Source organism: Mesorhizobium sp. M0862 (assembly GCF_040319795.1).
Lineage (GTDB): Bacteria > Pseudomonadota > Alphaproteobacteria > Rhizobiales > Rhizobiaceae > Mesorhizobium.
This window is the reverse complement of the sequence record NZ_JAMYOJ010000003.1, coordinates 1-56,780: the sequence shown is the minus strand read 5'-3', so window position 1 is coordinate 56,780 and position 56,780 is coordinate 1. Positions and strand designations below refer to the sequence as shown.

The following is a 56,780-nucleotide window of genomic DNA, read 5'->3' as shown; positions in this document are numbered from 1 at the left end:
GCTCGTTGCCTGGGGGATCGCTGAAATCTATGGCGAGCAGGCTAAGACACCGGCGACACAGCAAAACAGCCGGGTTCCATCGCCAGATACTTACAGCCCAAATCCTGGCCAAACGGACCCTGCAAACTCCAAGGCCGATGATGTGAATGGCGAACCGGTGGACCGAAATCCCAAGCTCGACAAGGATCCCACGCCGCGATCAAGCACTGGCGGGGATCAGCCAGGAACGCCGCCAGCTCAACCTGCTTCGCCATAGCGTTCGCACTAGTTGACAAACACAATTCAAACAGATGCGGAAATGTGGAGCGGCGATTTCAGCCAATTTCAAGAGCCGGGTCTGTCAATAATCGCCGGCGCTCTCTGATAGCTGGGGAGCCACAAAACCTCCGCTGATTCTTACCGCTTGCTGGATGGCACTGGCGGCTCCAGACCGACTGCGCGCTGTGTCACGCCGGCAGACCTTTGCACCTCTGGGCGCTTTTGAACTTGCAAGTCGATGGAATCGGGCAAGCTGGGTGTAGATGATGCAGTCGTCATTTTATCGAGGTCCGGCAGCAACACCATCTTTGCGTAGCGTGGAGGAACCAGATGGCCTCCGAAAACAGCGAATATCCTGCACACGAAGAAGCGAGAAGCAGGGCCGTAAGCACATCTGAATCTCGACAAATCTCATGTGCTCGCTCCACGCGTAAGGATCCCGCCGCGCTCTCGACAGTAAGAGCGGCGGGATCCTCAACCGGCGATGAAGGGACTTTGATCGACGGTCTTCTCCTAATGTGGCTTCCGGTTGCGTGTTCCCTGGTTCGGACCTTATCCACCGACTAAGGGACTAAGGTCCCGAACCTAAATGGAACCAATGGGGAAGAGCGGAATCCATGTGCCTTTAAGAGGCTTCAACCAGAGGGCACGACGGCTGATCGTCAGCCTCCCGCCAGAGACAGTCCACGGGCGCGCTCGCGCAGCAAGGCAAGCAGTTCGTCGCGCCGTGGCTCCGGCGTGTCGACGGGTAACACCAGACACAAGGTCCTTTTGATGGCGCCGTGGCCGTCATGGATGGGCGCTGCCATGCACCAGGTGAAGCGGTCCGCCAGAGCGGCGGTCTCGCTGAAACCCTGCCGGTGGGCCAGGGCAACATCGGCAAAGAATTCGGCTGGTGCAATGATGCGGCCGTCGGGAAGCTTGTAGTCGCCAGATGGGATGAAATCCCTCAACTCTTGCTCGTTCATATGGCCGAGGAGCAGCCGTCCGGATGCCGTCCATGGGATCGGCACCTCAACCCCAACATCGCTTGAGATCCGGAACGGGCCCGGCGAATCTCGGCAGTCAAGAACGACGTATTTGTTGCCACGCAGGCCGCATAGCTGGACCGTCTCGCCTGTCTCGGCGGCCAACTTATCCAAGGTCTCGATGATGCGACGGTAATGGGCATTGTGATGTGAGTAGGCCCAGCCGAACAGATGCATGGCGCGTCCGAAATAGACGTAACCTTCACCGCCGACGTTTTCGAGCATTTCGGCGTCGAGTAGGCTGTTGACGATCTCGTAGGTGGTCGAACGCGGCGCGCCGATCATTTTGGCGATGTCGCCGACGCGCATTGGCGCGCGGTGCCGCAGCAACGCCTCGAGCAGCATGATGACGCGGTCAATGCCGCGTCGTCGTTCGCCGTTGCGCGGCTCCGCGCCGGCTTCCTTCCCGATCGCATCGTTAGTGCCGTCGCTCATGACCATCCGCCAAAATCATTTCGGTTCTCGTCTCAAGGCGCTTGAAAGATGTCAAGGCTCGGTCTAGCATCCAATTTGTCCGATATACAGACACATTGTCTGAAATACCAGACAAACTAACGAGCCTGACGCAGACAAATCCCTAGAGGACACACGGTTTCCAAGACCCGGCGACCGACGGGTTCCTCGCCCTTGTTCTGCACGTCGAGGCCACAACCTCTGAAGGGAACAGTCATGATGAAATCACCGTTTTTCGCATCCGCCAGCGCGCTTTGCCTCGGTCTCGTGCTGAGCTTTGGCGTCGCCTCGCAGGCCAATGCCGCCGCCAACTGCATCAAGGGCGACCGCAAGGCGCCGTACACGATCGGCTGGGCCAACATCTATTCCGTGCCGACCTGGATGAAGCAGACCCAAGGCACGATCGAAGCCGAAGTCGAGACCCTGAAGAAGCAGGGACTGGTCGACAAGCTCGTCGTCACCGACGCTCAGGGCGATGCCAACGTCCAGATCCAGCAGATTCAGTCGATGATCGATTCCGATGTCGACGCCATCATCCTGATCGCCGGTTCGTCGACCGCACCGGCACGCGTTCTGGCCGACGCCTGCGCCAAGGGCATCGCCATCATCAACTTCGACAGCCTCGTCGACACCGACAAGGTCACCGCCAAGGTCAACACCGATTCTTCGCAATGGGGCGACCAGGCCGCCAAGTTCCTGATCGACGCCATCGGCGGCAAGGGCAAGATCCTGATCCTCAATGGCCCCGCCGGGGTTTCGGTCAGCGATGACAGGCGCAAAGGCGCCGACGCTGAGCTCAAGGCCCATCCCGACGTGACGGTGCTTGCCGAGACCAACACGCCCTACAACGTCGCGCCGGCACAGGAAGCCGTCACCAGCCTCCTCTTCGCCAACCCCGAGATCGACGGCATCCTGTCGCTCGGCGGCGCTCTGTCGGCAGGCGCCGTGCTGGCCCTCGACAAGCAGGGCCGTGAACAGGTGCCGATCACCGGTGAGAACGCCCGGCAGTTTTTGGAACTCTGGAAAGAAAAGGGCTTGAAGAGCTGGGCGACGATGCAGCCGAACTGGCTCGGCGCCTTCGCCACCTACACTGCCGTCCAGGCGCTGGAAGGCAAGGATGTGCCGGCTTTCGTCAAGATTCCGCTGCCGGTAATCGACAATTCCAACATCGACGAATACCTCGCCCGGGCCAAGGACTTCCCGGCTGACGGCTACATCTTTTCTCCTTACGATGAGGAGCTGTTCAAGAAGCTGCTGGCTCAGAAATAAGCCTGAAGGGTTGTAGCGTTGACAACCATGGCTCCGCTGCTCGCGGCGCGGGGTGTGTCGAAGTCTTTCTTCGGCAACCCCGTCCTGCGCGACGTTTCAATCGCTCTCCATCCGGGCCGCGTGCATGCGCTGCTCGGCGAGAACGGCGCCGGAAAGTCGACCTTGATCAACCTTTTGTCCGGCGCCTTGAGACCGGATGGCGGGACGATCGAGGTCGATGGACGCGCGGTCTCACGCATGACGCCGGCTGTTGCGCGGCAGGCCGGCATCGCCGTCGTCCAGCAGGAACTCAGCCTGACGGCCAGTCTTTCCATCGCCGAAAATATTGGTCTCGGCGCCTATCCCAAACGGTTCGGCCTGATTGACTACCGCGAACTCGCTGCGCGGGCGAGGACCGCATGCGAACTTGTCGGGCTGCACGAGCCGCTGTCGACGCCGGTCGGGCATCTGTCGCTCGGCCGCCGCCAAATGGTGGAGATCGCCAAGGCGCTCTACCGCCGGCCGCGCGTGCTCATTCTCGACGAACCGACATCGTCGCTATCGGCAACCGAAACCAAAATTCTCACCGATCTGCTGCAGCGGTTGCGCGGCGAAGGCATCGCCATTCTCTACATCTCGCACCGACTGAACGAAGTCATGGCGCTGTGCCAGCACGTCACCGTTCTGAAGGACGGCACCTGCACGGCCGACCGCACCCTGGAAGGCACCGACGCCGCCGGGTTGGTTCGGCTGATGGTCGGCCGCGATCCCGGTGATCTTTTTCCGCAATGGCAGCCTTCCAGTTTGCCTGCCGACGCTATCTCTGTCCGAAATCTTTCGGCCGGCCTGATGCGCGACGTCGATCTTGATATCAAAACGGGCGAAGTGCTTGGCATTGGCGGCCTGGTCGGGCAAGGGCAGGAAGATCTGCTGCTCGGTCTCTACGGCGCCATTCCGGCACGGACGGCGTCGGCGACCGTCAACGGCGCCTCCGGCCTGCCCGGCGGCGTGCCTAAAGCCAACGCGCTGGGGCTGGCCTATGTGCCCGCGGATCGCAAGCGCGAGGGCCTGCACCTGGTCCATCCCATCATCACCAACATGATGCTGCCCGCCTTTGCCAGGCTGCCGGCGCTGAAGCTGCGCAGCCGCCGCGCAGAGGGCGAGACGGCCAAAAGCCTTGCCGCCCAACTCGGCATCAAGGGTCACCTCGGCCGGGCGGCGCAGGCTCTATCGGGCGGCAACCAGCAGAAGGTGGCGCTGGCGAAATGGATGCCGCACGACCCGCTGGTGCTTCTGCTCAACGATCCGACGCGCGGCGTCGACGTCGAAACAAAACGTGAGATCTACATGATGCTTCGCAATTTCGCCGCCGCCGGCAAGGCGGTCGTGCTGCTCAGTTCCGACACGCCCGAACTCGTGCACCTTTGCGACCGTGTAGCCATCGTCCGCGAAGGCCGCATCGTCGCCATGCTGGCGCGTGGAGCGCTGAGCGAGGAAGCCATCGTCTCCGCGGCGATGGGCGCCGAACAGCGGAAGGTTGCGGCATGAACACATCTTCCTCCGCCCGGCAGACCGATGCGCTCTACTGGCCGGTGCAGATGCGTCGCAATGTCGGCATGCGCAGCCTGTTTGCCGTCGTCCTGGTGTTTCTCATCGCCTATGGCGTCCTCTTTCCGGGCCTGTTCACGGCGTCCGGCTTCGCCAAATTCACCCAGAGCTGGTTTCCATTGGCGCTGGTCGCCATGGCGCAGGCGATCCTGATGCTCACCGGCGGCATCAGCCTAGCCATCGGCGCGACGGTCAGCTTGGGCGCGGTCATCGCCGCGACGACGATGGCCGGGCCGCTGGGCGTCGCCGGGGGCACTGCCGCAGTGGCGCTGACGGGCCTCGGCATCGGGGCGGCGACCGGCTTCATCGTGGTACGGCTTCGGCTGCCGGCCATCGTGGTGACGCTTGCCGGGTCGTTCATCACCGGCGGCGCCGCACTGCTGATCCTGCCGCGGCCCGGCGGCGCAATCCCGGCGTGGCTGTCCGACCTGCTTGCCGGCAACACACCGGCGGCATTCGTGCTGCTGGTGGTCATCATTCTCCTGTGGAAGCTCTATCTCGCCACGCCGCTTGGCTTGAGCCTCTATGCCGCCGGCGAGAATCCGGTCGGCGCCTATCGCTCCGGCGTGCCGGTCGACGGCGCGCGCATTGCGGCCTATGCGATCAGCGGTCTGCTCTCCACTGGCGCCGGCTTGTTCGTCGCCGCACAGACCGGTTCGGGCGACCCGGTCATCGGCGCCGCCTTTACCCTGAACTCGATTGCCGCTGCGGTGCTCGGCGGCATCGGCTTCCTCGGCGGCCAGGGCACGATGCGCGGCGCGCTTGCCGGCAGCCTGCTGCTCAGCCTGATGATCAGCGTCATGTTCTTCCTCGGCTTCACGCCGGTCGCACAATATGTGGCCCAGGGCCTGATCATCATCGGCGCGGTCGCCATCCCGCAATTCCGCAAGGCACAGCAATGACAGCATGGAATGACAGCGCGGGCGGCAAACGCGCCCTGACGGTCCTGCGCAGCCGGCCGTTTCTCACCGTTGCCATCGTTGCCGCGGTCTGGATCGTGGCGAGCTTCGTTTCGCGCGGCTTCGGCGCTTATGGCCATCTGCGCTATCTGGTGGAGCTCGGCGCCGTCATCGGCCTGGTTGCCGCGGGCCAGACTTTTGTGGTGATCGCCGGCGGCATCGACCTTTCCGTCGCGGCCATCGTCACGGTCAGCGCCGTCAGCCTGCCGCTGCTGTCTTGGCAGGTGGATCCGACCGGCATCACCGCCATTCTTGCCGTTCTGGTGCTGACCACGGCAATCGGCCTGGTCAACGGGCTCGGCGTCGCTTTGCTGCGCGTCCACCCGATGATCATGACATTGGCCATGGCGACATTCTTGCAGGGTCTGTTGATCATCATCGCCGGCGGCAGCGCCGTGACCGCCGAGAACCCGCTGGTCCACTGGCTCGGCAATGGCCGGCCGGCCGGCATTCCCGCTGGCGTATTGTTGTGGGTGGTCGTCTCGGTGATCGTGCTGACCACGATGCATGCGACATCGCTCGGCGCCCGGATTTTCGCCATGGGCGCCAACCCACTTGCCGCGGCATTGTCCGGTGTTCCGGTCACGTCCACGACGCTTGCGGTCTACGGCATCAGCGGCTTCTGCTCGGGACTTGCCGGCGTGCTCGTGTTGGGCATGAACGGACAGGGCTATGTCGGCATCGGCGATCCCTATCTGCTCGCCTCGATTGCCGCCGTGGTCCTCGGTGGCACCTCGATCCTCGGCGGGCTCGGCACCTATGCCGGCACCATCCCCGGCGCCATCCTGCTGGTCACCATCACCGCGCTGATTACCGTCGTCAACGCATCGCCCGGCTGGCGCAGCATCCTGTTCGGCTCGCTGATCCTCGGCCTGCTGCTGCTCTCAGGCCGGGAGCAGGCGCGCCGATGACACATCGTCGAGCCGATAGATGCGCTTTGCGTTGCCGAAGAACAGCGCCGTCTGCTCGTCGGCGGAAAAGTCCGCTGTGATGGTTTTGAAGCCGTCATATATGTCATCGAACGAGGCATGCAGGCCGGCGACCGGAAAGTCGCTGCCGAACATAGCGCGACCGGTGCCGAAACAATCGATGCAATGCAGGACGACGGGCTCCAGACTGTCGAGCGTCCAGTCATGATCGTAGGCGACCAGATCCGATATTTTGATGGCGACGTTGTCGCATTGCGACAGAAGCCGCAGCCCGTCGCGCCACACCTGCATGCCATCGGCGTCGCGGTCGATCGGGCTACCGCAATGGTTGAGCACGAATTGCTGGTTGGGGAGGGCCCTGGCAAGCCGCCCCGCGTCGGCGAGCTGGCGCGGAAACACCATCAGGTCGAAGGCCAGCCGATGCTGGCCAAGCAAGGCAAGCCCGGCGCGCCAGGCCGGATCGTCCATGATGCTGTCACGGGCCGCAAAACGGCGGGCAGGGTCGGGATCCCAGCTCAATATGTCGCGCACGCCGGCGACACGCTCGAACGCGGCTTGCGCTTCGATCAGCGCAGGCGCCTGGCGATCGGCGAGCGGCACGTGAACGACATAGCGGGCGGCGACGCCGCGCGATTTGTCGAGTGCTTCAAGCCAGCGCGTTTCTCCGATGCAGTCGCCACTCGCCCAGCCGGCTTCGACATGGACGGTGGCGACGACATTATGCCCTATGGCATCGCGCGCATAATCCCCGGGCAGATAGTTCCGCCGCAAGGGGCCAAGCTCGCCCAGGCCGCCGCGCTCGCCGGCCGTGGCGGCGAGCCAGGGATGCCGTCCCAGGCTGAGATCCCAAAGATGATGATGGGCGTCGATGATCGGTCCGGCGTAAGGTTCTGGCACGTATCTCTCTCAGGCTGTGACCGGCGATCGATTCTGGCTTCGTTCTGCGACGGTGAAAGGGTTAGCATCGGATGACTGAAAACTCACCGGTTCCAGCCCTTTCGGTGCACGAAAATTTTCAGCTCGACGACCGCATCCGCGGCGTGCCTCCCGGCACAACCGGGCTTGACAGCAGCCTTGTCGCGGCCGAGCACTGGCATCCGGCCGATGGACGCATGGCGCTTCCGGTGCTGACCCTCGACGAGGCGGCCTTCTCCGCCAATCGCGACCTGTTCCTGCGCTATGCGCGCGAACACAATGTTGCGATCGCTCCGCATGCCAAGACGCCGATGGCGCCCGACCTTGCCCGGTCGCTGGTCGAGGCCGGCGCATGGGGCACGACGGTCGCCGACATCAGGCAAGCGACAGTGATGCTGAAGGCCGGCTTGACACGGCTGATCATCGCCAATGAGGTTGGCGGAGCCGGCGGCGCCAACCGGCTGGCCGTGCTTGCTGGTGCCTGGCCGGATGCCGAGCTCTATGTCTTTGCCGACTCGGTCGACGCCGTGAACGCGCTTTCCGAGGCTTGGCGCGCCAATGCGGCACTGCCGCCTTTGCATGTGCTGGTCGAACTTGGTGCGGGCAGGGCGGGCGCCCGCACCACCGCGCAAGCCGAGGCCATCGCCGATGCGATCACGGCTGCCGGCGGGCGGCTGCTGATAGCCGGCGTTGCGACCTATGAAGGGGCGGCGGCGCAACCCGAGCCCGGTCGCACCGATGAGGTGATATCCGGCCTGCTGGCGATGACCGCCGACATGTTCCTGCGGCTGCGTGCCCGCGTCGGCGGCGACGCACCCCTGATCGTCACGGCCGGCGGCTCCGCCTTCTTCGACCAGGCGGTCGCGGCGCTTGCACCCCTCGTTTCCAGCGACGGCAACGCAACGCTGGTGCTGCGCAGCGGCGCCATCTTCTTCCACGACCACGGCACCTATGACCGTTCGCTCGGCGCCCTCGATGCCCGCAAGGGTTTTGCCATAGGCGGCATCAGCGCTTCGGCGCGGCATTCCTTTCGCCCTGCGCTACGCCTGTGGGCCGAAGTGCTGTCGCGGCCGGAGCCGGGCCTTGCCATCTGCGGCATGGGCATGCGCGACGTGTCGTTCGACCAGGGCTTTCCAACGCCGCTCACCGTCTTTCGTGCCCGCAAGCCGCTGCCGATGCCGGCGGCGCGCGCCGAGGTGGTCAAGCTCAACGACCAGCATGCCTTCCTGTCGATTGCGCCGAGCGACGACATCGCCGTCGGCGACGTCGTCGAATTCGGCATCTCGCATCCCTGCACCTGCCTCGACCGTTATCGCGTGATCTTCGGCGTCGACGCGACCGGCCACGTCCGCCACGCTTTTCCCACCTGGTTCGGCTGACCAGATCCCCAAAAAGAGAACCTCGAAAGGATCCGATATGATCAAGTATTTTCAGTCCGGCTCGCGCATGTCGCAGGCAGTCGTCTATGGCGGCCTCGTTCACATAGCCGGCCAGGTGGCCAACGATCGCAAGGCCGGCATCGAAGGCCAGACCAGCGACGTGCTGGCCAAAGTCGAGGCGCTGCTGGTCGAGGCCGGCAGCAGCAAGTCGAAGCTGGTGGCGGTCAACATCTTCCTGCCGCAGATCGGTGATTTCGAGGCCATGAACAGCATCTACGACGCCTGGATCGATCCTGCCCGGCTGCCGGCGCGGGCCTGCGTCGAGGCGCGGCTTGCCGACCCTGATTTACGCATCGAAATCACCGCGGTCGCGGCGGTCTGACCATGCACACCGGCCTCGCCCACACGCTCGAGTTCGACCGCGACGGCAAGACGCTCAGCCATCTCAGCATCCCGTTCTCGATCGATCGCTCGCCCTACTTTCAGGTCAAGGTGCCGATCTGCCTCATCCGCAACGGCGACGGCCCCACACTGCTTTTGATGGCCGGCAATCACGGCGACGAATATGAGGGCGAGCTGTCGCTGGCAAAACTGGTGCGCCGGCTCGATCCGAAGCGCATCAAGGGCCGCATCACCATCATGCCGATGGCCAACGCCCCTGCGGTGATGGCCGCCAAGCGCTGCTCGCCGCTCGACGGCGGCAATCTCAACCGGGCCTTTCCCGGCGATCCCTCGGGAACGCCGACAAGCCGGCTCGCCAATTTCCTTGAGACGGAGCTGTTCCCCCGTCACGACGTCGTCTTCGATATCCATTCGGGCGGCACGTCGATGGAGCATCTGCCGACCGCGCTGGTCGAACGCAACGCCGATCCCGAGCGCCACCGGCGTGGCGTCGAGCTGATGCGCACGCTCGGCATGCCCTACGGCTTTATCGCTGACAACGGCCAGGCCTCGCCAACCTCGATGGGCGCAGCGCGCCGCGCCGGCGCCGTCGGCGTCAGCGGTGAGTTCGGCGGCGGTGGCACCGCAACGGTCGATTCAATGGCGATCACGGCCCGCGCACTCGACCGTCTGATGATAGCAATGGGTGTGGTCGACGCGCCGGTCCTTGGCGCAGGCGAAAAGCCTTCGGCGCCGACAAGGCTGCTGTCCCTGTCCAGGCACAGCCAGGGCCTCTATGCCACCCGCCGCGGCTGGTTCGAGCCCGCCGCCAGGCTCGGCGACAGTGTCACTTCAGGACAATTGGCCGGCTGGTACCACGATCTCGAGCGGCTCGATGTTGCCGAGGAGGCCCTGCATTTCGCCGAAAGCGGCTTGGTGCTGTCGCGCCGGCTGCACACGATGTGTGAGGCGGGCGACTGCCTAATGCAGGTCGCAGAGCCGGTCGACGGCTGAGCCAAAGGCAGAGGATATTCCATGCAGCAACTGTCCATGTGGACCTATCCCTGGGACATCCAGGATCTCGGCCTGGAGACGGTCGAACGTGATCTTGTCGAGCGCGCCGGGCTCAACATGATCAGCCTGGCGACATCCTATCATGCCGGGCGCTTCCTGCAGCCGCGCAGCCCGCGCCGCAAGGCCTATTTCCCTGAGGACGGCACCATCTATTTCAAGCCGACCGCTGCGCGCTGGGGAAGTCTAGCCATCCAGCCCAAGGTGGCTGACGTGATCGCTGAGGGCGGCGACGTGCTCGGTCAGCTTATCCGCAGGCGCGACGCAGGCGGGCTAGGCGTTTCGTGCTGGACGGTCTGCCTGCACAACACCCGCCTGGGCATGCTGCATCCGCAGGCCGTCACCCGCAACGCCTTCGGCGATGCCAACTACTACAATCTCTGCCCGTCCCATCCCGATGCGCGCGCCTATGTCCGCGCGCTGATCGCCGACATCTCGCACAGCTACCGGCCGGACCGGATAGAACTTGAAAGCCCGTCCTTCATGGGCTTTGCCCATGAATACCATCACGAGAAGGACGGTGTCGGGCTGACGCCGGAAGACGATTTTCTTTTGTCTCTGTGCTTCTGTCCGTCCTGCGTCGCCCGTGCGGCAAAAGCCGGCATCGATGCCGAGGCGGCGCGCAAGCTGACCAGGCAATGGATCGTCGAGACCTGCGAGCGTGCGGTGCCTGAGCGGCGCTTTCCCGATTTCCCCGCCTGCGGCCTCGACGCCTTTGCCCCGTGGCCGGAGCTCCATGCCTATCTCTTGTGGCGATTCGAGCCAGTGACCAGCCTGGTCGCCGAACTGCGCGAGGTAGCCGATCCCACGACGCGGGTCGTTATTATCGATCTGAAAGACGGCTGGCTTGGCGGTTGCGATCTGGCAGCGCTGGGCAAGGTCTGCGACGGGGCGATCCTGTGCGCCTACGACATGCAGGCCGGCGATGTCGCCAGCCTGATGGCGGCCGGCCGTGCGGCACTGGGCGCGGACAAATTCCTCGGCGCCGGCTACCGGCTGTTCTATCCGGAAATGGCCCGCCCCGACATCCTCGCGGCCAAGGTGAAGCCGGCGCTGGCGCCCGGTGTGGACGGCGTCAATTTCTACAATTACGGCCTCATTCCAGCCGCGCGGCTCGACTGGATCCGCGCTGTTCGGCAGTCTTGAGCCAGCCGGCCAATGCTCGTGGCCACGAGGCGTTGAGGCCGGATTCGGGCGCGAGCGCTGCCGGGTTAATCAAATCAGCGAAACCTGAAGCCATCCATGGTGTAATCCGGGTAGGCGTCCATCGTGTCTAATAGGTCGAACAGGTCAGGTGTGTCCGCCAATATTCCTGACAGAACCAGCACCGTGGCCACGCCGGCAGCAAGTCCGCCGGCGATGTCGTGTTCGACGCTGTCGCCGACGCAGACCACAGTGCTGCGGTCTGGATTGCCTGCCACCGCTAGCGCAGCGCCGAATATAGTGGGGTAAGGCTTGCCGATACGCGTGACGCTACCACCGAGGTCCTCGTAGAGATCCGCCAGCCGGCCGGCGCCGAAGCGCGGCCCCACTGCCGTTAGCATGATCTTGTCAGGGTTGGTGCAAAAGCATGGCACCTGCCGCACCGCAGCCGGCGCAAGAAGCCGGCGATAGTGCTCAAGATCGTAGCGGTCGCCCTCGCTGGCCGAAATCAGCACCAGCCCGGCATCGTCACCGTCCTTGGTCAATGCGAAGGGCAGACCTTCGATCGCCGAGCGGTCATCGTCGCGGCTTATCAACAGGCATTTCGTGTTTGGCAGTAGCTTTCCGGATACCGCCATGTCGTGGAAGAACTCCCACGCGACCTCGCCGGAAGAAACAAAATGGTCCCAGCTTCCCGGTTCGAAGCCGAGCTTTAGCAGCCGGCTCTCGTTAGGCCCCGCCCGCTTGCCGGAGTTCGAGATCAGCACAATGGTCTTGCCGGCGCGCTTCAGCGCCGACAGTGCTTCCACCGCCCCTGGATAGGGGCTGGCGCCGTCATGGAGCACCCCGAACTGATCGAGCAGGAAAAAATCATAGCGCTCGGCCAGCTGGTTGACGCCGTTGAGGTGTTCGACTGTTTTCGCGCTCATAGAAGCCCCGCCGCGCTTGCGCCCGTCAGCGCCAGCCGCGCCGTGCCGGCGGCGGCTTCGTGCGAAAGCGCCGGCAGGAAATCAACACCAAGTCTGCGCTGCCGGATCGCCGTCCAGGCGGCATTCGCCGCACCGCCGCCGACGCTTCTGACCGACGTCAGCCGCGGCGCGCCGAGCTCTGCGAGCCTGTCATAGCCGAGCGCCTCGATCGCGGCGATACCCTCCAACATGGCTTTCAGATAGTCGGCGTCCTCCACCGGTCGCGGCACAAGACGAGGCGGCAGTGCCGGATCGGCGATCGGAAAGCGTTCGCCTGCAGTGGCAAGAGGATAGTAGTCGAGGCCGGTCTCGGTCATCGGGTCGATCGCCATGCTCAGCTCGACGATGCGCGCCAGAGGAAAATGTTGTGTCAGCACCTTGCCGCCGGAGTTCGATGCGCCGCCCGCCAGCCAGACATCTCCAAGCCGATGGCTGTAGATGCCGAAGCGTGGCGCCGAGATAGGCCGGTCGGACAGGATCTTGACGGTCAACGACGACCCCAGCACGGTGACGCCGTCGCCTATTGCCGCGGCACCTGTCGCCAGGAACGAGGCGCAGCCATCGGTCGTTCCGGCGACGACGGCGATTTCGCGCGGTAAGCCGAACATATCCGCGGCATCCGCGGTTAGCTTGCCGACGACATCGCCCGGCCTGACGACGCCGGGCAGCAACTCCATGCGCATTTCGGTGGCCGCAATCCAGTCCGGCCAGCAGCGGGCCGTGATGTCGTAACCGGTTTTCAAGGCATTGTTCTCGTCGCTGACATCGAAGCGACCGGAGAATTGTCCCGCGATCCAGTCCGCCTGATGCAGCACCGCGGCAACACCGGGCGTGCGCTGGAACCAGAGCGCCTTGGCAAGACCGGACGTTGCCCCAAGTGCGGCACTGGTCGCTGGGGCTTCGCGAGCGATCGCGACCAGAATGGCGTTGTCGGCGACCGTATCGTTGTACATCAACGGCTCGGCCAGCGGCCGCCCGGCGCCGTCGACCGGCAGCAACGTACCTGAAGTGCCGTCAACAGCGATCGATCGGACCGCTGTTCGGTCGATGCCCGAAAGCAGTTCCGCCAGCGCTGCGCCGACCGCTGACCACCACACTGCAGGGTCGCGGGCATTCCGGCCAAACAACTCGAGCGAAACGGCGGAACGCGCGGCAATGGAAAAATCTGGACGCATGGCGACCGCGCGCGCGCCGGACGTGCCGATGTCGATGCCTATGGCAAGCGGCGTGTCAGCGGCTGGCGGCATTGAGTTTCTGGCGATACTTCTCGGCGTCCCAGTTGACCAGTTCATCGTTCTCGGCGGCGGTGAGGTAGTTCAGCCGCGCTGCAATGTCGATGCGTGCCGTCACGTCGGCAAGGCAGCGTTGCATGGCGTCGGCGCCGGCACTGGCGTCGCCGCGCATCAGCACGCCCAGCCCGGGAAACAGGATCGCCACGGGCTTTGCACCGCACCGCTCGATGACGCGCGGCACATCCTCACCGGGCTTTGCCACCACCGACCCCCGACCCAGAAAGATGACGTGATCGGGGTAGAGGCTGCCCCCGGACGCCATGCGGCGGCTTTCGGGATCGATGGCGACCGCGTGCGCCTCGATTTCCGCCGGCAGCCTGTAACCGGTTTTCCCGGCCAGCGCCGCCAATCCCGCAACATCCGGTTCCGCCACTTGGCGCGCCGGCCGCGCCAGAAGCAGCGTGACGCGGCGCAGCAGCACTTCGGCCTCGGCGACGGTATCGGCCGCAACGACCAGCCCGTGATTGGCAAGGATCAGCACGTCGACCCCAGCCTGAAGCCGCTCGGCAATACCCTGGGCAAGCGGCAGGCCTGGCCGGAAATAAGGAACATACGCCCATTTGAGACCATCAAGGCGTCTGGCGGCTTCCACCTCGCAATTGGCCTGTACCGCCAGCGAAATGGTTTCGACGCAATGGACATGCAGGACGACGCGCTGCGGCATCAGCGCGTGAACGGTGGTTTCAATCGAAGGGCGCAGGCGCCGGGCGTTGAGCGTCTCGATGGCGAAGATCTGCGGCTGGTCGGCGGCGCTGTCGCGCTGTTCGACAGCCCTGAGCAGCGGCGCCATCGCCACCGGGACCATGATGTCTTCGGAGAGCGCATCCTTCAGCCATGTGCCGGAAGCCTTGATCCACAGCGTGTCGCCGGCTTTCAGCGAGGTGTTGCCGCCGGCGGCCTGGGTCAGATTTGGATTGCGCCCGATGCTGGCCGAAAGCGCCCGCAAAGCAGCCATTTCCTGCGCATCCGCATAGCTCGCCATGGCGCATTTCCTCTATCAGCTCCGTCAGCCTCGCAGCTTCGGATACCCGTCGTGGGATGTTGATGTGTATCGCAGATGCGAGCGACTTACGTCAATAGTGATCTAATTTCATCAAAGGTTCTTGCAATCGGAAAGATGTTGAGTAAGTTACGTCAAATGCCGTGGCAAAAACGGCTCCTGGGAGGAAAACGATTGAGCGACTCCGGCCGCCAGCGTCAGATCGTCGAGTTGCTGCGGGATCGCCCCTTCGCGTCGGTGCGCGAACTGCAGGAGCAGCTCGGCGTGTCGGCGGCGACGGTGCGGCGCGACATCGACAAGATCGACGAGGCCGGTGAAGCACGGAAGGTCTATGGTGGCATCTCGGCGCTCGACGGCGCTTCACAGGCGGGTGTTGCCTATGCCAGGCCCTATGACGAGAACCGCGACCTCGCGGTCGAGGCCAAGCGGCAGATCGCCGCTCTCGCGGCCACGATGGTGCGCGACGGCGATGCGGTCATCGTGCATGGCGGTTCGACCTGCTTCCACCTTGGGGTCAAGCTGGCTGAGCGCAGCATCCGTCTCTATACCAATTCGATGCCGCTCGCGGCCTATCTGAGCGACCACGGCCATTGCAGCCTGACCGTTGCCGGCGGCGATCTGCATCGTGAGCCGGGCATCATCCATTCACCGACCCAGGCGGAGCCGTTCTACGCATCGAAGTTCTTTCTCGGCGCGCAAGGCCTTGGCCAGGAGGGCGTGCTGGAATCGCACCCGCTGCTGGTCCGCTCCATCGCCGATCTCAGCCTGTGTGCCGACCAGATCGTGGTGCTGGCCGACAGCCGCAAACTGTCGATCCACGCCCGTAACATCGCGCTGCCCTTGTCGCGCATCGGCACGCTGGTGACCGATGACGGCCTGTCCGACGTCGACGCGCGCATGCTGGAAGACGCGGGCGTCATGGTGCGCATCGCTTCGGCTTCGGGAGCCATCCAGTGAAGATGGCCGTCCTCGATTTCGGCAAGACCAATTCGAAGCTGTTCGTCTTCGCTCAGGACGGGCGCATCGTCGACGAGCGCCGGACCCGGCCGAACTGGATGCGCAAAGATGGCTTCAGCGTGCTTGATGAGGCAGCACTTCACAGTTGGGCGGTTCGCGCCGTAAGCGAGGCCTCCGACGTCCATGGCGTACAGGGCGTGATGGTGTCGGGCCATGGCTGCACCTTTGCCCTGGTCGACGAGGCGGCGCTGACGCATCCGATACTCGATTATGAGCAAGAGCCGCCGGCTGATATTGCCGCGCAAATTGATCGCCTCGTTCCGGATTTCACCGAGACCTTCTCGCCGCGATTGCCGCTCGGCTTCAACTACGGTCGCCACATGCTGTGGCTACAGGCGGTGCAACCCGGTGCATTCACGGCCGCGAAATCGATCCTCGGCTATCCACAATACTGGAGCTGGCGGTTTGGCGGCCGGGCGGTCTCGGAAGTGTCCTATCTCGGCTGCCACTCGCATTTATGGGCGCCGCGCAAGCGCGACTTCAGTTCGCTGGTCGATATTGAGGGCTGGCGCGACCGGATGCCCGCTTTCGAGCGGGCGGGCTCGGTTGTCGGCGAGCAACGCCTCGGCGACACGAAGCGGCGGATCGCCATCCACAATGGTGTCCATGACAGCAATGCCGCGCTCCATGCCTATCGCCGGCAGGAGCTTGGCCCGGTCACCGTCGTCTCGACCGGCACCTGGGTCGTCGTGCTTAATCCGGATTGCCTGCTCGACGCGCTCGATGGCCAGCGCGACATGCTGGTCAATGTCGATATCGACGGCGGCCCTGTGCCGACCATCCGCTTCATGGGCGGGCGCGAATTCGCCACGATCAGCGACGGCTGGCAAGGCGCGATCGCGCCGGCGGCAGTGCAGCGGGTGATCAACGCCGGCAGCATGGCGCTGCCGAGCTTCGCGCCGGGCGGACCAATGCCCGGCCGCGCCGGCAAATTGGTCGGCCGCATGCCAAGCGCCGAGGAACGCGCAGCCGTGGCGCTGCTCTACGTCGCGCTGATGGTCGACCTCTGCCTCGACCAGATCCATTCGGACAACACCGTGATCGTCGATGGCGGACTGAACGCTGGCGGCCTGCTCGCCGGGCTAGTGGCGCAACTGCGTCCCAGCCAGGCCTTCCTGCAAGGGGCCACACTGGAGGGCAGCGCCACCGGGGCGGCGGCGCTGGCCTTCGAGACCGTCGGCCGCGAATTTGCCGCGGAAGTGCCGGAGCCCGTGCGTGCCGCAAGCTTCACCGGACTTGCCCGATATCGCGACACATGGCGTGGCCTCATCGGCGAGCAGGGCATCCCCCGCGCGGCAGCGGGAGGCGCACGGTGATTGTCGCTGCTCAGGCCGAAGTCACGCGCCAGCCAGTGCTGGAAATGCGGCACATCTCGAAGACGTTCGGGCCAGTCCGCGCCTTGCAGGACGTGTCGCTGACCGTCCATGCCGGCGAAGTCCATGCGCTGATGGGTGAAAACGGTGCTGGCAAGTCGACTTTGATGAAGGTGCTGTCCGGCGCCTATCGGCCTGATGCCGGCGGCGAGATACTGATCGACGGCGTGCCGGTCGCCACCGGCGACCCGATCAAGGCGCGGGCTCACGGCATTGCGGTTATCTATCAGGAACTGTCGCTGGCGCCCAACCTGACGGTCGCGCAGAACATCTTCCTCGGCAATGAGCCGAGGCGTTTCGGCATCGTCGACCGCGACCAATGCTACCGGCGCAGCAATGAGATCATCAAGCGTCTCGGCGTGTCCTTCTCCGCACGGGCTCAGGTTTCCAGCCTGTCGCTCGGCGAGCGTCAGCTGGTCGAAATCGCCCGCGCGCTTTCGACCAGCGCGCGCATCATCGTCATGGACGAGCCAACCACCTCGCTGACCTCGCGCGAGACCGACCGTCTCTTCGAGGTCATCGCGACGCTGAAGTCGCAAGGCATCGCCATCATCTACATCAGCCACCGCATGGAAGAGGTCTACCAGTTGGCCGACCGTGTCAGCGTGCTGCGCGACAGCGGCTATGTCGGCACACTCGAGCGTGCCGAGCTGAACGCCTCGCGCCTCGTCTCGATGATGGTTGGCCGCGACCTGTCCGCTTTTTACAGGAAGGATCATCGCCCGCCGGACAACAAGCGCGCGGTCGCCTTGTCGGTGCGCGGCATGGCGGACGGCAATCTCCTGAAGAACTGCTCCTTCGAACTGTACAAGGGCGAGGTGCTGGCTCTGGCTGGCCTTGTCGGCTCGGGCCGCACCGAACTCGCGCGACTGATCTTCGGTGCCGACAGACGCATCGCCGGCACGCTGGAACTCGACGGCAAGCCCGTAACCATCGGCTCGCCAAGCGAGGCACTGAATGCCGGCATCGCCTATCTCACCGAAGACCGCAAGGAGCTCGGCCTCTTTCTCGACATGTCGATCTCCGACAACATCAGCATGGGCGTGCTGGCCAGGGATGCGCGGCCCGGCGGCTTGCGCGATTTCAAAGCCGCCGAGAGACGTGCTGCCACTGCCGTTTCGGATCTCTCCATCCGCACCAGGTCGGTACAGGCCAATGCCGGTTCGCTGTCGGGCGGCAACCAGCAGAAAGTGTTGCTTGCCCGCCTGCTCGAGACCGAGCCGCAAGTGGTCATCCTGGATGAACCGACGCGCGGCGTCGATGTCGGAGCGAAGTCGGAAATCTACCGGCTGATCGACAATCTCGCCAAAAAGGGCATCGCCATCCTGATGATCTCCAGCGAACTGCCGGAGGTGATCGGCGTTGCCGACCGCGTGCTGGTAATGCGCGACGGCACGATTGCCGGCGAGGTTACGGCGTCCAAAGACCAGCCGCTGCGCCAGGAAGCAATCATGGAACTTGCAACGGGAGCGGCCAAGGGATGACCGACAAGGCGACCGAGATCAGTGGCCAGGTTGTCGGCAGGAGCCGGCGGTTGCGCACCGCCTTCGCCGCCCTTGGCATGCTGCCGATCCTGATCCTGCTGGCGGTCGGCTTCCAGTTGATGAACGCGCGCTTCTTCACCCAGACCAATTTGCTGATCGTCATGCAGCAATCGTCGATCAACATCGTGCTGGCAGCGGGCATGACCTTCGTCATCCTGACCGGCGGGATCGACCTGTCCGTCGGCTCGATACTTGCCGCCTCGGCGATGGTGGCGGTGATGGTGTCGCTGGTGCCCGATTGGGGACTGCTGGGCGTGCCGGCGGCCATTCTCGTCGGCCTCGGCTTCGGCGTCATCAACGGGCTGCTGATCGCCTATATCAGACTGCCGCCCTTCATCGTCACGCTGGGGTCGCTGACCGCTGTGCGCGGCGTCGCCCGCCTGCTCGGCCAGGACACCACGGTGTTCAACTCGGACCTGCCGTTCGACTTCATCGGCAACGGTTCGCTGTTCGGCATTCCGTGGCTGGTCATCATCGCCTTGTCGATCGTGGTGCTGTCCTGGCTGGTGCTCAAGCGCACCGTGCTCGGCACCTGGATCTATGCCGTTGGCGGCAATGCCGAAGCGGCGCGGCTGACCGGCATCAAGGTGCCGCTGGTGCTGCTCTTTGTCTATGGCGTTTCCGGCCTGCTGGCCGGCCTTGGCGGCGCCATGTCAGCGGCCCGGCTCTATGCGGCCAACGGGCTGCAGCTTGGGCAGTCTTACGAACTCGACGCCATTGCCGCGGTCATTCTCGGCGGCACCAGCTTCGTCGGCGGCGTCGGCTCGATCTGGGGTACGCTGATCGGTGGCCTGATCATAGCGGTGCTATCCAACGGGCTCATCTTGGCCGGTGTCTCGGACATCTGGCAGTACATCATCAAGGGATTGGTCATCATCGTGGCAGTCGCCCTCGACCGCTACAGGCTCCAGGCAGGAGCGAGAACGTGATTGACCTTGGTCGCCGGCGTAAACGACCGGTTTGTGTAACGCACCGTGAGAGGCGCGGGGCAATTGGAGGAAAGCAATGAAGACCATCGCTAAACTGCTCTGCGGCGTCGCACTCGCGGCCGCCGCCATCGCGCCCGCATCGGCCAAGGACCTCAACAAGGTCGGCATCTCGGTCGGCCTGCTCGGCAACCCCTTCTTCGTCGCCACCATCAAGGGCATCGAGGACGCAGCCAAGAAGATCAACCCAAAGGTCGAGGTAACCTCAGTGTCGGCCGACTACGACCTCAACAAGCAGGTCTCTCAGGTCGATTCCTTCATCGCCGCCGGGGTCGACGTGATCATGCTCAATGCGGTCGATGCCAAGGCGATCGGCCCGGCGGTGAAGAAGGCGCAAGCAGCGGGCATCGTCGTTGCCGCCTTCGACGTCTCGGCGCCAGGCGCCGACGTCACCGTGATGACCAACAACGTCAAGGCCGGCGAAGAGGCCTGCCAGTATCTGGTCGACCACACCGGCGGCAAGGGCGACTACGTTATCCTCAACGGCCCGGCGTCGTCGTCGATCCTGGAGCGGGTGAAGGGCTGCAAAGACGTCCTTGCAAAACACCCCGACATCAAGATCCTCTCCGACGACCAGAATGCCGAAGGCTCGCGCGACGGCGGCCTGAAGGTCTTCCAGTCGCTGCTCACCCGCTTCGACAAGATCGATGCGGTGTTTGCCATCAACGATCCGACGGCGATCGGCGCCCAGCTTGCGGCCAAGCAGCTCAATCGCTCGGAGTTCATCTTCACCGCAGTGGATGGCGCTCCCGATATCGAGAAGGAACTCGCTTCCGGCACCTCGATGATCAAGGCCTCGGCTTCGCAGGATCCCTACGTGATGGCTGGCCAGTCGCTGACGATGGCGGCTGAGCTGCTTGCCGGCAAGAAGCCGGCGGAGCCGACCGTGCTGCTCGACCCGAAGCTGATCACGGCCGAGAACCTGAAAGACTACAAGGGCTGGACCGCAGCCCGCTAAGCCTCCCAAGGCCGATGCGGCCGGGGCAACCCGGCCGCAACTCAATTCCAGAAACGGGAGACGATCATGTCGCGCATCGGTATTCATTCCTTCGTCTGGTCGGCGAGTTCGGCGCAAGGCGACCTCGAACGGACGCTGGCCAACACCAAGGAGGCCGGTTTCGACCTGATCGAGTTCTCCTATCTTGACCCCGCCAATGTCGACGTTGGCGGGCTGGCCAGGCGCATCGCCGACCTCAAGCTTGGCGTGGCGATCAGCATCGGCCTGCCGGCCGACGGCGACATTTCGAGTGCCGACAAGGCGGTTGCCGCGCGCGGCGTCGAGATCCTCAACGAGACGATCGCGCTCACCCGCGATCTCGGCGGCCAGAAGATTGGCGGCATCCTCAGTACCAGCCACGGCTTGCAGACGCAGGCGCCGACGCGCGATCAGTGGAACCGCAGCGCGGGTACACTTGCGAAGGTTGCGGAGACGGCCAAGGCCGCCGGCGTCACGCTCAATCTGGAGATCGTCAATCGCTTCGAAAGCAATCTTCTCAACACCGCTTCACAAGGCCTGGCCTTCATCGCGGACACCGGCTCCGACAACATCTTCCTGCATCTCGATACCTTCCACATGAACATCGAGGAGGCCGATGTCGGACTGGCTATCCGCCATGCCGCTGACAAGATCGGTTATGTCCATATCGGCGAGAGCCATCGCGGTTTCCTCGGCACCGGCAATATCGACTTTGCCGCCATCTTCGATGCGCTGACCGCGATCGGCTATAGGGACGACCTCAGCTTTGAATCCTTCTCGTCGAAGATCGTCGACGAGAACCTGTCACGGAAGACGGCGATCTGGCGCAATCTGTGGTCCGACAATATGGAATTGGCCCGGCATGCGCGCGCCTTCATCTCAATCGGTCTGGAGACGGCGCAGCGAAAGGCAGAGCTTGTTGCATCGAGACATCGTCCTTAGCAGGAGCGCGCTGCCAAAGCGCCAATGTTGTCGTTCATCCGGCCCGCGCCTTACGTGCAAGGAATCGACGTCGGAGGCGCTGAGTGTGGCGGAGGCAGTCGAGCGGGGTGACGCTGACGAGAGCTTTCTGATTTTGGCCCACGAAACGCAATAAAATCAACATCTTCATACGCCCTCCGGGGCCATCCGATCTCCATACTGGACGGGGATGACGTTTGACACAGCGCGGCGGAAAGAAGCAGGATGGCTGATAGAGTCGACATCGCATAATGATGTCACTATATAGCGGCGGCTTCGACCGTGTAGCTGTGGCGGTGTACCACGAAGCAGCAGAAAATGTGTTACGCGTTGTGATCCCTATTGTGATACAAATCGGCCGTCGACAGCAGGAAAAGATCGTAAGAACAATAGCATAGAGCCGAAGCCGATCCCGGCCAACGTACCACTCTATCAAACAATCAGAACGTGCTCATTGAACCCTTCCCTTCATTCGGCTCTTCGGACCTCCGACAAGATCAACTTGCCGGGCGAAGCCGACTCGGTTCGAATGGCAGCATGCATCCTTTACCGGGTGCGGACGTTTACGGTTACCAACCGGCATAGCCGCCAGGGAAAAGCAGTATGAGTGAACATGCGATCGAGTTCTTGCGCGGATGGATCGGTGAAAAGGTCCACTGCCAGCACTCGCCGGTAAAGATCGAGAAGCAGGCCGAGACCCTCGCCAAGGAGTGCGCGGCCAAGGCCGCTGAGGTCGGCATTCCGCTGGAAGATATCCAGGAAGAAGTCGGCGACATCCAGGAACTGATCGCATCGCGGCTCGAAGAGGCGGCCGAGGCCGACCAGAGCAACGCGGCCAAGCCGTGACGCAACAGGCCCGCCAGGCCTTGTCCTCTATCCAAATCGATCTTTCAGCCAGGCCTTCGGCAGCGCCGGCACGAAATTGCCGTCGCGTCCGCTCATATCCTCATTGGCGACCATTGCATTGAGGATCGCCTCCTCTACGCCTTGCGCCACCGCATCGAAGAACGGATCGATATCGACGTCCGGGATGTAAGCGGCGTTTGCGGTTCGTCCCGACGGTGCAAGTGCTGCTTGCGGATTGGCGGTGGTGAAGGCCAGAAAAATGTCGCCCGAACTGTGGTAGCCGAAGCCGCCTGTCATGGCGATGCCGAGCGGCACGCGCTTTGCCAGCCGCTTCATCTGGTGCGGCAGAAATGGCGCATCGGTGGCGACGATGGCGATGATCGAGCCCTTTTCGGCACGCGGCGTGCCTTCGCGCATCGCCGGCTCTACCAGATCGGGCCCGACGCGGGCGCCGCGCAGTGTGAAATTGCGCCGCTTGCCGAAATTCGCCTGCACGAATACGCCGACCGTATGCCTGATGCCCTGCCACTCGACGATGCGCGATGCCGTGCCCGAGCCGGCCTTGAAGCCAAAGGCAATCATGCCGGTGCCGCCGCCGACACTGCCTTCCTCGATCGCTCCACCGGCGGCACCGTCGAGCGCGGCTTCGACATCTTCGAAGCCGACGTGATGACCGTTGATGTCGTTGAGGAAACCATCATAGGTCTCCGCCGCAACCGGCAGGCCCCAGCCGCTGTCGAGCGCCGCCGGCAGCACGCGTTGCATCCAGCGCAGCGTGCCGTCGCGGGTAACGCCGCAGGAATGCGTGTTGGTGATGGTGACCGGCAGGTTGAAGGCGCCGACTTCCTCGATAATGTGCGACCCCGTCAACTCGCCATTGCCGTTCTGGCTGAAGACACCGGCAAACACCGGCGTGGCGAGCTCAGCCGACGGCCGCGGCAGGATGGCGGTGACGCCGGTGCGCACCGGCCCCGTGCCAACCTCGAGCAGACCCTCGCCGGAAATCAGCGTCGCATAGCCGACCGATACGCCGGGCACATCGGTGATGGCGTTGAAGCCGCCCGGCGTGCCCTCGAAGGCAATGCCGAAAGCACGCGCGCGCGGCTTGCCCGCCGGCGTTTGAAGATGCGGGTCATGTTCGGTCATGCGGTCCTCTAAAAAAGCGAGCCCTGATTGCCCGGCTCTTTCGGTTTGCTGGCCGTCGGCTTTGCGGCGGGTTTGCTGGCCGCTGGTTTGGCAACGGCCTGCACCCGCTCGGCGTCGCCGGTCGCGACTGCATTTACGATGCCGTCGGCGAACTCCAGCTGCAGGCCAGCGCCCGGCGCCACATCAACTGCCAGTTTGATCACCGCGCCGTCGGCATCCTTGACCAGCGCGAAGCCGCGGGCCAGCACAGCCTTGTGCGACAGCGTTGCCATCAGCCTCTCGGATTGGACGATGCGGCCGCGCAGTCGCTCCAGCCTGAGCAGTACCGCTTGCGTGCCACGTCTCGTCAAAGCTGTCAGCAGATCCCTCTGCACGGTTTGCCGCCGTGCCGTTGGCTCGATCGTAATGCGGCCTTGCAGCAAAGCCAGTTGCTGCCTGTGCCGTTGCAGGGATGCTTTCGCACATTTTGGCAACTGATCCGCCGCACGATTCAACTCCGCGCGCCGGGCTCTCGCCAATGCGCGCAGCGCCCCTTGAGCGCGCAAAAGGTTGCGGCCGTTGGTGCGTCGCGCCTCGGCAATTCGCCGCGACAGCGTTGCCGGAGTGAGCTTCACGGCGAAGAACCGAGCTTGCTTTCTTTCGGTGGAGACCATCAGCCCCCGGCTAAGCCGGCTGGCCGCCTCGTCCAGCCGCCGTCGCGGCAGCGCCAGCAACTGGTCGGGTGAGGGCAGTGCCCGGGCGGCCGCACGCGAGGCCTGCCGCTTGCGTTCGAAATTGCGCAAGGTGGCTGCTTTGAGCCGTGCGCCAAGACTGGCTAGTGTCGCTTCGAGGTCCGCTTTCACCGGCACCGCGATCTCCGCCGCACCTGTCGGCGTGGGTGCCCGCATGTCGGCGACGAGATCGATCAAGGTCCAGTCGGTCTCGTGCCCTACGGCCGAAATCACCGGGATGCGCGAGGCGGCGACGGCGCGCGCCAGCCCTTCATCGTTGAACCCCCAGAGGTCCTCGAGGCTGCCGCCGCCGCGCGCCACGATCAGAAGGTCGGGCGGCACGATCGCTCCATCCCAGGCCAGCGCGTTGAAGCCGTTGACGGCCGCCGTCACTTCCGCCCCCGCCGTCTCGCCCTGCACTCTTACCGGCCAGACCAGCACATGCAGCGGAAAGCGGTCCTTGATGCGATGGATGATGTCACGGATCACCGATCCGGTCGGCGAGGTGACGACGCCGATGGTGCGCGGCATGAACGGCAGCCGCCGCTTGCGGCCGGCGTCGAACAGCCCTTCGGCCTGCAGTCGCCGCTTGCGCTCTTCCAAAAGCGCCATCAGCGCCCCGGCGCCCGCCGGCTCGAGATTGTCGATGACGATCTGGTAGTTGGATTTGCCGGGATAGGTGGTGAGTTTGCCGGTGGCGATCACCTCCATCCCCTCTTCGGGGCGGAATTTCAGCCGGCCCATCGTGCCTTTCCAGACCACCGCGTCAAGCCGCGCGCGGTCGTCCTTCAGCGTGAAATAGGCATGGCCGGAAGAGTGGGGCCCGCGATAGCCGGAAATTTCGCCGCGCACCCGCACATGGCCGAAGACATCCTCGACCGTACGCTTCAGCGCGCCGGAAATCTCGCTCACCGTGTATTCGGTGGCATTGGTTCGTGATTCGGATTCTGCGTCGCTCATCGGCCGATTGAGCGGCTGTTGTCGCTCCGCGTCAAGATTCCATAACTTGATCTTAAGCCTGGCCTGATTGACTCTGGGCCAAGGAGGACGCATGAGCGCCCGCAAACAACGCAGCCCGTTGACGTTCCAGGTCACCCTGACGGTGCTGACGCTTGCCGTTTTTGCACTGGCCATCGTTGTCGGCTTCGGCCTTTACGCCACCATGCAGGCCGACCGGGTCTCGCTCGAGCGGGAGAAGGTTTTCCTTGCCAACGGCCTGCAGGACCAGATCGCCGCGGTAAAGCGCGAGCAGGAAAGCGTCGCCGTCTGGGATGATTCCGTTATAAACGCCAAGGCCGGCAACCAGACCTGGATGGCCGAGAATTTCAGCGTCTGGATGTACTCGTATTACGGCCACAACCGGGTCTATGTGCTGGACAACGCCAACCGGCCGGTCCACGCCATGCGCGAAGGCAAGGTCGTGTCGCCTGCCGTCTTTGGCGAGGACGAACCCGCTTTGCGGCCGACCATCGCCAGGTTGCGCCAGATGATGAGCAAGGACGCAAGCCAGGCCGGCGCAAAATTCGTTGCCGACGATCTGGTCTCGCTTGGCGGTCAGCCTGCCATACTCAGCGTCATGCCTCTGGTGCCGAGTTCGGATCGCGTCACCCAGGCATCCGGCAGCGAATATCTGCATGTCTCCATAGAGTTCATCAACGACGCGGTGATCGGCAAGATCGCGCAGAAATATCTGCTGGCGGGGGCGCATCTCCTGCCGATGGCTCAGCCGCTTGGCTCGGCTGCCATTCCGCTTATCGACAAACAGGGTGTCATCCTCGGCTATATTGCCTGGGACCAGGAACGGCCCGGCCTGACGCTGGTGGGCAAGGCCAGCCCGGCCCTGGCTCTGGCCGCGCTGGTTGCGGCGAGCGTGCTCGCCTTTCTGCTCCGGCGTCTGCGCCGTGCGTCATCGGCGCTGCAGACCAGCCAGGCCCAGGCGCAATATCTCGCCTTTCACGACACGCTCACCGGCCTGCCCAACCGGGCACTGTTCGAGGACAGGCTGCGGCGTGCCTTGCTTACCTCCGGCAATGAAAGCAAGGTCGCGCTGCTTTATCTCGATCTAGATCGCTTCAAGCATGTCAACGACACGCTTGGTCACCCGGCAGGCGACGAACTCGTGCGCCAGACGGCGGCCAGGCTTCAGCATACGGTTCGCGACGTCGACACGGTGGCAAGACTGGGTGGCGACGAATTCGCGGTGATCCTGATCGATGTCCGCGACGTAAGGAACGCCGAGGATATTTCCGAGAGGGTGCTGCAGAAACTGCAGGAGCCGTTCAAGCTGATGGACGATCAGGTCTTTATCAGCGCCAGCATCGGCATAGCCTTGTCGACAGGCCCTGATGCCGACGCAGACGATCTGCTGCGCAAGGCCGACATCGCGCTCTACGAAGCCAAGAAGAACGGCCGTGGCCGCTACCAGGTCTTCGCCGGCGACATGGACGACCTTTTGCTGCGCAAGCGCAAGGTCGAGAGCGAGCTGCGCAGCGCGCTGAATGGCGGCACCGGTATCAAGCTCGCCTACCAGCCGGTCTTTGCCAGCGACGGCAAGACCATTGTCGGCGCCGAGGCGCTGATCCGCTGGGCGCATGAGGTCCATGGCGCACTGCCGGCGGCGCAGTTCATCGCCATCGCCGAGGAACGCGGCATGATCGGGCAGCTCGGCGCATGGGCCCTGCTGGAAGCCTGCCGCTTCGCCGTGAAGACCAAACTGCCGTGGCTCGCCGTCAATGTCTCGCCGCTGCAATTGCGCGACGCCGGCTTTGCCGAAGAGGTTGCCTCGATCCTCGCCGAAACCGGACTGGCGCCGAAGCGCCTGCAGCTCGAAATCACCGAAAACGTTCTCCTGGAAAACAACGACACCACCAGAGCGGCTCTGGCAGCCTTGCGCCAGTCGGGCGTCGGCATTGTGCTCGACGATTTCGGCACCGGCTATTCGTCGCTGAGCTATCTGCGCCGCCATGCCATCGACAAGCTCAAGATCGACCGCTCCTTCGTGCGGCTTCTCGACGGCGACGGCAATTCGGGCGCCATCGTCAAGGCGCTGATCGATCTCGCCGGCGCGCTCAAGGTCGAGGTCACCGCCGAGGGCGTAGAGACCGAGGTGCAAAAGGCGCTGCTGGTCGCCATGGGCTGCCAGCAGCTGCAGGGCTACCTCTTGTCGCCGCCGCTGGAGCCGGCGCAATTGGTGGCGCTGCCCGGCCTGTCGTCGGCCAACGCAACGACGGAGGCGGCAGCGTCGGCCTGATCGTTCCTACCAGCCAGGCAGGATCTGGTTCGGCTTGCTCCGCTTCATCTTGGCGAAGGCGAGCGAGGCGAAATCGAAGCTTCCCGTTTCTTCGCCGAGCGGCACGGAAATATTGTCGAGGCTTTCCGAGATGTGTCGGGCCAGAGCGTCGACGATTTCGGGACGCGAGGTCTGGCCGCGCATGATGCCGATGCGGCAGTCGGGCAGGGCGCCAAAACCGTCGGCTTCGCCCAGCACTCGCATGCCGGGCCGCAGCGCGCATTCCGGCAGCACCGAGATCGCCAGCCCCGACAGCACCGCGGCGGTGATGACGGTGGCCGAGAAGCTGGTGAACAGGATTCGATAGTCGCGGTTTTGCCGGTCGAGCACATCGACGGCGGCGCGCCGCCAGATGCAGTTCGGCCGGCCGAAGGCCATCGGCAGCACTTCCTGTTCGTGCGTGGCATGGTTGGCCGAGGTCACCCATAGCAGCGGCTCGCGCCGCACCACTTCCGACTGGCCGCGCGTATCGTTGTGCGTCACCAGCGCAAGATCGAGATTGCCGCGCTTGATATGCTCGACCAAGCCTGGCGTAGGCTCGCAGATGACGGTCAGTTCGACGCGCGGGTTTGACCGTGTGAAGCGTGCCATGATTTCGGGCAGGAACCGGTCGGCATAGTCGTCGGGGGTGCCGATGCGGATGGTGCCTTCGAGCCGCTGGTCATCGAAGGCGGCCAGCGTTTCGCGGTTGAGATAGAGCAGGCGGCGCGCGTAGGAGAGCAGCTTGTCGCCTTCCTCGGTCAGCCTGTTGGTGCGGCCGTCCTTTTCGAACAGCGGCTTGCCGATCCGCTCTTCCAGCCGGCGCATCTGCATCGACACCGCCGATTGCGTGCGCAGCACTTCCTCGGCCGCGCGGGTAAAGCTGCCGGTATCGGCAATCGAGATGAAGGTCTGCAACTGGTCGAGATCGAGTGGCGCTTTCATCGGTCCAATCCATCAGTAGCGTTGATGCTAAAGATTAGAAACATTCGTTGGATTAATCAATCGGTGCGTGGCAAATTCACATTGTCCACATGAAGGCATGTGAATCGAGACCGGAACGGCCGCTGTCCCCAGCGCCGATCGCCTGGTCTTGTCCAGTTCGAGTCTGAAGGAGACCGACATGACCACGTTTGATTTCGCCACCGAGACCTCGCGCATAACCTCGCGTCCGGCCGTTGCGACGCGCGTGGCCAACACCCTTCTCAATGCCTACCAGGCCTGGAAAAATCGCCGGGCCTTCTATCGCCTCGGCGAGATGTCGGACGCCGAACTCGCCGATATCGGCCTGACACGCGCGGATCTCCATGTCGCCATCGATGTGCCGTTCGGCGCCGATCCGACCGTGAAGCTGCGTGCGATTGCGAGCGATCGTGCCGATACGATCGAAGATCTCGCCCGCCAGATAGCGTGATATCGGGCGCATTGTTTCGGTTGCCGTGAACCTTTCTCATGCTCGCTGCGACCAACGAGTATAGCAGGCTCCCACTCCCTACCGGTCCCCGCCGGCCAGCCTGCACACTGGCCCGGTCCTCCTCCAGGACCGGGCTTTTCTTTTAAAGCTCCGTCGTCATCGTGCGGTCTGCGCCGCGTCGCTTCGTTCCTTGCTCCGAAGCCGCGAAGGTCAGCGCCCAACTACCGCCAACTACCGCCGGTCCATGTCCCGCTTGAACTGGTCGAAGATCGTTTCCACGCCCTTCTGATACTCGTCGCGCTGCTGGGCGCCGGTCTCGAACATCTTGCCGAAAATATCGTCGAACGGATTGCGTGGCCTGCCGCTCGGATTGGCCTGCGGTTGCGGCGCCTGGCGCTCCTGCGGTGCCTGTCGCGGCTGGGGTGCTTGCGGCTGCTGCGGCGCCGGCTGCCCACCGGGCAGGCCGAAGCCGCCACCACCGCCTTGCCGCATCATCTCTTCAAAAATCTTGCCCAGCGGGTTATCGCCGTAAGGGCTCTGCGTCTGTTGCGGCTGTGTTGGCTGCTGCGGCCGGCCCTGCGGTTGCTGTGCCGCGCCACCGCCGAACATGTCCTGCAGCACCTTGCCCAGCGGATTGTCGCCATAGGGGTTGGGCGCCTGTTGCGGCTGGCTTTGCGGCTGTTGCGCGCCGCCGCCGAACATGTCCTGCAGCACTTTGCCCAGCGGGTTCTCACCGTAAGGATTGGGTGCTGGCTGCGGCGCAGGCTGTGCCCCGCCGCCCGCCTGCCGCATCATCTGTTCGATGATCTCGCCGAGCGGATTGCTGCCGCCGCCGAAGCCACCGGCGGCCTGCATCTGACCCCCGGTCAACTGGTCTGTCGTCTGCTTGAACAATCCGCCCATCACCATCGAAGCGATGGCCGGCAGCATCTGCTGCAAGATCTGCTGGCTGACGCCGGTCGCCTGCGCGGCCTGGCTGGCCACCGCGCGCGACAGCTCCTTCGAGCCGAACAGATGACCCAGAATGCCATTGCCCTCATTGACGCCTTGCGGTGAGAAAGCCCTGGTCGCGTCCTCGAAATATTTGGCGTGCTGGCCGCTCGCCATCGCCGTCATGAAGGCGCCTAGCCCATAGGGATCGGCGGTGTTGCGTTGCAGCCCTTGCGAGAAGGCCGGCAGCAGAGCGGCGACAGCCGCCTGCGTCTGCTGCATGGAAAGCCCGTACTGCTGGGCAAGCGCCTGCATGCCGTTGCCGTTCTGCGCCTGCGCCAATATGTCGAACAAGGTAGGCATCGGTTTCTCCTCCGGGAAATCCTCGAGGGAGAACCTAGTTCGTTTCGATGTTCGATTGAAGCGGCTTTTGCCGCTGCTCGAGGCGCGACGCTAATACGCATATTCCATGAACACCGGCTCGATCGAGCCGCCCCAGCGCGTGTGGTAGGCCGACAGCATTTCCTCGGCACTGGTGGTACCGCGCGCCACGACTTCGTCCAGCGTGTTGAGGAACGAGGTCTCGTCATAGCCGTCGCGGTTCTTCCTGCCGCGATTTTTCAGCCCAAGGCGCGAAATCGTCATTACATCGCGGCCGATCTCACGCAGCGTCGTGTTGCGGAACGGCGCGGAAATGCCTTGTTCCGGCACCGCATTGCGCATCGCCAGCGTTTCTTCATAGGTCCAGCTCGAAGTCAGCGCCTCGGCGGCGTCGAGCGCGGCCTCGTCATAGAGCAGCCCGACCCAGAAGGCCGGCAGCGCGCAGATGCGGCGCCACGGCCCGCCATCGGCGCCGCGCATTTCGAGGAAGCGCTTCAGCCTGACGTCAGGGAACAGGGTCGACAGATGGTTCGCCCAGTCGCCCATGGTGGGCAGTCCGTCCGGTACTTCATTGCGGGCAACGCCGGCCATGAACTGGCGGAAGGTGATGTGCGTCATGTCGTGATAGTGGCCGTCGCGGATGACGAAATACATCGGCACGTCGAGCGCCCATTCGACATAGTCGGCAAAGCCGAACTCGGGCGAGAAGCAGAATTCGAGCAGGCCCGAGCGCTGGTTGTCGGTGTCGCGCCAGATGTCGCCGCGCCAGCTCTGCAGTCCGTTCGGCCGGCTGTCGGTGAAGGGCGAGTTGGCAAACAGCGCCGTCGACAGTGGCTGCAGCTTCAGCGACACCTGCATCTTGCGGCGCATGTCGGCTTCGCTTTCGAAGTCGAGGTTCACCTGGATGGTGCAGGTGCGATACATCATGTCGAGACCCTTGGTGCCGACCTTGGGCATGTAGCGGGTCATGATTTCGTAGCGCGATTTCGGCATTTTCGGCGTCTCGGCCAGCGACCATTTCGGGCTGCCGCCGAGGCCGAGAAAGCGGATGCCCATCGGCTCGGCGATCTCGCGTACCTGCGCCAGATGCGCATTGCCCTCGCGACAGGTCTGGTGGATCGTTTCCAGCGGCGCGCCCGACAGCTCGAACTGGCCGCCCGGCTCGAGCGAGATCGCGCCCTGGCCGGTCGGCTCGACCAGGCCGATGATGCGGCCGTCATCGATGATCGGGTCCCAGCCGAGCTTTTGCTGCATGCCTTCGAGGATGGCGCGGATGCCGCGCTCGCCGCCATAAGGCACCGGCGCGTTGCCGTCGACATAGAAGGGGAACTTCTCGTGCTCGGTCCCGATGCGCCACTTGTCGCGCGGCTTGTTGCCTTCGGCCAGATGCTCGACCAGTTCGTCGATGTCTTCGATTGGCCGGAAATCGGTTGTGTCGCGCGCCATGGGGCCCCCTCTGCGGCTCTCGGAGCCCGCCGGCGCTAAATGGACGAAATGTCAGCAGCCGATCAAGCGAAAAATCCTGAGCCACAGGTCAACAGGAATTGATCTTTACGCTTCTTACCAGTCTCCGACCGTCGCCTGCATCACCGCAAGCGCCGCTACAGCTGCTGTGTCAGCGCGCAGGATGCGCGGTCCGAGCGGGATGGCAGTGACGAAGGGGAGCGCCCGCAGCATCTTGCGTTCGTCGTCGGAAAAGCCGCCTTCCGGTCCGACCAGCAGCGCCAGCTTCTTCTCCGGCACCGCCTGCAATGCCGGCAGCGGGTTGTTGGTCGAGGCGTCCTCGTCGCAGAAGATCAGTCGCCGCTCCTTGTCCCAGCCGGAGAGCAGACGCTCGAATTTCTCGGCTTCTCGCACTTCCGGCACCGCCAGTATGCCGCATTGCTCGGCCGCCTCGACGACATTGGCGCGCAGCCGGTCGATGGAGGGTTTTGCCAATTGCGTGTGCTGGGTGATCACCGGCTGCAGGATGCCGGCGCCCATCTCCACCGCCTTCTGCACGAGATAGTCGAGCCGCCCCTGCTTCAGCGGCGCGAAGCAATAAACTAGATCGGGCAAAGGCGGTTGCGGCCGCTGTTGGCTGAGCACTCTCAGCCGCACCGCCTTCTTCGACTTCGAAGCGATCGCCGCCGACCACTCGCCGTCGCGGCCGTTGAAGACCAGAATCTCGGCGCCTTCGCCGAGCCGCAGCACATGCATGAGGTAATGGCTTTGCTGCTGGCCGGCATCGAATTCGATGTCGGCTGCGAGATCGTCGGCCAAGAACAGCCGCTGCATCTTGTAATTGGCGCGCATCGCCGAGGAATGGGCGAGGCGGTGCCTGGCGTCAAGTCTCGGCGGAACGATGCCACACCGGTTCAAAACCGTGCCGCAGCACCGAAACGGTCGTGGCCGGTGTGAGCAGGCGCAGCGAACGGCCGGCAAGGCTGTCGAAGGCCGCCGCATCGCCATAGCCTGCGAACGACCAGGGCAGCGCGTTGCCGCCGCGCAGCGCATAGGCCGAGCCGCCATCCGCGATCATCGCTCCGTCCGGCAATTCGGCAAGCTCTCCCATGGTGACATCAGGTGGCTTGCCGCCGGAAGCCAGCCGCTCCTTGTGCAGGCGCTTGTCGACCATTGGCGCGCGCGGCTCGGTTACGCCGAAGGCCCTACCGAAATGGCCGACAAAATCCATGGCTCGCTCACGCCGGCAACAGAAACAGGGACGGTGCCCGGCGGCCAGCGCCGTCACCTCGTCGAGGAAGAACAACTCGGGCCAGCCGGCCTTGCCGCCCGGCCGGTTCCTGCCCATCGGCTCGCGTCGCACATTGCGGAACTTGCAGACGCAGATGATCCAGGCCGGCAAGGCCCAGCGCTTCCTAAGTAGCGTCTTGGTCTCCGGGTCGTGGATGATGCCGCGATTGCCGGTGAACAGGCCGCGCTCGGCCACAGCACGGATGGCGCCGAACGGATCGACCCGGTTTTGCAGTGGCATAGCTCTCTCCCGAATGCGCATCTTGGCTGCAATGCGGGCGACATGATATCGCTCGTCGCGTCATTTCATGTCAGCAGGGTTTTGCGATGCGGGTGCTGGTGGTCCAGAACTACGACAACACCGGCCTTGGCCAGGTTGGTGCCGCGCTCGCCGAAGCCGGCGCCGATCTCGACCTGCGCCGGCCCTACAAGGGCGATGCGCTGCCGGACGACGCGACCGGACACGATGCCATGGTGATGCTTGGCGGCGGTCAGAATGCGCTGGCCGACGATGACTACCCGTATTTCCCGGCGCTGCTCGAACTGACCCGCGATTTCGCCGCCAAGGATCGCTCGGTTCTCGGTATCTGCCTGGGCAGCCAGTTGGTTGCCCGCACTTTCGGCGGTGAGAACCAGATCGGCGGCGCCTCGGAATTCGGCTGGCACAAGGTATCGCTGACGCCGGACGCCAGAACCGATCCGGTGCTTGGCGCACTTCCCCAGGATTTCCCCATCTTCGAATGGCACGACGACACTTTCGCGCTGCCGTCAAATGCGGTGCGGCTTGCCGGCAGCGAAATTGCTGAGAACCAGGCGTTCCGTATCGGCCGCGCCGTCTACGGCTTCCAGTTCCATTTCGAGGCCGACCAGCCGATTGTGAGGGACTGGAGCACGTCCTTCGCGCCGCTGATTGCCGATCGCCATCCCGACTGGCACGACCGCCTCGACAGCGAAATGGCACGCAACGGCCCCGAGGCCGACGCCGCGGGTTTGGCCATTGCCCGCGCCTGGGTGGCGACGATCTGAGCCAGCAGCGGTCGCGCGTTGCATAATTGGCACGCGGCGGGGAATCCGCCGGGGACAACCGCTTTCATCCTTGGTTTGTGGCCGAACGCTATCCTACAAGGCGCGCGCTCTGAATCGGCAATGCAACCGCGATGAACCTTCTGTGTGCTCCGCGCGACACACCGCCGATACAGAATCGACCTACAAGCGCGAAATCGTCGAAACTTTGAGACGAATTCGTTGTTTCAACGCATTGGTAACCGCCTCGTGCCCAGATGCAGGAAGCTCAACTAGAGATGACGTCCGTGAAAGCAGCGCTTCTGTCCTTTGTCATGCTGTCTGCCATCGTTTTGTGCGGTCTCGGCATATATTCCGCCGATGCAGCCAACAACCACCAAGCCGTCGACGGCTACGGCGTCACCGCCGCCCTCCGTTAAAACGCTTTTCCCTGTACCGTCAGGATACGCTTGTCCGCGCCGTCTACGGCGAGCGCGCTGAGCATTCCTGACTGCCAGGCGAGCGTGTCGACATTGACGCGGTTGGGCACAACTTCGGCCTCCGGCACCGGCGTGTGGCCGTGCACGATCACCTTCGGGTAAAGCCCTGGATGGTTGTGGAAGACGTCGCGGATCCAGACCAGGTCCTGCGGGCTCTGGCTCTCCAGCGGCACGTCAGGCCTGATGCCGGCATGGCAGAAGAAGAAATCGCCTGATATCAGTGACAATTGCAGCGACTGCAGGAAGTCGACATGGCCTTGCGGCACGGCCTTTACCAGGTCGGCGTGCCCGCGCCGCACCGCGTCGGTCTTGCCGAACCAGCTTGCGTGTCCCGTCAAGTCGACGCCATAGGATTGTGCCGTCTGCACGCCGCCATAGCGCATGAACAACCCTTCCGGGTCAGGCTCGTCGAGAAAGTCGAGGAAGCCGATATCGTGGTTGCCGGCGAGCATCAGATGCCGCGGATCGCGTTTCTGTGCCTCGATCAGGAAGTCGATGACGCCCTTGGACTCAGGCCCACGGTCGACATAGTCGCCGAGGTGGATGACACGCCAATCGCTGGTCGGCTTGTATTCGAGTTCGCTCTCGATGCGGCGATGCATGGCGGCAAGCAGATCGAGCCGGCCATGCACGTCGCCGATCGCATACAGGCGCATGCCATCCGGCGCGCGCGCGTCGAGGTAGTGGATGCCGGTCTCGGTCAAGGCGGCTTCGTCTCCGTGATCCAGCGAGGCTAGGGTCTAATCGGTGAACAAGACCCTATCGCCGCAACTGGTCCTTGCCCATCTCGGTCACAAGCCGTTTGCCGCACAGTGCCAGCGTGACGTCCATCTCCTTGCGGATGATGTCCAGCGCCAGGGTCACGCCTTGCTTGCCCATGGCGCCCAACCCGTACAGGAACGGGCGGCCGATATAGGTGCCCTTGGCGCCGAGGCAAAGCGCCTTCAGCACGTCCTGGCCCGAGCGGATGCCGCCGTCCATATGCACCTCGATCCTGTCGCCGACGGCATCGGCGATCTCTTCCAGCGCCATGATTGACGACGATGCGCCGTCGAGCTGGCGCCCGCCATGGTTGGAAACGATGATGGCGTCGGCGCCGGTCTCGACCGCCATCAGCGCGTCCTCCTTGTCGAGAATGCCTTTCAGGATCAGCTTGCCGCCCCAACGTTCCTTGATCCAGGCGACATCCTTCCACGACAGATGGGGGTCGAACTGCTCCGTAGTCCACGATGCCAGCGAAGCGACGTCGCCGACGCCCTTGGCATGGCCGACAATGTTGCGGAAGGTGCGGCGCTTGGTGCCGGCAATGCCCATCAGCCAGCGTGGCCGCATGGCGATGTTGGCAATGTTGGCCAGCGTCATCTTGGGCGGCGCCGACAGCCCGTTGCGGACATCCTTGTGGCGCTGCCCCAGGATCTGCAGGTCAAGCGTCAACACCAGCGCCGAGCATTTCGCAGCCTTCGCCCTGTCGATCAGGTCGAGCACGAAATCCTTGTCGCGAAGCACGTAGAGCTGGAACCAGAACGGCTTCTTCGTCACCGACGCGACATCCTCGATCGAGCAGATGCTCATAGTCGACAGCGTGAACGGCACGCCGAATTCCTCTGCCGCCCGCGCCGCCAGCATCTCGCCATCGGCATGCTGCATGCCGGTCAATCCAGTTGGGGCAAGCGCCACCGGCATCGCCACTTTCTCGCCGATCATGGTCGATTCCAGCGAGCGGTTGCTCATGTCGACCAGCACGCGCTGACGGAATTTTATCTTCTGGAAGTCCTCCTCGTTGGCGCGGTAGGTGCTTTCGGTCCAGGCGCCGGAATCGGCATAGTCGTAGAACATCTTCGGCACCCGCCGGCGCGCCAGGTCCTTGAGATCGGCAATGGTGAGGATGTCGCTCATGGTGGTTCCTCGTTAGCCAGTCGTCTTGAAGCCGTCGTCGGCGTCGGACCGCTGCTTAAGCCTGAGCCGCGACACGCGCTGCCAGTCGCCGCTGCGTTCGGCCTCGAGCATCGAGCGCTCGACATAGGAGATATGGTCCATCGCCGCCTGGCGGGCAGCTGAGGGATCGCCGGCCTTCACGGCTTTGTAGATCGCGCCGTGCTGGGCCAGCAGCGCCTCCCGCGCTCCGGGCACGCTGAACACCAGAAGCCGGTTCTGGAACACGCCTTCAGACAGCAGCCGGTAGCAGGAGCGCAGCGTGTGCAAGAGGATGATGTTGTGCGCGCATTCGCACACAGCATGGTGGAACTCGACGTCGATTTCCGCCTCGTCGTCGAAATCGCCGGTGCGGTGCGCCTCGTCCATGCGCGCCATGATGCGGTCGAGCAGCGCAATGTCGTCCGCTGTCGCGCGCCGCGCCGCATATTCGGCCGCCACGCCTTCGATCTCGCGGCGGTATTCCAGATAGTCGGTCACCGCCTTGCGGTGCATGGAGACGAGGTCGGTCACCGGCTTGGTGAACAACTGGCCGATGACGTCGGCGACATGGGTGCCGCCGCCGGCCTTGGTGATCAGCAGCCCGCGCCCTTCCAGCGCCTTCAGCGCATCGCGCAGGATCGGCCGCGACACGTCGAACTGGCGCGCCAGCTCGCGCTCGCCCGGCAGCCGGTCGCCGGTGCGCAGCACGCCTTCAAGGATCAGGCTTTCGATCTGCTGCACCACCTCGTCGGCGGTGCGCGAATGCTCGATCCTGGAGAAAATATCGCTCAACGGGGGCCTGGGAAATTGAACCGGTGTCGCGCAAGATAAAGCCAGCGTCGCCAACTGGTCAAATTATTTATCCAATTCGCCCAATCGGGTCGGTCTGCGCGTCGCGCCGGCAGGACCTACGATGCTAGACTTTGGTGTTTACGCGCCTCATGGATTGCCTTTAGAGGACGCCATCACACGAAGGGTCGAGAACAGGGGGACCACCGTGTCGGACGAGACGTCCAACCTCGAATTCCAGCCGCGCGCCCAGGGCAGCGTGATGGGCTTTCCCGCGCATGAGGGACGGCCCGGCGCGATCGGCGAGGTCCATGCCCGGCCGCATCCGCTGATCGAGAAGCCGCGCGTGCTTGTGCAACTCGCCTTCATGACCGAGGGCGGCTCCAGCGTCGACATGGCCGTGCTCTCCGAACTGTCGCGGCGCCTCGGCATCGCGGCGCCCGACCGTCATGCCCGCCACCACGCCATGAAGTGGGGCAAGGGTACGCTGCGCTGGGAGCGGCATACGGAATTCTCGACCTATCTTTGGGAAGGGCCGCTTGCCGAAAGCGGCAGGGCGCAGGAGGATTCTCCTTTCGGCAACGGGTTCTCGCCGCCGGGAACGGTGATCTCAGGCATAAGGCTGGAGATCCGCAAATGGACGCCGGCAAGCGAGAAGCTGATTGCGGCCTTCGACCCGACGAGCCTCTGCTATTCGCTGGTCGAGCGCGGCAATGCGGCCATCGTCACCGATTTCCGCCAGGACGGCGACGGCCTGACCCGCATCCTGGTGCTTGATCGCGGCCTGACGCCGGCGCGGACCGGCGCGCTGTCGCAGCGGCTGATCGACGTCGAGACCTATCGCACGCTTGCCATGCTCGGCCTGCCGCTGGCGCTGACGCTGTCGGGCCGCGCCCGCCGCATCGAGGACCGGCTGGCGCAGACCACGCTGGAAATGAAGGTCGCTGAAACCCGCGACAGCCAGACGCTGCTCGCCGACCTGACCGAGCTTGCCGCTGAACTCGAGGCTGATGCCGCCTCCAGCCTCTATCGCTTCGGCGCCAGCCGCGCCTATGACGGCATCGTTGTCGAGCGGCTGGAAGCGCTGGACGAAGAAGCCGTGCCCGGCTACGACACTTGGGGCGGCTTCCTGCAGCGGCGGGTGGCACCCGCCATGCGCACCTGCCGTTCGGTCGAGGAGCGCCAGGCCAACCTGTCGCGCAAACTAACCCGCGCCACCACGCTGCTGCGCACCTGGGTCGATGTCGAGGTCGAGAAGCAGAACCGCGATCTGCTGGCGTCGATGAACAACCGCGCCCGGCTGCAACTGCGGCTGCAGCAGACGGTGGAAGGCCTGTCGGTGGCGGCAGTGTCCTACTATGTCGTCGGTCTGATCTCCTACCTTGCCAAGGGCGCCTCGATCTTCGGCCATGCCATTGCGCCCGAAGTCGTCACCGCCGCCTCGGTGCCGGTCGCCATCGTGCTGGTCTGGTGGGGTGTGCGGCGAGTGAGGCGGATGCACTCCGAGCCGGCGAAACATCCGGGGGAGTAGGAGCGCACTTTACCCTCCCCCTTGTGGGGAGGGTCGATCCGCATAGCGGATCGGGGTGGGGGTGCTCGTAAAGAGCTTTCGTCGCGCGGACCCCCACCCCGCTCACTGCGTTCGCGACCCTCCCCACAAGGGGGAGGGTGAATAGCGGCAGATTGCCGCTGCGGAAGGCTGGCAGTACGCTCTTTGCCCGACGCGGTGTTTGCAACATCCGGATGTAACTGGTAAAAGATTTTTACCAGCCAAGTGGAGGACGCCGCCGATGTCCGGCCTTGTCATGCCCAAGCCAGACGACGCCACGATGCGAAGGCGGGCGGAGATCGTCGCCGATATGCGCATCATCGTGCCGGGCGAGGGCGTCGTCGACGCCACCAACGAAATGCGCGCCTTCGAAAGCGACGGTCTCACCGCCTACCGGCAATTGCCGCTGGTCGTGGTGCTGCCGGAAACGGTGGCGCAGGTGTCGCGGGTGCTGAAATACTGCAACGACCGCAACATCCGTGTCGTGCCGCGCGGCTCCGGCACCTCACTCTCCGGCGGCGCGTTGCCGCTCGAGGATGCCGTGCTGCTGGTCATGAGCCGCTTCAACCGCATCCTTGCGATCGACTATCCCGATCGCGTCGTCGTCGCTCAGCCCGGCGTCACCAATCTCGGCATCACCACCGCCGTCGAGCAGGAGGGCTTCTACTATGCGCCCGATCCATCCTCCCAGATCGCCTGCTCGATCGGCGGCAATGTCGCTGAAAATTCCGGCGGCGTGCACTGCCTGAAATACGGCCTGACCGCTAACAATGTGCTGGGCATCGAGATGGTGCTGATGAACGGCGAGGTGGTGCGCCTGGGCGGCAATCATCTGGACTCGGAAGGCTATGATCTCCTCGGCGTCATGACGGGGTCCGAAGGCCTGCTCGGCGTCGTCACCGAGGTCACGGTACGCATCCTGAAGAAGCCGGAGACGGCGCGCGCTCTGCTGATCGGCTTTCCGACCAGCGAGCAGGGCGGCCAATGCGTCGCCGACATCATCGGCGCCGGCATTATCCCTGGCGGCATGGAGATGATGGACCGGCTGGCGATCCATGCCGCGGAAGATTTCGTCCACGCCGGCTATCCCCTTGATGTCGAGGCGCTGCTGATCGTCGAACTCGACGGGCCGGGCGTCGAGGTCGATCACCTGATCGGTCTCGTCGAAGCGATCGCCTACAGGAACGGCTCCACCACCTGCCGCATCTCGCAATCCGAACAGGAGCGGCTGAGTTTCTGGGCCGGCCGCAAGGCGGCCTTCCCGGCGGTCGGCCGCATCTCACCCGACTATTACTGCATGGATGGCACCATCCCGCGCAAGGAATTGCCGCGTGTGCTCGCCGGCATGCGCGAACTGTCGGGAAAATACGGCCTTGGCGTCGCCAATGTCTTCCACGCCGGCGACGGCAATCTGCATCCGCTGATCCTCTACGACGCCAACGTGCCGGGCGAACTCGACAAGGCGGAAAGTTTTGGCGCCGACATCTTGCGGCTCTGCGTCAAGGTCGGCGGCGTCTTGACCGGCGAGCACGGCGTCGGCGTCGAGAAGCGCGACTTGATGCCTGAAATGTTCAACCAGATCGACCTCGACCAACAAATGCGCGTCAAATGCGCCTTCGATCCCAACCATCTGCTCAACCCGGGAAAAGTGTTCCCGCAACTGCGCCGCTGCGCGGAGCTTGGACGCATGCATGTGCATCGCGGCCAGGTGGCGTTTCCGGACATTCCGAGGTTTTGATGGGGGCGGAATGTCTCACGTCGGCGATCCTTCGCGCCCCCCTCTGTCCTGCCGGACATCTCCCCCACTTGGGGGGAGATCACCAGTCATCTCTGCCTTCGCCAATCTTCGACGTTGCTAGAGAGGCGCGGTCGCCAAAGCTGCTAATCTCCCCCCAAGTGGGGGAGATGTCCGGCAGGACAGAGGGGGGCACGAAGGAACTCGACGTCTCTGCACTCGCAAGCGGCGCGTCGCCATGACCACCTTCACTCCCACCTCGTCCACCGAAGTCCTCTCCACCGTCCAATGGGCGGCTGCGGAGGAATCGCCGCTGGAGACCATCGGCCACGGCTCCAAGCGCGGCATCGGCCGGCCACAGCAGAGCGAACACACGCTCGATCTTTCGAAGCTCACCGGCGTCACCCTCTACGAGCCGGCCGAAACGGTGCTGTCGGCGAAGGCCGGCACACCGCTTTCCGATATAGAAAGCCTGCTCGCCGAAAACGGCCAGCAACTTGCTTTCGAGCCGATGGACTACGGCCCATTGTTCGGCGGTATCAAGGGAAGAGGCACGATCGGCGGCGTGCTTGCCGCCAACCTGTCCGGCCCGCGCCGGCTGAAGGCGGGCGCCGCGCGCGACCATATCCTTGGCATCAACGCGGTTGCCGGTCGTGGCGAAGCGTTCAAATCAGGCGGCCGCGTCGTCAAGAATGTTACCGGCTACGATCTGTCGAAGCTGATGGCCAACAGCTGGGGCACGCTGGCTGTATTCACCGATGTCACCTTCAAGGTGCTGCCGGCGGCCGAGACCGAGGTGACGCTTGCCATGCGCGGCCTACTCGACGATGCCGCCTCTGCCGCCATGGCGCTGGCGCTCGGCTCCAGCGCCGAAGTGTCGAGCGCGGCCCATCTGCCCGAACGCATCGCCGCGCGCGTTGCCGGGGGCAGTCTAGGCACTGACGCCGCAACGCTGCTGCGCGTCGAAGGCTTCGGCCCTTCGGTCGCCTACCGCATCGAGGCACTGAAAACCCTGCTCAAAAATGCGGGCCCGCTGCAGGAGATTGCAGGCGAGGCCTCGCATTCCCTCTGGCGTGACATAAGGGACTGCACGCCATTCGCCGACCGTAGCGAAAAGCCGGTCTGGCGCGTCTCCATGGCGCCGTCTCAGGCCCATCAGATGGTGCTGACGCTGCGCATGCAGATCGGTGTCAGCGCCTTCTACGACTGGCAGGGCGGGCTGGTCTGGCTGCGCATGGAGGAGGGCGATCCCGAGGCCGCCCTGCTGCGCGGGCTGATCAGAAAGCTTGGCGGCGGCCACGCCACGCTGGTGCGCGCCACCCCTTCGCATCGCGCCGCCGTGCCGGTGTTCGAGCCACAGGCGCCGCATCTGGCCGCCCTGTCGGCTAGGCTCAAGGCCGAGTTCGATCCCAAGGCCATCCTCAATCCCGGCCGCATGGCCCAGGGCTAACGCGATGCAGACCAATTTCTCCCTTGCCCAGCTCGCCGATCCGCATGTCGCGGAATCGGAGAAGATCCTGCGCAAATGCGTGCATTGCGGCTTCTGCACCGCCACCTGCCCGACCTATGTCACACTCGGCAACGAGCTGGATTCACCGCGCGGGCGCATCTACCTGATCAAGGATATGCTGGAGAACGGCCGTCCCGCCGACAAGGAGATCGTCACCCATATCGACCGCTGCCTGTCCTGCCTCGCCTGCATGACGACCTGCCCGTCGGGCGTCAACTACATGCATCTGGTCGACCATGCCCGCGCCCATATCGAGGAGACTTACAGGCGGCCGCTGCTCGACCGGCTGACCCGCGCCCTGCTGGCCCTAGTGCTGCCTTACCCCGCGCGCTTTCGCGCCGCGCTGAAGCTGGCGAGATTGGGCAAGCCGTTCATCGGCCTGTTCGAAAAGGTCCCAGCCTTGAAGCCGCTCGGTGCTATGCTGAAGTTGGCGCCGGCCTCGATCCCGGCGGCCTCGCCGATGGCCTCTCCCGGCGTCCATGCCGGGCAGGGGACGAAGAAAGGCCGCGTCGCCATCCTCACCGGCTGCGCCCAATCGGTGCTCGATCCCGCCATCAACGAGACGACGATTGCATTGCTGACCAGGCTCGGCATCGAGGTCGTGGTGCCTGAGGGCGAGGCCTGCTGCGGCGCGCTGGTCCATCATATGGGCCGCGAGGCAGCCGCACTAGCCTCGGCGAAGCAGAATGTCGATGCCTGGACACGCGCCATCGACCAGGGTGGGCTCGATGCCATCGTCATCACCGCGTCCGGCTGCGGCACCACCATCAAGGACTATGGCTTCATGCTGCGCCTCGATCCGGCCTATGCCGACAAGGCTGCAAAGGTCTCGGCGCTGGCCAGGGACATCACCGAATATCTCGCAAGCCTCGACCTGCCGGAGCCGGTGCGCAAGCCCGGCACGGTCGTTGCCTACCACTCCGCCTGTTCGATGCAGCACGGCCAGAAGATCACCCGCCAGCCGAAGGAGTTGCTGGCCAAGGCCGGCTTCGTCGTGCGCGAGCCGCGCGAGGGCCATCTGTGCTGCGGCTCGGCCGGCACCTACAACATCCTGCAGCCGGAGATTTCGGAGAAGCTGCGCGACCGAAAGGTGAAAAACATCGAGGCCACCGGCGCGGAGATCGTTGCCACAGGCAATATCGGCTGCATCACCCAGATCGCTTCGGCTGCAAAGCTGCCGGTGGTGCACACGATCAAGCTGCTCGACTGGGCCTATGGTGGTCCGAAGCCGGAGGGCGTCTCCGAAGGAAACCTGGTCGCCGCCGAGTAAGCAGCTATTCCGCTGCCAGCCGGCCCACCACGCCATACGTCGCCTGGTAGCGCGCGCGCTGGCGGCTGAGCGCTACCATTGTGTTGCGCAGCAGGATCGCCACGGTGATCGGACCGACGCCGCCGGGCACCGGCGTGATCCAGGACGCGACTTCCTTCACGCTCTCGGTGTCGACGTCGCCGACGATGCGGCTCGTGCCGTCCGGGCCGATCTCGGAATTGATGCCGATGTCGATGACGGCCGCACCGGGCTTCACCATGTCGGCCTTGATCAGCCTGGGCTTGCCGACGGCGACGAACAGTGCGTCGGCGCGGCGCGCATGGGCGGCCACCGAGCGCGTCATGTGATGGCACACCGTCACCGTTGCGCCTTCGCTCATCAGCAGGAAGGCAATCGGCTTGCCGACGATTTCAGAATGGCCGACGACGACGACTTCCAGCCCCTTGAGGTCAAGGCCGGTTTCCTTGAGCAGCTCGACCGAGGCCGCAGCCGTGCAAGGCGCGAGGTCGAGCTGATTGTAGACGATGTTGCCGATCGACGCCGGATGCATGCCCTCGACGTCCTTCAGTGGATGCACCGCCGCTTGCAGCGTCTTGATCGGGATATGCGCCGGCACCGGCCGCTGGATGATGATGCCGGTGACGCGCGGGTCGGCGTTCAGGCCGTGGATCGCCGCCTCGAGTTCGCCGGCGCTGATGTCGGCGGGGAACCGCCGCTCCTCGAAACCGATGCCGGCAAGGGCGGCCTTGGCGCGCTGGTTGCGCACATAGACATCGACGGCAGCGGTATCGCCGACGGTGATCGACACCAGCTTGGGCGGAAAACCTTCGGCGGTGGCGATGGCGGCATCCTCGCGCACGGATGCCATGATGCGCTGGGCGACCGGGCCGCCCCGGAGATAGCGGCTATCGTCTGGCGGAGACATGGCTGGACCTTTGCAGCGGAGTTTGGCGCAGGGGAGTTTGGCCGTCCCTATAGCAGGGGAAATGCGGCAAGGCAGCGTGAAAGCGAACCGTCATCCTCCTGGCGCGACGTTCTGGCGCAGCCTGGCTCAGCTATAGCCGCAAAGAGAAAGGGCAGCGCGGTTTCCCGGGCTGCCCTTTCCTGACTGGCCGCATCCCCACACGGCCCGTCCCCGTAAACTCTTCCCGATCCTGAAGCTCTAACCTTCTGGACCAGATGATTCGGTAGCCGACTATATCACGACCACGGTCGTTCCAACATTGACCCTCTCGTAAAGGTCAACCACGTCCTCGTTGCGCATGCGGATGCAGCCGGAAGACACCGAGCCGCCGATGGTCCATGGCTGGTTGGTGCCGTGGATGCGGTATTCCGTCGTGCCGAGATAGAGCGCGCGGGCGCCGAGCGGGTTCTCTTCGCCACCGGCCAGATAGGTCGGGAGGTAGCGGCCCTTGGCGGCCTCGCGCTTGATCATCTCCGCCGGCGGGCGCCAGTCCGGCCAGACGCGCTTGTTGGTGATCTTGTGCGTGCCAGACCATTCGAAGCCAGGTTTGCCGGTGCCGACGCCATAGCGCCGCGCCTTGCCGTTCTTCTCGACCAGGAACAGGAAGTTCTGCGTCGTATCGATGACGATCGTGCCCGGCCTCTGCGGGCCGTCATAGGCGACTTCCTGCGGCAGATAGAGCGGATTGATCTGCGGCCGCATCACCACGCGCTTGGCCGGCGCCTGCAGGGAAGCGGTGCGCACCCGGTCAGGCCGCGCCGGCTGCGCATAGCGAATGCGCGGCTGCTGGATCACCTGGCGGCTGCTCTGCCGCACAATGCCGGGCGCGCGGCCGAGCTGCAGCACCCAGGGTGCGGAAAGGTCGGGACTCACCATCACCGGCGGCCTGTCGGCATAGCGGTCGCCGGCGGCGGAGGAAGTGACGCCGGCGGCCAGAATGGCCGCGGCGCCGAGCACGGAACGCAAAAACATCTTCATCGGAACGCACCTTGATCGTCGAACGGGCGGAGGCGGGAACTTGCCTCCGGTTGCGCGATCCTTGGCGCGAAGCGGCAACCGAAACATGAATCGGAATGCGTAAAATGCCGCTTTGTCAGTAAACCTTTTGGTGTGGTTACCGCCGGGTTCAGGAATCTGGTAAAGCCGCGGTAAATGCAGCGCGCAGGCGCGTCAACGAATGGATTGGCCATGGCACAAGACAACACCGGCCTTTTGACCGGCACCGACGGCATCACGCGCTGCTTCTGGCCCGGCAATCTGCCGGACTATCTGCACTACCACGACCATGAGTGGGGCCGGCCGGTGGCCGACGACCGCAGGCTGTTCGAAAAAATCTGCCTCGAAGGCTTTCAGTCCGGCCTGTCCTGGCTGACCATTCTGCGCAAGCGCGAGAATTTCCGCGAGGCCTTCGCCGGTTTCGACTTCGACAAGGTCGCTGCCTTCACCGACGAGGATGTCGAGCGCCTGGTCGCCAATGCCGGCATCATCCGCCACCGCGGCAAGATCGTCTCGACCATCAACAACGCCAAACGCGCACGCGAAATGGTCGATGAATTCGGCTCGCTGGCCGCCTGGTTCTGGAAGTTCGAGCCAGGCCCGGAGGAGCGGCCGGCGGTCGTGAACCTGGCGCATCTACGCGCCAACCCGACGACGGCGGTCTCGATCAGGATTTCAAAGGAGTTGAAAAAGCGCGGCTGGACCTTTGTCGGACCGACGACGGTCTATGCCTTCATGCAAGCGATGGGTCTGGTCAACGACCATCTCGAGGGGTGTGTTTGCCGGGAGCAGGTGGAGAAGGAACGCAAGGCCTTTAAGAGGCCGAACTAGGGCGCTGTCCCCCTACCTCCCCCTTGTGGGGAGGTCGCGCCGAAGGCGCGGGTGGGGGTATCTTGGCGCCGCACCCCCACCCCGACGCTACGCGTCGACCCTCCCCAAAAAGGGGAAGGGTAAGGAACTCACGTCCCGCTTGCGCCAGTCAGGAACAATCCCGCGACAATCGCCGCCAGTGCCGCAAAGGCCGGATAAATCACCAGCAATCCAGTCATCAGCGCCTCGCGCATGGTCGAACCCTTGCGCTCGTCGGCAGTGACCTCAAACGGACCGGGGCTCGCCGTCACCTGCGCACGGCTCTCGGCCGGCCGCAGCCGGACTTCATGCAAGCCGTCGTCTCCGATATCGAATTTGCGTGCCGCAGTCATGGCCCAACCCTTTGTTTCGGCGCGCTTATCGGCTCTGATTGTGTCGGCACGATGCCGCGCCGATGGCGGAATTGTTTCCTTTTGGTGCGTTTTGTTTCGAAGGAGAAGGAAAGAGCGCAAACCCTTGCCGCACCAAGCCGCTTCGGTTAGGACACGCCGACTCCAAATAAGTCATCGATTACTTAGCGAAAAGACCCATCCCATGGCCGACAAATCGGAAAAGACGAAAGCGCGGCTGCCGCGCGGCTTTGCCGACCGCAGTGCGGACGACATCCGTGCCGTCGAGAAGATGATGGCGACGATCCGTTCGGTCTATGAGCTATACGGTTTCGAGCCGGCCGAGCAGCCGCTGATCGAATACACCGATGCGCTCGGCAAGTTCCTGCCCGACCAGGACCGGCCTAATGAGGGCGTATTTTCTTTCCAGGACGATGACGAGCAGTGGCTGTCGCTGCGCTACGATTTGACCGCGCCGACGGCACGTTTCGTCGCCGAGAATTTTGAGCGGCTGCCGAAACCCTATCGCAGCTACCGGTCCGGCTGGGTGTTCCGCAATGAAAAGCCCGGCCCCGGCCGCTTCCGCCAGTTCATGCAGTTCGACGCCGACACGATCGGCACGCCGGGCGTCGCCGCCGACGCCGAGATGGCGATGATGATGGCCGACGTGATGGAAGCGCTCGGCATCAAACGCGGCGACTACGTCATCCGGGTCAACAACCGCAAGGTGCTGGATGGCGTGCTGGAGGCGATTGGCCTTGGCGGCGATGAGAATGCTGGCCGCCGGCTGCATGTCCTCCGGGCGATCGACAAGCTGGATAAATTTGGCCCAGACGGCGTGGCTCTTTTGCTTGGAGCCGGACGATGGGATGGCGGTAAGGAAGGCGAAGGGGACTTTACTAAAGGCGCGGGCCTTGGCGCAGCTCACATCGAACGAGTGTTGAGCCTTGCAGCATATCCGGATGCATTGGGTGGTGCATTAGGGCTTTCCAACGATGAAACCCTTGCGAGTATGGCAAAGGCAGTAGAGGGCAATGCTCGCGGAGTAGAAGGCTTGGAGGAGCTTTCTGTCATCGCAAAGTTGGCGCATGCATCTGGTTACAACAATGACCGCATCCGCATCGATCCCTCCGTTGTCCGCGGCCTCGAATATTACACCGGCCCGGTCTTCGAAGCCGAGCTGTTGGCCGAGATCCCGAACGAAGACGGCCAGATCGTGCGCTTCGGCTCGGTCGGCGGCGGCGGCCGTTACGATGGCCTGGTCTCGCGCTTCCGTGGCGAGCCGGTGCCGGCGACCGGTTTCTCCATCGGCGTCTCGCGGCTGATGACGGCGCTTAAGAACCTCGGCAAGCTGGACACCACCGATGTCATCGCGCCGGTCGTCGTGCTGGTCATGGACAAGGATACCGATAGCCTTGGCCGCTACCAGAAGATGGTCGCAGAGCTGCGCGCCGCCGGCATCCGCTCCGAAATGTATTTCGGCGGCGCCGGCATGAAGGCGCAGCTGAAATATGCCGACCGCCGCGGCAGCCCGGTCGCCGTTATCCAGGGCGGCGACGAGCGCGCCAAGGGCGAGTTGCAGATCAAGGATCTGATCGAGGGCGCGCGCATGTCGGCAGAGATCACCGACAACGCCGAATGGCGCGCCGCAAGGCCGGCACAGGTCACGGTGGCGGAGAGTGAACTGGTCGCCGAGGTGAAAAAGATCTTGGCGGCGCAGGCCGCTGACCGTGCGAAGGGTGGCGCTTGAACACCCCCCTCTGGCCTGCCGGCCATCTCCCCCTCAAGGGGGGAGATTGGATGTCGCGCATGGTTTCGCCAATCTCCGGCGTTGAAGAAGAGGCGCTGCGCTCCAAGCTGCCAATCTCCCCCCTCGAGGGGGAGATGGCCGGCAGGCCAGAGGGGGGTGCCTCGCACCCAACCAGCCGATGACTCGCTATCCCGCCATCGCATCCGAAATCACCAAGCTCTTCGCCACCCGCAACACCCATGCGGTGGAGGTCGCCGTGCTGCAGCCGGCCGATCCGTTCCTCGACATGGCCGGCGAGGATTTGCGCCGCCGCATCTTCCTCACCGAAAGCGAGACCGGCAAGACGCTGTGTCTGCGGCCGGAATTCACCATCCCCGTCTGCCTCGACCACATCGCCTCGCAGGCCGGCACGCCGCGCCGCTATAGCTATCTCGGCGAAGTGTTCCGCCAGCGCCGCGAGGGCGGCAACGAGTTCTTTCAGGCCGGCATCGAGGATCTCGGCGACCGCGATACGGCTGAGGCCGACGCCCGTTCGCTGGCCGATGCGCATGCGCTGCTTGAGCTGGTGCTGCCGGCGCAACCTCTCGCGATCACGCTCGGCGACCAGACCATCTTCGAGGCGGTGCTGGCAGCACTCGGCTTGCCGCGCGGCTGGCGCATGCGGCTTGCGCGCGCCTTCGGCTCGGCGCCGATGCTGCAGGCAGCACTCGCCGATCTCGCCAACCCGCCACGCAACGGTCAGCTTGACGGCGAAGTCGCGGCCCTTGTCCTCGATCGCGATCTCGAAGCGCTTTCCGCCCACATTGCCGGCGGCATGGAAGAGGCCGGCCTGCTGGCATCCGGCGGACGCGCGCCCGCCGACATTGCCCGGCGGCTGATCGAAAAGGCCGAACTGCGCAGCGTGCGGTTGTCGAACGAAGCGTTTGCGGCGCTCAGGGATTTTCTCGCCATTGACGTGCCGCTCGACGGCGCGAGTGCTGCGCTCGAAAGTTTTGCGGCCTCTGCCGGGCTTTCGCTGGGCGCGGCGCTGGAAAAATTCGCCGCCCGCGCCAAAGCCATCGAGGCACATGGCCTGCCTGCAAAGACGATCCGCTACGACGCTGCCTTCGGCCGTCCGCTGGATTACTACACCGGCATCGTCTTCGAGATCGCAGCACTTGGTGGCGAGCGGCCGCTGGCCGGCGGCGGTCGCTACGACCGGCTGCTGACCCTGCTCGGCGCCAAGACGCCGATCCCCGGCGTCGGCTTCTCCGTCTGGCTCGACCGCATCGAAGCGCTGCGGGGAGAGCCGCAATGATCACGCTGGCGATCCCATCGAAAGGCCGGCTCAAGGAGCAGGCCTTGGAGGTACTGGCCAGGGCCGGGCTTGCCGTCAGCCTGCCCGGCGATGAGCGCCAGTACCGCGCCCGCATCGACGGCACTGAGGGCATCGAGGTGGCGTTCCTGTCGGCGTCCGAAATCGCCGGCGAGATTGGGCAAGGTTCGGTCGACCTCGGCATTACCGGCGAGGATCTGCTGCGCGAAAACCTCGCCGACTGGGAAGCGCGCGCCGAAATCGTCGCTCGCCTCGGCTTCGGCCATGCCGATGTCGTGGTCGCGGTGCCCGGCATCTGGCTCGACGTCGATACCATGGCCGATCTCGACGATGTCGCCGCCGATTTCCGCCAGCGCCACGGCAGGCGGCTGAGGATCGCAACCAAATACTGGCGGCTCACGCAGCAGTTCTTCTCGCAAAAGCACGGCATCCAGGTCTACCGCATCGTCGAAAGCCTCGGCGCCACCGAAGGCGCGCCGGCGGCAGGCCTTGCCGATGTCATCGTCGACATCACCACCACCGGCTCGACCCTGCGCGCCAACCATCTCAAGGTGCTGGCCGATGGGGTTGTGCTGAAGTCGCAGGCCTGCCTCGTGGCTGCCAGGAAAGATCGTGCTGCTGCGGATGAGGCGCTAGTGCGGGAAATAGCCGCGAAGATGAGCGCGCTCCCTCCCCCTTGAGGGGAGGGTGGACAGCCGCCAAAGGCGGATGGACGGGTGGGGTCGCTCCGGCAGTGCTCGACGCGAGACGACCCAAGCCGGGTCGACCGTGACCAAGGAAGTCGAGCACTTCGCCGAGGACCCCACCCGCCTCGCTTCGCGAGGCACCCTCCCCTCGAGGGGGAGGGGAACCGCCTGTACTTTCCACCACCCCATCAGGCTGCTAGGCTCACTCATCGGGAGGAAACGGCGATGGCGATTAATCTCGACGAGCTCAAGAACGCCACCAATCTGCGCGGGCGCGGCAGGGCGTTCATCGCTCCGCTCGACGGCCGGGCACATGTGTCGGGCGACCGTTCGGTGCCGCTGCTCGACAAGACGATCCCTCAGCTTTTCTCCGACACGGTCGGCAGATACGCCACGCAGGATGCTGCCGTCTTCGTCGGCCAGGATAAGCGCTTCACCTGGAGCGAATTGTCGGACACGGTCGATACGCTCGCCGCCGGCTTCCTGGCGCTCGGCCTCGAAAAAGGCGACCGTGTCGGCATCTGGTCGCCCAACCGCTGGGAATGGCTGGTCACCCAATTCGCCACAGCTCGCATCGGCCTGATCCTGGTCAGCATCAACCCGGCCTACCGGCTGACGGAGCTCGAGTATGCCCTCAACAAGGTCGGCTGCAAGGCGCTGGTCACCGCCGCCAGTTTCAAGACCTCCGACTATCTCGGCATGATCGAGACGCTGGCGCCGGAGCTGGCCAGGGCCACCCCCGGCAAGCTCAAGGCGCAGAAATTGCCGACGCTGAAGATCGTCATTCGCATGGGCGATGACAACTCGCCCGGCATGTTCAATTTCGCCGACGTGCTGTCGATGGCCGGCCGTGACGAGCATGACAGCCTCGACCGCATCTCCGAAGGGTTGAAGCCGGGCGAAGCCATCAACATCCAGTTCACTTCGGGCACGACGGGCGCGCCCAAGGGCGCGACGCTGACCCATACCAACATCGTCAACAACGGCAATTTCGTCACCGCGGCAATCAGGCTCACCGTTGACGACCGGCTCTGCATCCCGGTGCCGCTCTACCACTGCTTCGGCATGTCGATGGGCACGATGGGCTGCGTCTCAAAGGGCGCGACCATGGTCTTCCCGGGCGAGGGTTTTGACGCCGGCGCCACACTGAAAGCGGTCGCGCAGGAACGCTGCACCGGCCTCTATGGCGTGCCGACCATGTTCGTCGCCATGCTCGACCACGCCGACTTCACCAGCTTCGATCTCTCCAGCCTGCGCACCGGCATCATGGCGGGCTCGCCATGCCCGATCGAGGTGATGAAGAAGGTGGTCTCGCTGATGCATATGAAAGAGGTGACCATCGCCTATGGCATGACCGAGACCAGCCCGGTCTCGTTCCAGAGCAGCGTCGACGACCCGCTGGAAAAGCGCGTCTCCACCGTCGGCCGCATCCATCCGCATGTCGAGGTCAAGGCCATCGACGCCGAGGGCGCCACCGTCGCCGTCAGCGCGCCGGGCGAGCTGTGCACCCGCGGCTATTCCGTCATGAAAGGCTACTGGGACGACGCGGAAAAAACCCGCGAGGCGATCGACGCCGACGGCTGGATGCACACCGGTGATCTCGCCACCATCGACGCCGAGGGCTATTGCAACATTGTCGGCCGGGTCAAGGACATGGTCATCCGCGGCGGCGAAAACGTCTATCCCAGAGAGGTCGAGGAATTCCTCTACCGCCATCCCAAGGTCAAGGAGGTGCAGGTGTTCGGCATTCCCGACGCCAAATATGGCGAGGAGCTGTGCGCCTGGATCGTGCTGAAGCCCAACCAGATCGCCACCGAGCAGGAGATCAAGAATTTCTGCGCCGGCCAGATCGCCCACTACAAAATCCCCCGCTACATCCGCTTCCGCACCGAACTGCCGATGACGGTGACGGGCAAGCCGCAGAAGTTTCTGATGCGGGAAGCGATGGTGGAGGAACTGGGGCTGGTGGTGCAGAAGACGGCTTGAGGGTTGAACGCCGGGGACGGGACTGCCGGGCTTCGAAACGACATTGGGGTGCTCGACAGGCTTCCGCAAGGTTCGCCGAACGCATTGGGGCTTGAATGACTGGTTTCGCACGATCAGCGACTTCCTATGCGATGCCTTTGGCCGCGCTGGCACTGGCCGTTGCGGTCAGAGTCAGCGGGCTATCGGTGGACGAAGGTTCGCCGAGCGTCAGGATTCTCGTCGGAGCGCTCTCGAGTGCGATCATGTTCATCACTATTTTCGTGGTGCTCGATCACGCCGAGGCGGCGGCCCACCGTGTGGGGGAGCCTTACGGCACATTGGTGCTGACTTTTGCCGTGACGGCAATCGAAGTGTCGATCATCGTTTCCATGATGCTGCATGGAGAGAACAACCCCACGCTTGCACGTGAATCCGTCTTCTCGACAGTGATGATTGCCTCCACCGGCGTTGTCGGAATGTGTCTCACGTTTGGCGGCTGGCGGCATCGCAAGCAGGCAATTGTCCGGCAAGGGACCAGCGCATATCTGGCGGTTCTGGCCGCACTGACCGTCATGACGCTTATCCTGCCGACCTACACGCGGACCACCGATCCCGGCACATTTTCGGCAGCTCAGCTTGGCCTGGTAAGCGTTCTTTCCGTGCTGCTCTATGCAACCTTTGTGTTCGCGCAGACAATCCGGCATCGGGACGATTTCATCGAAGGACTGGCACACGACCTTTCGGCGCGAACCGCCCCTCACAAAAGCATCTCTTCCAGCGCTCTGCTCCTGGTAATCGGACTGATCGGAATTGTCATGCTCGCCGAGCAGGTCGCCGCAAGTGTTGAAGATGCGCTCGTTGCTTACCAGGTGACCCAGGCTGACAGCATTGTGGGGGCAATGATCGCGGGTCTGGTTTTGATGCCGGAAGCCATTTCGGCGGTTCGTGCTTCACTCAACAATGAGCTGCAGCGCGGCCTGAATGTCGCAATGGGTTCGGCTTGCGCCACGATTGGTTTGACGATACCTGCGGTCGCAGCAGCCAGCCTGCTTACGGGACGAGGGTTGCCCTGGGGCTCCCGGAAGCTGACGCAGTACTTTTGGTTTTAGCGCTTTTCATATGCGGCGTAAGCTTTAGCAACGAAAGGACGACCTTCCTGACCGGAATCGTCCATGCCGTTGTATTTTTTACGTATGTATTTCTGGTATTTATCCCTTGAGGCTTTGGTGCGGTCTGGCGACCAGCCATCAATGCGGGTATTCTCGAACGCGCCTGATTTGAGTTTCTTTTCGGGGTTCCCAAGGCGCCATCCAAGACCCGAACGACTCACACCCCCAGCACCGCCGCATCCAACCCCCGAATGATCTTCGCCAGTTCCACGCATTCATCATGCCGCACCTTGTTGCGGCGCCAGGCGAGGCAGATCGTGCGTTGCGGCATTGGCTCCTGGAACGGCACGATCTTGAGGTCCGGCATGGCGCTGGCCGGCTTCGCCGCCATTTCCGGGATAAGCGTGACGCCGAGACCATGCGCCACCATCTGCAGCAGCGTCGTCAGGCTGGTGGCGCCGTAGCTTGCCATCGCTACGGGACGCACGCTGCCGCACAGGGCCAGCGCCTGTTCGCGCAGGCAGTGGCCTTCCTCCAAAAGCATCAACCGCTCCAGCGCCGGGCTTTCCGGCGGCACCGGTGGTGAGGCGAAGGCTGGATCTCCGGCTGGCACGGCGAGGAAGAAGCGGTCGGCGAACAGTTCTTCGGTGACGAGGCCCGGCTGCTCGAGCGGCAGCGCGGCGATGAAGGCGTCGAGCCGTCCGGTTGCCGTGTCCTCGACCAGTGATGCCGTCACTGCTTCGCGCAGTTCGAGCTGCAGGGACGGAAAATGCCGCTTCAGCTCCGGGAGCACATGCGGCAAAAGATACGGCGCCACGGTCGGGATGATGCCCAGCCGGAAGCGGCCTTCCATGGCCGGGCGGCCGCGCCGGGCCGTCGTCTCGACATCACTGATGTCGCGCAGGATGCGCTCGATGCGTGGCAGCAGCGCTTGCGCCTCTTCCGTCATCCGCACCGTCTTGCCGCCGCGCTCGAACAGCCGGCAGTTCAGCCTTTGCTCCATCTCGGCGATCTGCGCGGACAGCGCCGGCTGGCTGACGCCGGCGAGTTTTGCGGCGCGGCCGAAATGCAGCGTTTGCGCCAAAGCCTCGAAATATTGCATCTGCCGCACGGTCAAGCCAATCATAAGGAAAACCTATCGCAATAAACAGGAAAGGCAATTTGTTTTTATCGAAGAGACGGCTTAGTCTGGAACCATTCCAGAGTGGCGCGGCTCCCGGCCGGCCCGGAAAAAACAACACATAAATCAGGAATTCGGAGGCCAAGATGGACGCGATGACCGACGACAACAGCGCCGGCAAATGCCCGGTCGTGCATGGAACCTCCGCCAGGACCAACCGCGACTGGTGGCCGAACCAGCTCGACATCGGCGTTCTCCACCAGCAGTCGAGCCTTTCGGACCCGATGGGCGAGGCTTTCGACTACGCCGCGGAGTTCAAGACGCTCGACCTCGACGCGGTGATCGAGGATTTGCACAAGGTGATGACGGATTCGCAGGATTGGTGGCCGGCCGATTTCGGCCATTACGGGCCGCTGTTCATCCGCATGGCCTGGCACAGCGCCGGCACCTATCGCATCGGCGACGGCCGGGGTGGCGCCGGTGCGGGCCAGCAGCGTTTCGCGCCGCTGAACAGCTGGCCGGACAACGCCAATCTCGACAAGGCGCGCCGGCTTTTGTGGCCGGTCAAGCAGAAATACGGCTGCAAGATCTCCTGGGCCGACCTGTTGATTCTCACCGGCAACGTCGCGCTGGAATCGATGGGCTTCAAGACCTTTGGCTTCGCCGGTGGCCGCGCCGATGTCTGGGAGCCCGAGCAGGATGTCGACTGGGGTTCGGAAACCAAGTGGCTCGACGACAAGCGCTATTCCGGCGACCGTGAGTTGCACGGCCATCTCGGCGCGGTGCAGATGGGCCTGATCTACGTCAACCCGGAAGGGCCGAACGGCAAGCCAGATCCGCTGGCCTCGGCCCGCGACATCCGCGAGACCTTCGCGCGCATGGCAATGAACGATGAGGAAACCGTGGCGCTGATCGCCGGCGGCCACACATTCGGCAAGACCCATGGCGCCGGTGATGCAACACTGGTCGGCGCCGAGCCGGAAGGCGCGGGCATCGAGGCGCAGGGCCTCGGCTGGTCGAGCAAGCATGCCACCGGCATTGCCGGCGATGCGATCACATCCGGCCTCGAAGTTACCTGGACGACGACGCCGACCAAGTGGAGCAACAACTTCTTCGACAATCTCTTCAACTTCGAATGGGAGCTGACCAAGAGCCCGGCCGGGGCCCATCAGTGGACGCCGAAGGGCGGCTCTGGCGCGGTTACGGTGCCGGACGCGCACAATCCCTCGAAGCGTCATGCGCCGGCAATGCTGACCACCGACCTCGCGCTGCGGGCCGACCCGGCCTATGAGAAGATCTCGCGCCGCTTCCATGAGCATCCGGAGCAGTTCGCCGATGCCTTCTCCCGTGCCTGGTACAAGCTCACCCATCGCGACATGGGGCCGGTCGTGCGGTATCTCGGCCCGTTGGTGCCGAAGGAAGAGCTGATCTGGCAGGATCCGGTTCCGGCCGTCGACCATGAGCTGGTCAGCGACCAGGATATCGCATTGCTGAAGGCCAAGATCCTGGCTTCGGGCCTCAGCGTTTCGCAATTGGTCTCGACCGCCTGGGCCTCGGCCTCGACCTTCCGCAACTCCGACAAGCGCGGCGGCGCCAATGGCGCGCGCATTCGCCTGGCGCCGCAGAAGGACTGGGATGTCAACCAGCCTGTCGAACTGGCCACCGTGCTGGCGAAGCTCGAAGCCATCCAGAACGAGTTCAACGCAGGCGGCAAGAAGGTCTCGCTGGCCGACCTCATCGTGCTCGGCGGCGTCGCCGCGGTCGAGAAAGCCGCAACGGATGGCGGCAATGCGGTGAAGGTTCCCTTCACGCCCGGCCGCACCGACGCCTCGCAGGCGCAGACCGACGTCCATTCCTTTGCGGCGCTCGAGCCGAAAATTGACGGCTTCCGCAACTATGTCAGGGGCAAACCGCCGATGTCGGTCGAAGCCATGCTGGTCGACCGGGCGCAACTGCTCAACCTGACGGCGCCGGAGATGACGGTGCTGGTTGGTGGCCTGCGCGTGCTCGGCGCCAACACCGGCGGCTCGAAGCATGGTGTGTTGACCGACAGGCCGGGCACGCTGACGAACGACTTCTTCGTCAACCTGCTCTCGATGAGCACCATCTGGGATCCGGCCTCCGAGCCGGGCTCGCATGAGGTCTACGAAGCACGCGACCGCGAGACCAGGGCGGTCAAGTGGACCGCCACACGCGCCGACCTGATCTTCGGCTCGCATGCGCAGCTGCGCGCGCTGGCCGAGGTCTACGGGTCGGCGGATGCCGGGCAGAAATTCGTTGGCGATTTCGTCAAGGCGTGGACCAAGGTGATGAACGCCGACCGTTTCGACATCGCTGCCTGATACAACCTCCCAAACGAAGGGGGGGGGGGCCCGGCCCGCCCCCGCCGGTTTGGGGGGGGGGAAGCGGCGGGGGTGAACCCCAGGGTGGGGGCCCCGACCGTAAGGGGGGTGGTTAGGTGGGGGGGGGTGTGTTTATAAAAAAAAGGGGG

50 protein-coding genes are annotated in these 56,780 nt (G+C 64.1%); 30 read left to right on the top strand and 20 right to left on the bottom strand.

Features of this window, described 5'->3' with window-relative positions; genetic code table 11:
• Positions 1–920 precede the first annotated feature (920 nt).
• Positions 921–1,721 carry an IclR family transcriptional regulator gene (locus NKI15_RS05320; protein ID WP_023686799.1) on the bottom strand — a complete coding sequence of 267 codons (801 nt, stop codon included), beginning with the start codon at positions 1,719–1,721 and terminating at the stop codon, positions 921–923.
• 234 nt (positions 1,722–1,955) lie between these two features.
• Here NKI15_RS05320 and NKI15_RS05315 point away from each other — a divergent pair, with 234 nt between their 5' ends.
• From NKI15_RS05315 to NKI15_RS05300, 4 genes are read left to right on the top strand one after another with little or no spacing between them, the layout of a single operon-like run.
• A complete protein-coding gene (locus NKI15_RS05315; RefSeq protein WP_023748647.1) occupies positions 1,956–3,008 on the top strand; it encodes an ABC transporter substrate-binding protein in 1,053 nt (350 codons plus the stop codon).
• A gap of 27 nt (positions 3,009–3,035) precedes the next feature.
• Complete coding sequence (locus NKI15_RS05310; RefSeq protein WP_023748646.1) at positions 3,036–4,535, top strand: sugar ABC transporter ATP-binding protein; 1,500 nt, start codon at positions 3,036–3,038, stop codon at positions 4,533–4,535.
• The gene (locus tag NKI15_RS05305) at positions 4,532–5,497 is read left to right on the top strand and encodes an ABC transporter permease (protein ID WP_023704489.1); all 966 of its coding nucleotides are present in this window, start codon (positions 4,532–4,534) and stop codon (positions 5,495–5,497) included. Before NKI15_RS05310 ends, NKI15_RS05305 begins: the two co-directional genes overlap by 4 nt.
• On the top strand, positions 5,494–6,465 hold the full coding sequence (locus tag NKI15_RS05300) for an ABC transporter permease (RefSeq protein ID WP_023748645.1): 972 nt from the start codon (positions 5,494–5,496) through the stop codon (positions 6,463–6,465). Before NKI15_RS05305 ends, NKI15_RS05300 begins: the two co-directional genes overlap by 4 nt.
• Here NKI15_RS05300 and NKI15_RS05295 read toward each other — a convergent pair.
• Positions 6,439–7,380, bottom strand: a complete 942-nt coding sequence (locus NKI15_RS05295; RefSeq protein ID WP_023707958.1) for an amidohydrolase family protein — start codon at positions 7,378–7,380, stop codon at positions 6,439–6,441. The two genes, NKI15_RS05300 and NKI15_RS05295, sit on opposite strands and share 27 nt — an antisense overlap.
• A 71-nt stretch (positions 7,381–7,451) precedes the next feature.
• Here NKI15_RS05295 and NKI15_RS05290 point away from each other — a divergent pair, with 71 nt between their 5' ends.
• Genes NKI15_RS05290 through NKI15_RS05275 form a run of 4 tightly spaced genes read left to right on the top strand, consistent with a single transcriptional unit; the run spans position 7,452 to position 11,375 of the window.
• Positions 7,452–8,777 (top strand): alanine racemase, encoded by a 1,326-nt coding sequence (locus NKI15_RS05290; RefSeq protein WP_031243566.1) that lies wholly within the window; start codon positions 7,452–7,454, stop codon positions 8,775–8,777.
• A gap of 37 nt (positions 8,778–8,814) precedes the next feature.
• On the top strand, positions 8,815–9,159 hold the full coding sequence (locus tag NKI15_RS05285; RefSeq protein ID WP_023670576.1) for a RidA family protein: 345 nt from the start codon (positions 8,815–8,817) through the stop codon (positions 9,157–9,159).
• Between the two features lie 2 nt (positions 9,160–9,161).
• Positions 9,162–10,172, top strand: coding sequence for a succinylglutamate desuccinylase/aspartoacylase family protein (locus NKI15_RS05280; RefSeq protein ID WP_023750643.1), 1,011 nt, complete (start codon positions 9,162–9,164; stop codon positions 10,170–10,172).
• Between the two features lie 21 nt (positions 10,173–10,193).
• Complete coding sequence (locus NKI15_RS05275; protein ID WP_031243564.1) at positions 10,194–11,375, top strand: hypothetical protein; 1,182 nt, start codon at positions 10,194–10,196, stop codon at positions 11,373–11,375.
• 74 nt (positions 11,376–11,449) lie between these two features.
• On the opposite strand, the gene NKI15_RS05270 is transcribed toward NKI15_RS05275, so the two are convergent.
• Genes NKI15_RS05270 through NKI15_RS05260 form a run of 3 tightly spaced genes read right to left on the bottom strand, consistent with a single transcriptional unit; the run spans position 11,450 to position 14,614 of the window.
• A complete protein-coding gene (locus NKI15_RS05270) occupies positions 11,450–12,301 on the bottom strand; it encodes a TIGR01459 family HAD-type hydrolase (protein ID WP_023748641.1) in 852 nt (283 codons plus the stop codon).
• On the bottom strand, positions 12,298–13,587 hold the full coding sequence (locus tag NKI15_RS05265) for an FGGY-family carbohydrate kinase (protein WP_023748640.1): 1,290 nt from the start codon (positions 13,585–13,587) through the stop codon (positions 12,298–12,300). Before NKI15_RS05265 ends, NKI15_RS05270 begins: the two co-directional genes overlap by 4 nt.
• Complete coding sequence (locus NKI15_RS05260; protein ID WP_352514664.1) at positions 13,571–14,614, bottom strand: class II aldolase/adducin family protein; 1,044 nt, start codon at positions 14,612–14,614, stop codon at positions 13,571–13,573. Before NKI15_RS05260 ends, NKI15_RS05265 begins: the two co-directional genes overlap by 17 nt.
• 192 nt (positions 14,615–14,806) lie before the next feature.
• Here NKI15_RS05260 and NKI15_RS05255 point away from each other — a divergent pair, with 192 nt between their 5' ends.
• From NKI15_RS05255 to NKI15_RS05225, 7 genes are all read left to right on the top strand, one after another.
• Complete coding sequence (locus NKI15_RS05255) at positions 14,807–15,589, top strand: DeoR/GlpR family DNA-binding transcription regulator (protein WP_023701285.1); 783 nt, start codon at positions 14,807–14,809, stop codon at positions 15,587–15,589.
• Complete coding sequence (locus tag NKI15_RS05250; RefSeq protein WP_023701286.1) at positions 15,586–16,965, top strand: FGGY-family carbohydrate kinase; 1,380 nt, start codon at positions 15,586–15,588, stop codon at positions 16,963–16,965. Before NKI15_RS05255 ends, NKI15_RS05250 begins: the two co-directional genes overlap by 4 nt.
• Positions 16,966–17,009: 44 nt before the next feature.
• Entirely contained in the window at positions 17,010–18,506 is a 1,497-nt protein-coding gene (locus NKI15_RS05245; protein WP_050588083.1) for a sugar ABC transporter ATP-binding protein, read from the top strand.
• The gene (locus NKI15_RS05240; protein WP_023701287.1) at positions 18,503–19,495 is read left to right on the top strand and encodes an ABC transporter permease subunit; all 993 of its coding nucleotides are present in this window, start codon (positions 18,503–18,505) and stop codon (positions 19,493–19,495) included. The genes NKI15_RS05245 and NKI15_RS05240 overlap by 4 nt, the downstream gene beginning before the upstream one ends.
• Before the next feature lie 76 nt (positions 19,496–19,571).
• On the top strand, positions 19,572–20,510 hold the full coding sequence (locus tag NKI15_RS05235; RefSeq protein WP_023670567.1) for an ABC transporter substrate-binding protein: 939 nt from the start codon (positions 19,572–19,574) through the stop codon (positions 20,508–20,510).
• Between the two features lie 66 nt (positions 20,511–20,576).
• Positions 20,577–21,470, top strand: a complete 894-nt coding sequence (locus NKI15_RS05230) for a sugar phosphate isomerase/epimerase family protein (RefSeq protein WP_023707957.1) — start codon at positions 20,577–20,579, stop codon at positions 21,468–21,470.
• A gap of 621 nt (positions 21,471–22,091) precedes the next feature.
• Complete coding sequence (locus tag NKI15_RS05225; protein ID WP_023670565.1) at positions 22,092–22,334, top strand: DUF768 domain-containing protein; 243 nt, start codon at positions 22,092–22,094, stop codon at positions 22,332–22,334.
• Between the two features lie 27 nt (positions 22,335–22,361).
• Here NKI15_RS05225 and NKI15_RS05220 read toward each other — a convergent pair whose 3' ends face one another.
• Both NKI15_RS05220 and xseA read right to left on the bottom strand, forming a co-directional pair.
• Positions 22,362–23,480 carry a DmpA family aminopeptidase gene (locus NKI15_RS05220; protein ID WP_352514663.1) on the bottom strand — a complete coding sequence of 373 codons (1,119 nt, stop codon included), beginning with the start codon at positions 23,478–23,480 and terminating at the stop codon, positions 22,362–22,364.
• 8 nt (positions 23,481–23,488) lie between these two features.
• Positions 23,489–25,150: an exodeoxyribonuclease VII large subunit gene (gene xseA / locus NKI15_RS05215; RefSeq protein WP_352463237.1), complete on the bottom strand. Its 1,662-nt coding sequence runs from the start codon at positions 25,148–25,150 to the stop codon at positions 23,489–23,491.
• Between the two features lie 91 nt (positions 25,151–25,241).
• Here xseA and NKI15_RS05210 point away from each other — a divergent pair, with 91 nt between their 5' ends.
• Complete coding sequence (locus NKI15_RS05210) at positions 25,242–27,440, top strand: bifunctional diguanylate cyclase/phosphodiesterase (RefSeq protein WP_023723354.1); 2,199 nt, start codon at positions 25,242–25,244, stop codon at positions 27,438–27,440.
• 6 nt (positions 27,441–27,446) lie between these two features.
• On the opposite strand, the gene NKI15_RS05205 is transcribed toward NKI15_RS05210, so the two are convergent.
• Positions 27,447–28,403: a LysR substrate-binding domain-containing protein gene (locus NKI15_RS05205; protein ID WP_023695095.1), complete on the bottom strand. Its 957-nt coding sequence runs from the start codon at positions 28,401–28,403 to the stop codon at positions 27,447–27,449.
• Positions 28,404–28,581: 178 nt separating this feature from the next.
• On the opposite strand from NKI15_RS05205, the gene NKI15_RS05200 reads away from it, so the two are divergent.
• Complete coding sequence (locus NKI15_RS05200; protein ID WP_023670560.1) at positions 28,582–28,872, top strand: DUF1127 domain-containing protein; 291 nt, start codon at positions 28,582–28,584, stop codon at positions 28,870–28,872.
• Positions 28,873–29,103: 231 nt separating this feature from the next.
• On the opposite strand, the gene NKI15_RS05195 is transcribed toward NKI15_RS05200, so the two are convergent.
• The 4 genes from NKI15_RS05195 to NKI15_RS05180 all read right to left on the bottom strand — a co-directional run bounded on the left by NKI15_RS05195 (position 29,104) and on the right by NKI15_RS05180 (position 33,157).
• Positions 29,104–30,165: a DUF937 domain-containing protein gene (locus NKI15_RS05195; RefSeq protein ID WP_352514662.1), complete on the bottom strand. Its 1,062-nt coding sequence runs from the start codon at positions 30,163–30,165 to the stop codon at positions 29,104–29,106.
• A gap of 90 nt (positions 30,166–30,255) precedes the next feature.
• Entirely contained in the window at positions 30,256–31,629 is a 1,374-nt protein-coding gene (locus NKI15_RS05190) for a glutamate--cysteine ligase (RefSeq protein ID WP_023681841.1), read from the bottom strand.
• Positions 31,630–31,743: 114 nt separating this feature from the next.
• Positions 31,744–32,478, bottom strand: coding sequence for a 16S rRNA (uracil(1498)-N(3))-methyltransferase (locus tag NKI15_RS05185; protein WP_023827914.1), 735 nt, complete (start codon positions 32,476–32,478; stop codon positions 31,744–31,746).
• Between the two features lie 31 nt (positions 32,479–32,509).
• Complete coding sequence (locus tag NKI15_RS05180) at positions 32,510–33,157, bottom strand: hypothetical protein (RefSeq protein WP_352514661.1); 648 nt, start codon at positions 33,155–33,157, stop codon at positions 32,510–32,512.
• Positions 33,158–33,243: 86 nt separating this feature from the next.
• Here NKI15_RS05180 and NKI15_RS05175 point away from each other — a divergent pair, with 86 nt between their 5' ends.
• Entirely contained in the window at positions 33,244–33,942 is a 699-nt protein-coding gene (locus tag NKI15_RS05175; RefSeq protein WP_352514660.1) for a type 1 glutamine amidotransferase, read from the top strand.
• Between the two features lie 275 nt (positions 33,943–34,217).
• On the top strand, positions 34,218–34,358 hold the full coding sequence (locus NKI15_RS05170) for a hypothetical protein (RefSeq protein WP_006206855.1): 141 nt from the start codon (positions 34,218–34,220) through the stop codon (positions 34,356–34,358).
• Here the strand turns inward: NKI15_RS05170 and NKI15_RS05165 are convergent.
• Genes NKI15_RS05165 through NKI15_RS05155 form a run of 3 tightly spaced genes read right to left on the bottom strand, consistent with a single transcriptional unit; the run spans position 34,355 to position 37,124 of the window.
• Positions 34,355–35,122 carry a metallophosphoesterase family protein gene (locus tag NKI15_RS05165; protein WP_352446642.1) on the bottom strand — a complete coding sequence of 256 codons (768 nt, stop codon included), beginning with the start codon at positions 35,120–35,122 and terminating at the stop codon, positions 34,355–34,357. The genes NKI15_RS05170 and NKI15_RS05165 overlap by 4 nt on opposite strands.
• Before the next feature lie 55 nt (positions 35,123–35,177).
• Positions 35,178–36,314 carry an alpha-hydroxy acid oxidase gene (locus NKI15_RS05160; RefSeq protein ID WP_352446643.1) on the bottom strand — a complete coding sequence of 379 codons (1,137 nt, stop codon included), beginning with the start codon at positions 36,312–36,314 and terminating at the stop codon, positions 35,178–35,180.
• Positions 36,315–36,326: 12 nt separating this feature from the next.
• The gene (locus NKI15_RS05155; protein WP_023815111.1) at positions 36,327–37,124 is read right to left on the bottom strand and encodes an FCD domain-containing protein; all 798 of its coding nucleotides are present in this window, start codon (positions 37,122–37,124) and stop codon (positions 36,327–36,329) included.
• A gap of 205 nt (positions 37,125–37,329) precedes the next feature.
• On the opposite strand from NKI15_RS05155, the gene NKI15_RS05150 reads away from it, so the two are divergent.
• The 4 genes from NKI15_RS05150 (at position 37,330) to glcF (ending at position 43,185) form a co-directional block, all read left to right on the top strand.
• Positions 37,330–38,652 carry a DUF3422 family protein gene (locus NKI15_RS05150; RefSeq protein ID WP_352885808.1) on the top strand — a complete coding sequence of 441 codons (1,323 nt, stop codon included), beginning with the start codon at positions 37,330–37,332 and terminating at the stop codon, positions 38,650–38,652.
• Positions 38,653–38,911: 259 nt separating this feature from the next.
• Complete coding sequence (locus NKI15_RS05145; protein WP_352446645.1) at positions 38,912–40,408, top strand: FAD-linked oxidase C-terminal domain-containing protein; 1,497 nt, start codon at positions 38,912–38,914, stop codon at positions 40,406–40,408.
• Between the two features lie 235 nt (positions 40,409–40,643).
• Positions 40,644–41,855, top strand: a complete 1,212-nt coding sequence (locus NKI15_RS05140) for an FAD-binding protein (RefSeq protein ID WP_023695105.1) — start codon at positions 40,644–40,646, stop codon at positions 41,853–41,855.
• 4 nt (positions 41,856–41,859) lie between these two features.
• Positions 41,860–43,185: a glycolate oxidase subunit GlcF gene (glcF, locus tag NKI15_RS05135; protein WP_352514658.1), complete on the top strand. Its 1,326-nt coding sequence runs from the start codon at positions 41,860–41,862 to the stop codon at positions 43,183–43,185.
• Between the two features lie 4 nt (positions 43,186–43,189).
• Here glcF and NKI15_RS05130 read toward each other — a convergent pair whose 3' ends face one another.
• Positions 43,190–44,110 carry a bifunctional 5,10-methylenetetrahydrofolate dehydrogenase/5,10-methenyltetrahydrofolate cyclohydrolase gene (locus NKI15_RS05130; RefSeq protein ID WP_352514657.1) on the bottom strand — a complete coding sequence of 307 codons (921 nt, stop codon included), beginning with the start codon at positions 44,108–44,110 and terminating at the stop codon, positions 43,190–43,192.
• Positions 44,111–44,380: 270 nt separating this feature from the next.
• The gene (locus NKI15_RS05125) at positions 44,381–45,127 is read right to left on the bottom strand and encodes a L,D-transpeptidase (RefSeq protein ID WP_352514656.1); all 747 of its coding nucleotides are present in this window, start codon (positions 45,125–45,127) and stop codon (positions 44,381–44,383) included.
• A 210-nt stretch (positions 45,128–45,337) separates the two neighbouring features.
• Between NKI15_RS05125 and NKI15_RS05120 the strand changes: the two genes are divergently transcribed.
• The gene (locus NKI15_RS05120; protein ID WP_352514655.1) at positions 45,338–45,976 is read left to right on the top strand and encodes a DNA-3-methyladenine glycosylase I; all 639 of its coding nucleotides are present in this window, start codon (positions 45,338–45,340) and stop codon (positions 45,974–45,976) included.
• 128 nt (positions 45,977–46,104) lie between these two features.
• Here NKI15_RS05120 and NKI15_RS05115 read toward each other — a convergent pair whose 3' ends face one another.
• A complete protein-coding gene (locus tag NKI15_RS05115) occupies positions 46,105–46,347 on the bottom strand; it encodes a hypothetical protein (protein ID WP_352514654.1) in 243 nt (80 codons plus the stop codon).
• 202 nt (positions 46,348–46,549) lie between these two features.
• On the opposite strand from NKI15_RS05115, the gene hisS reads away from it, so the two are divergent.
• The 5 genes from hisS to NKI15_RS05090 all read left to right on the top strand — a co-directional run bounded on the left by hisS (position 46,550) and on the right by NKI15_RS05090 (position 53,169).
• The gene (hisS, locus tag NKI15_RS05110) at positions 46,550–48,094 is read left to right on the top strand and encodes a histidine--tRNA ligase (protein WP_352885807.1); all 1,545 of its coding nucleotides are present in this window, start codon (positions 46,550–46,552) and stop codon (positions 48,092–48,094) included.
• A gap of 178 nt (positions 48,095–48,272) precedes the next feature.
• The gene (locus NKI15_RS05105; protein WP_352885806.1) at positions 48,273–49,391 is read left to right on the top strand and encodes an ATP phosphoribosyltransferase regulatory subunit; all 1,119 of its coding nucleotides are present in this window, start codon (positions 48,273–48,275) and stop codon (positions 49,389–49,391) included.
• Positions 49,388–50,089, top strand: coding sequence for an ATP phosphoribosyltransferase (gene hisG / locus NKI15_RS05100; RefSeq protein ID WP_023701298.1), 702 nt, complete (start codon positions 49,388–49,390; stop codon positions 50,087–50,089). Before NKI15_RS05105 ends, hisG begins: the two co-directional genes overlap by 4 nt.
• A gap of 231 nt (positions 50,090–50,320) precedes the next feature.
• Entirely contained in the window at positions 50,321–52,081 is a 1,761-nt protein-coding gene (locus NKI15_RS05095; RefSeq protein ID WP_352885805.1) for an AMP-binding protein, read from the top strand.
• 95 nt (positions 52,082–52,176) lie between these two features.
• Entirely contained in the window at positions 52,177–53,169 is a 993-nt protein-coding gene (locus tag NKI15_RS05090) for a calcium:cation antiporter (protein WP_352885804.1), read from the top strand.
• On the opposite strand, the gene NKI15_RS05085 is transcribed toward NKI15_RS05090, so the two are convergent.
• Both NKI15_RS05085 and NKI15_RS05080 read right to left on the bottom strand, forming a co-directional pair.
• A complete protein-coding gene (locus tag NKI15_RS05085; RefSeq protein ID WP_352885803.1) occupies positions 53,166–53,390 on the bottom strand; it encodes a hypothetical protein in 225 nt (74 codons plus the stop codon). The two genes, NKI15_RS05090 and NKI15_RS05085, sit on opposite strands and share 4 nt — an antisense overlap.
• Entirely contained in the window at positions 53,387–54,295 is a 909-nt protein-coding gene (locus tag NKI15_RS05080) for a hydrogen peroxide-inducible genes activator (RefSeq protein ID WP_352769975.1), read from the bottom strand. The genes NKI15_RS05085 and NKI15_RS05080 overlap by 4 nt, the downstream gene beginning before the upstream one ends.
• A gap of 140 nt (positions 54,296–54,435) precedes the next feature.
• On the opposite strand from NKI15_RS05080, the gene katG reads away from it, so the two are divergent.
• Positions 54,436–56,631: a catalase/peroxidase HPI gene (gene katG, locus NKI15_RS05075; protein ID WP_352885802.1), complete on the top strand. Its 2,196-nt coding sequence runs from the start codon at positions 54,436–54,438 to the stop codon at positions 56,629–56,631.
• Positions 56,632–56,780: the final 149 nt, after the last annotated feature.

What these genes read in the sequence shown, in the direction of transcription:
- NKI15_RS05320 (WP_023686799.1), bottom strand. Translation starts at nt 1,721, where the DNA reads ATGAGCGACGGCACTAACGATGCGATCGGGAAGGAAGCCGGCGCGGAG.
- NKI15_RS05315 (WP_023748647.1), top strand. Translation starts at nt 1,956, where the DNA reads ATGATGAAATCACCGTTTTTCGCATCCGCCAGCGCGCTTTGCCTCGGT.
- NKI15_RS05310 (WP_023748646.1), top strand. Translation starts at nt 3,036, where the DNA reads ATGGCTCCGCTGCTCGCGGCGCGGGGTGTGTCGAAGTCTTTCTTCGGC.
- NKI15_RS05305 (WP_023704489.1), top strand. Translation starts at nt 4,532, where the DNA reads ATGAACACATCTTCCTCCGCCCGGCAGACCGATGCGCTCTACTGGCCG.
- NKI15_RS05300 (WP_023748645.1), top strand. Translation starts at nt 5,494, where the DNA reads ATGACAGCATGGAATGACAGCGCGGGCGGCAAACGCGCCCTGACGGTC.
- NKI15_RS05290 (WP_031243566.1), top strand. Translation starts at nt 7,452, where the DNA reads ATGACTGAAAACTCACCGGTTCCAGCCCTTTCGGTGCACGAAAATTTT.
- NKI15_RS05285 (WP_023670576.1), top strand. Translation starts at nt 8,815, where the DNA reads ATGATCAAGTATTTTCAGTCCGGCTCGCGCATGTCGCAGGCAGTCGTC.
- NKI15_RS05280 (WP_023750643.1), top strand. Translation starts at nt 9,162, where the DNA reads ATGCACACCGGCCTCGCCCACACGCTCGAGTTCGACCGCGACGGCAAG.
- NKI15_RS05275 (WP_031243564.1), top strand. Translation starts at nt 10,194, where the DNA reads ATGCAGCAACTGTCCATGTGGACCTATCCCTGGGACATCCAGGATCTC.
- NKI15_RS05270 (WP_023748641.1), bottom strand. Translation starts at nt 12,301, where the DNA reads ATGAGCGCGAAAACAGTCGAACACCTCAACGGCGTCAACCAGCTGGCC.
- NKI15_RS05265 (WP_023748640.1), bottom strand. Translation starts at nt 13,587, where the DNA reads ATGCCGCCAGCCGCTGACACGCCGCTTGCCATAGGCATCGACATCGGC.
- NKI15_RS05260 (WP_352514664.1), bottom strand. Translation starts at nt 14,614, where the DNA reads ATGGCGAGCTATGCGGATGCGCAGGAAATGGCTGCTTTGCGGGCGCTT.
- NKI15_RS05245 (WP_050588083.1), top strand. Translation starts at nt 17,010, where the DNA reads ATGCGGCACATCTCGAAGACGTTCGGGCCAGTCCGCGCCTTGCAGGAC.
- NKI15_RS05240 (WP_023701287.1), top strand. Translation starts at nt 18,503, where the DNA reads ATGACCGACAAGGCGACCGAGATCAGTGGCCAGGTTGTCGGCAGGAGC.
- NKI15_RS05235 (WP_023670567.1), top strand. Translation starts at nt 19,572, where the DNA reads ATGAAGACCATCGCTAAACTGCTCTGCGGCGTCGCACTCGCGGCCGCC.
- NKI15_RS05230 (WP_023707957.1), top strand. Translation starts at nt 20,577, where the DNA reads ATGTCGCGCATCGGTATTCATTCCTTCGTCTGGTCGGCGAGTTCGGCG.
- NKI15_RS05225 (WP_023670565.1), top strand. Translation starts at nt 22,092, where the DNA reads ATGAGTGAACATGCGATCGAGTTCTTGCGCGGATGGATCGGTGAAAAG.
- NKI15_RS05220 (WP_352514663.1), bottom strand. Translation starts at nt 23,480, where the DNA reads ATGACCGAACATGACCCGCATCTTCAAACGCCGGCGGGCAAGCCGCGC.
- xseA (WP_352463237.1), bottom strand. Translation starts at nt 25,150, where the DNA reads ATGAGCGACGCAGAATCCGAATCACGAACCAATGCCACCGAATACACG.
- NKI15_RS05210 (WP_023723354.1), top strand. Translation starts at nt 25,242, where the DNA reads ATGAGCGCCCGCAAACAACGCAGCCCGTTGACGTTCCAGGTCACCCTG.
- NKI15_RS05205 (WP_023695095.1), bottom strand. Translation starts at nt 28,403, where the DNA reads ATGAAAGCGCCACTCGATCTCGACCAGTTGCAGACCTTCATCTCGATT.
- NKI15_RS05200 (WP_023670560.1), top strand. Translation starts at nt 28,582, where the DNA reads ATGACCACGTTTGATTTCGCCACCGAGACCTCGCGCATAACCTCGCGT.
- NKI15_RS05195 (WP_352514662.1), bottom strand. Translation starts at nt 30,165, where the DNA reads ATGCCTACCTTGTTCGACATATTGGCGCAGGCGCAGAACGGCAACGGC.
- NKI15_RS05190 (WP_023681841.1), bottom strand. Translation starts at nt 31,629, where the DNA reads ATGGCGCGCGACACAACCGATTTCCGGCCAATCGAAGACATCGACGAA.
- NKI15_RS05185 (WP_023827914.1), bottom strand. Translation starts at nt 32,478, where the DNA reads ATGCGCGCCAATTACAAGATGCAGCGGCTGTTCTTGGCCGACGATCTC.
- NKI15_RS05180 (WP_352514661.1), bottom strand. Translation starts at nt 33,157, where the DNA reads ATGCCACTGCAAAACCGGGTCGATCCGTTCGGCGCCATCCGTGCTGTG.
- NKI15_RS05175 (WP_352514660.1), top strand. Translation starts at nt 33,244, where the DNA reads ATGCGGGTGCTGGTGGTCCAGAACTACGACAACACCGGCCTTGGCCAG.
- NKI15_RS05170 (WP_006206855.1), top strand. Translation starts at nt 34,218, where the DNA reads ATGACGTCCGTGAAAGCAGCGCTTCTGTCCTTTGTCATGCTGTCTGCC.
- NKI15_RS05160 (WP_352446643.1), bottom strand. Translation starts at nt 36,314, where the DNA reads ATGAGCGACATCCTCACCATTGCCGATCTCAAGGACCTGGCGCGCCGG.
- NKI15_RS05145 (WP_352446645.1), top strand. Translation starts at nt 38,912, where the DNA reads ATGTCCGGCCTTGTCATGCCCAAGCCAGACGACGCCACGATGCGAAGG.
- NKI15_RS05140 (WP_023695105.1), top strand. Translation starts at nt 40,644, where the DNA reads ATGACCACCTTCACTCCCACCTCGTCCACCGAAGTCCTCTCCACCGTC.
- glcF (WP_352514658.1), top strand. Translation starts at nt 41,860, where the DNA reads ATGCAGACCAATTTCTCCCTTGCCCAGCTCGCCGATCCGCATGTCGCG.
- NKI15_RS05130 (WP_352514657.1), bottom strand. Translation starts at nt 44,110, where the DNA reads ATGTCTCCGCCAGACGATAGCCGCTATCTCCGGGGCGGCCCGGTCGCC.
- NKI15_RS05125 (WP_352514656.1), bottom strand. Translation starts at nt 45,127, where the DNA reads ATGAAGATGTTTTTGCGTTCCGTGCTCGGCGCCGCGGCCATTCTGGCC.
- NKI15_RS05120 (WP_352514655.1), top strand. Translation starts at nt 45,338, where the DNA reads ATGGCACAAGACAACACCGGCCTTTTGACCGGCACCGACGGCATCACG.
- NKI15_RS05115 (WP_352514654.1), bottom strand. Translation starts at nt 46,347, where the DNA reads ATGACTGCGGCACGCAAATTCGATATCGGAGACGACGGCTTGCATGAA.
- hisS (WP_352885807.1), top strand. Translation starts at nt 46,550, where the DNA reads ATGGCCGACAAATCGGAAAAGACGAAAGCGCGGCTGCCGCGCGGCTTT.
- NKI15_RS05105 (WP_352885806.1), top strand. Translation starts at nt 48,273, where the DNA reads ATGACTCGCTATCCCGCCATCGCATCCGAAATCACCAAGCTCTTCGCC.
- hisG (WP_023701298.1), top strand. Translation starts at nt 49,388, where the DNA reads ATGATCACGCTGGCGATCCCATCGAAAGGCCGGCTCAAGGAGCAGGCC.
- NKI15_RS05095 (WP_352885805.1), top strand. Translation starts at nt 50,321, where the DNA reads ATGGCGATTAATCTCGACGAGCTCAAGAACGCCACCAATCTGCGCGGG.
- NKI15_RS05090 (WP_352885804.1), top strand. Translation starts at nt 52,177, where the DNA reads ATGACTGGTTTCGCACGATCAGCGACTTCCTATGCGATGCCTTTGGCC.
- NKI15_RS05080 (WP_352769975.1), bottom strand. Translation starts at nt 54,295, where the DNA reads ATGATTGGCTTGACCGTGCGGCAGATGCAATATTTCGAGGCTTTGGCG.
- katG (WP_352885802.1), top strand. Translation starts at nt 54,436, where the DNA reads ATGGACGCGATGACCGACGACAACAGCGCCGGCAAATGCCCGGTCGTG.